Source organism: Nocardioides sp. B-3, assembly GCF_024703895.1.
In the GTDB taxonomy this organism is placed as follows: Bacteria; Actinomycetota; Actinomycetes; order Propionibacteriales; family Nocardioidaceae; genus Nocardioides.
Genome location: NZ_CP087968.1, coordinates 3,504,941 through 3,557,777 on the forward strand (window position 1 = coordinate 3,504,941; position 52,837 = coordinate 3,557,777).

65 protein-coding genes and 15 pseudogenes (2 of these 80 cut by a window edge) are annotated in these 52,837 nt (G+C 71.0%); 34 read left to right on the forward strand and 46 right to left on the reverse strand.

Translation table 11 applies throughout. The annotated features are described in order from the left end of the window. Nucleotides 1-740 carry the 3' portion of a hypothetical protein gene (locus LP418_RS23220; protein ID WP_257953861.1) on the forward strand. 310 nt of this gene lie to the left of the window's left edge, so 740 of the gene's 1,050 nt are visible here — the last part of the coding sequence; its start codon lies off the left edge, out of view; it ends in the stop codon at nt 738-740. Here LP418_RS23220 and LP418_RS31390 read toward each other — a convergent pair. The 4 genes and pseudogenes from LP418_RS31390 to LP418_RS23240 form a co-directional block, all read right to left on the reverse strand. Then, nucleotides 679-915, reverse strand: a complete 237-nt coding sequence (locus LP418_RS31390; RefSeq protein WP_336276122.1) for a hypothetical protein — start codon at nt 913-915, stop codon at nt 679-681. The genes LP418_RS23220 and LP418_RS31390 overlap by 62 nt on opposite strands. Continuing rightward, nucleotides 896-1,399, reverse strand: coding sequence for a glycoside hydrolase family 15 protein (locus LP418_RS23225; RefSeq protein ID WP_257957159.1), 504 nt, complete (start codon nt 1,397-1,399; stop codon nt 896-898). Before LP418_RS23225 ends, LP418_RS31390 begins: the two co-directional genes overlap by 20 nt. A gap of 43 nt (nt 1,400-1,442) precedes the next feature. After that, a pseudogene (locus LP418_RS34360) lies at nt 1,443-2,128 on the reverse strand (glycoside hydrolase family 15 protein). Between the two features lie 299 nt (nt 2,129-2,427). Continuing rightward, nucleotides 2,428-2,610, reverse strand: a pseudogene (locus LP418_RS23240) (trehalase-like domain-containing protein); the annotation flags it as partial. On the opposite strand from LP418_RS23240, the pseudogene LP418_RS23245 reads away from it, so the two are divergent. From LP418_RS23245 to LP418_RS23260, 3 genes and pseudogenes are all read left to right on the forward strand, one after another. Then, nucleotides 2,609-2,680 (forward strand): annotated as a pseudogene (locus tag LP418_RS23245) (hypothetical protein); the annotation flags it as partial. The pseudogenes LP418_RS23240 and LP418_RS23245 overlap by 2 nt on opposite strands. 97 nt (nt 2,681-2,777) lie before the next feature. Beyond that, nucleotides 2,778-3,203 carry a CinA family protein gene (locus tag LP418_RS34365; RefSeq protein ID WP_442940309.1) on the forward strand — a complete coding sequence of 142 codons (426 nt, stop codon included), beginning with the start codon at nt 2,778-2,780 and terminating at the stop codon, nt 3,201-3,203. Continuing rightward, complete coding sequence (locus tag LP418_RS23260) at nt 3,140-3,460, forward strand: helix-turn-helix domain-containing protein (RefSeq protein WP_257957161.1); 321 nt, start codon at nt 3,140-3,142, stop codon at nt 3,458-3,460. The genes LP418_RS34365 and LP418_RS23260 overlap by 64 nt, the downstream gene beginning before the upstream one ends. A 1-nt stretch (nt 3,461) precedes the next feature. On the opposite strand, the gene LP418_RS31395 is transcribed toward LP418_RS23260, so the two are convergent. From LP418_RS31395 to LP418_RS23300, 10 genes and pseudogenes are all read right to left on the reverse strand, one after another. After that, on the reverse strand, nt 3,462-3,761 hold the full coding sequence (locus LP418_RS31395) for a hypothetical protein (protein WP_336275792.1): 300 nt from the start codon (nt 3,759-3,761) through the stop codon (nt 3,462-3,464). Between the two features lie 271 nt (nt 3,762-4,032). Continuing rightward, nucleotides 4,033-4,254: pseudogene (locus tag LP418_RS31400) on the reverse strand (DNA-formamidopyrimidine glycosylase family protein); the annotation flags it as partial. Then, the gene (locus tag LP418_RS34370) at nt 4,247-5,152 is read right to left on the reverse strand and encodes an Lhr family helicase (protein WP_442940310.1); all 906 of its coding nucleotides are present in this window, start codon (nt 5,150-5,152) and stop codon (nt 4,247-4,249) included. The gene LP418_RS34370 and the pseudogene LP418_RS31400, both read right to left, overlap by 8 nt. Continuing rightward, the gene (locus tag LP418_RS23270) at nt 5,079-5,915 is read right to left on the reverse strand and encodes a DNA glycosylase AlkZ-like family protein (protein WP_257953863.1); all 837 of its coding nucleotides are present in this window, start codon (nt 5,913-5,915) and stop codon (nt 5,079-5,081) included. Before LP418_RS23270 ends, LP418_RS34370 begins: the two co-directional genes overlap by 74 nt. Continuing rightward, complete coding sequence (locus LP418_RS34375) at nt 5,881-6,450, reverse strand: hypothetical protein (RefSeq protein ID WP_442940311.1); 570 nt, start codon at nt 6,448-6,450, stop codon at nt 5,881-5,883. Before LP418_RS34375 ends, LP418_RS23270 begins: the two co-directional genes overlap by 35 nt. Then, nucleotides 6,350-8,008, reverse strand: a pseudogene (locus LP418_RS23280) (helicase-related protein); the annotation flags it as partial. The pseudogene LP418_RS23280 and the gene LP418_RS34375, both read right to left, overlap by 101 nt. A 122-nt stretch (nt 8,009-8,130) precedes the next feature. Continuing rightward, complete coding sequence (locus LP418_RS23285; RefSeq protein ID WP_336276124.1) at nt 8,131-8,742, reverse strand: DEAD/DEAH box helicase; 612 nt, start codon at nt 8,740-8,742, stop codon at nt 8,131-8,133. 223 nt (nt 8,743-8,965) lie between these two features. Next, nucleotides 8,966-9,889: pseudogene (locus tag LP418_RS23290) on the reverse strand (MFS transporter); the annotation flags it as partial. A 60-nt stretch (nt 9,890-9,949) separates the two neighbouring features. After that, nucleotides 9,950-10,240 (reverse strand): Rid family hydrolase, encoded by a 291-nt coding sequence (locus tag LP418_RS23295; protein WP_257953864.1) that lies wholly within the window; start codon nt 10,238-10,240, stop codon nt 9,950-9,952. 191 nt (nt 10,241-10,431) lie between these two features. Beyond that, nucleotides 10,432-11,094, reverse strand: a complete 663-nt coding sequence (locus LP418_RS23300) for a class I SAM-dependent methyltransferase (RefSeq protein ID WP_257953865.1) — start codon at nt 11,092-11,094, stop codon at nt 10,432-10,434. A gap of 65 nt (nt 11,095-11,159) precedes the next feature. Here LP418_RS23300 and LP418_RS34380 point away from each other — a divergent pair, with 65 nt between their 5' ends. The 3 genes from LP418_RS34380 (at nt 11,160) to LP418_RS23315 (ending at nt 13,672) form a co-directional block, all read left to right on the forward strand. Further along, a complete protein-coding gene (locus LP418_RS34380) occupies nt 11,160-12,884 on the forward strand; it encodes an ABC transporter ATP-binding protein/permease (RefSeq protein WP_257953866.1) in 1,725 nt (574 codons plus the stop codon). Between the two features lie 81 nt (nt 12,885-12,965). Next, a complete protein-coding gene (locus tag LP418_RS23310) occupies nt 12,966-13,292 on the forward strand; it encodes a hypothetical protein (protein WP_257953867.1) in 327 nt (108 codons plus the stop codon). Further along, a complete protein-coding gene (locus LP418_RS23315) occupies nt 13,292-13,672 on the forward strand; it encodes an ABC transporter permease (protein ID WP_257953868.1) in 381 nt (126 codons plus the stop codon). Before LP418_RS23310 ends, LP418_RS23315 begins: the two co-directional genes overlap by 1 nt. A 42-nt stretch (nt 13,673-13,714) precedes the next feature. On the opposite strand, the gene LP418_RS23320 is transcribed toward LP418_RS23315, so the two are convergent. From LP418_RS23320 to LP418_RS23345, 7 genes and pseudogenes are all read right to left on the reverse strand, one after another. Then, on the reverse strand, nt 13,715-14,638 hold the full coding sequence (locus tag LP418_RS23320; RefSeq protein ID WP_257953869.1) for a hypothetical protein: 924 nt from the start codon (nt 14,636-14,638) through the stop codon (nt 13,715-13,717). Beyond that, nucleotides 14,635-15,114, reverse strand: a complete 480-nt coding sequence (locus tag LP418_RS23325) for a hypothetical protein (RefSeq protein ID WP_257953870.1) — start codon at nt 15,112-15,114, stop codon at nt 14,635-14,637. The genes LP418_RS23320 and LP418_RS23325 overlap by 4 nt, the downstream gene beginning before the upstream one ends. Before the next feature lie 30 nt (nt 15,115-15,144). After that, nucleotides 15,145-15,567, reverse strand: coding sequence for an ATP-binding cassette domain-containing protein (locus LP418_RS23330; protein ID WP_442939989.1), 423 nt, complete (start codon nt 15,565-15,567; stop codon nt 15,145-15,147). Beyond that, a complete protein-coding gene (locus LP418_RS23335) occupies nt 15,473-15,985 on the reverse strand; it encodes an ATP-binding cassette domain-containing protein (protein ID WP_257953872.1) in 513 nt (170 codons plus the stop codon). The genes LP418_RS23330 and LP418_RS23335 overlap by 95 nt, the downstream gene beginning before the upstream one ends. Beyond that, on the reverse strand, nt 15,982-16,530 hold the full coding sequence (locus LP418_RS23340) for a hypothetical protein (RefSeq protein WP_257953873.1): 549 nt from the start codon (nt 16,528-16,530) through the stop codon (nt 15,982-15,984). Before LP418_RS23340 ends, LP418_RS23335 begins: the two co-directional genes overlap by 4 nt. A gap of 160 nt (nt 16,531-16,690) precedes the next feature. Next, a pseudogene (locus tag LP418_RS34385) lies at nt 16,691-16,750 on the reverse strand (hypothetical protein); the annotation flags it as partial. 37 nt (nt 16,751-16,787) lie between these two features. Next, nucleotides 16,788-17,330, reverse strand: a complete 543-nt coding sequence (locus LP418_RS23345; protein WP_257953874.1) for an RNA polymerase sigma factor — start codon at nt 17,328-17,330, stop codon at nt 16,788-16,790. A gap of 171 nt (nt 17,331-17,501) precedes the next feature. Between LP418_RS23345 and LP418_RS23350 the strand changes: the two genes are divergently transcribed. Further along, nucleotides 17,502-17,984: a superoxide dismutase family protein gene (locus LP418_RS23350; protein WP_257953875.1), complete on the forward strand. Its 483-nt coding sequence runs from the start codon at nt 17,502-17,504 to the stop codon at nt 17,982-17,984. Between the two features lies 1 nt (nt 17,985). Here LP418_RS23350 and LP418_RS23355 read toward each other — a convergent pair whose 3' ends face one another. After that, entirely contained in the window at nt 17,986-18,111 is a 126-nt protein-coding gene (locus LP418_RS23355; RefSeq protein WP_257953876.1) for a GNAT family N-acetyltransferase, read from the reverse strand. Between the two features lie 90 nt (nt 18,112-18,201). Between LP418_RS23355 and LP418_RS23360 the strand changes: the two genes are divergently transcribed. The 6 genes and pseudogenes from LP418_RS23360 to LP418_RS23385 all read left to right on the forward strand — a co-directional run bounded on the left by LP418_RS23360 (nt 18,202) and on the right by LP418_RS23385 (nt 21,952). Then, a complete protein-coding gene (locus tag LP418_RS23360; RefSeq protein WP_257953877.1) occupies nt 18,202-19,335 on the forward strand; it encodes a class I SAM-dependent methyltransferase in 1,134 nt (377 codons plus the stop codon). Then, nucleotides 19,332-19,526 carry a DUF3046 domain-containing protein gene (locus LP418_RS23365; protein ID WP_257953878.1) on the forward strand — a complete coding sequence of 65 codons (195 nt, stop codon included), beginning with the start codon at nt 19,332-19,334 and terminating at the stop codon, nt 19,524-19,526. Before LP418_RS23360 ends, LP418_RS23365 begins: the two co-directional genes overlap by 4 nt. Nucleotides 19,527-19,610: 84 nt before the next feature. After that, the gene (locus tag LP418_RS23370; RefSeq protein ID WP_257953879.1) at nt 19,611-20,126 is read left to right on the forward strand and encodes a DM13 domain-containing protein; all 516 of its coding nucleotides are present in this window, start codon (nt 19,611-19,613) and stop codon (nt 20,124-20,126) included. Further along, a complete protein-coding gene (locus LP418_RS23375; protein ID WP_257953880.1) occupies nt 20,123-20,914 on the forward strand; it encodes an S-methyl-5'-thioadenosine phosphorylase in 792 nt (263 codons plus the stop codon). The genes LP418_RS23370 and LP418_RS23375 overlap by 4 nt, the downstream gene beginning before the upstream one ends. A gap of 2 nt (nt 20,915-20,916) precedes the next feature. After that, nucleotides 20,917-21,018, forward strand: a pseudogene (locus tag LP418_RS23380) (NAD-dependent epimerase/dehydratase family protein); the annotation flags it as partial. 112 nt (nt 21,019-21,130) lie between these two features. Beyond that, entirely contained in the window at nt 21,131-21,952 is an 822-nt protein-coding gene (locus tag LP418_RS23385; protein WP_257953881.1) for an NAD-dependent epimerase/dehydratase family protein, read from the forward strand. A gap of 17 nt (nt 21,953-21,969) precedes the next feature. Here LP418_RS23385 and LP418_RS23390 read toward each other — a convergent pair whose 3' ends face one another. After that, the gene (locus tag LP418_RS23390; protein WP_257953882.1) at nt 21,970-22,422 is read right to left on the reverse strand and encodes a hypothetical protein; all 453 of its coding nucleotides are present in this window, start codon (nt 22,420-22,422) and stop codon (nt 21,970-21,972) included. Between the two features lie 16 nt (nt 22,423-22,438). Here LP418_RS23390 and LP418_RS23395 point away from each other — a divergent pair, with 16 nt between their 5' ends. Beyond that, a complete protein-coding gene (locus LP418_RS23395) occupies nt 22,439-23,875 on the forward strand; it encodes a DUF6841 family protein (RefSeq protein ID WP_257953883.1) in 1,437 nt (478 codons plus the stop codon). Nucleotides 23,876-24,047: 172 nt separating this feature from the next. Here LP418_RS23395 and LP418_RS23400 read toward each other — a convergent pair whose 3' ends face one another. After that, nucleotides 24,048-24,707 carry a dihydrofolate reductase family protein gene (locus LP418_RS23400; protein ID WP_257953884.1) on the reverse strand — a complete coding sequence of 220 codons (660 nt, stop codon included), beginning with the start codon at nt 24,705-24,707 and terminating at the stop codon, nt 24,048-24,050. Nucleotides 24,708-24,893: 186 nt separating this feature from the next. On the opposite strand from LP418_RS23400, the gene LP418_RS23405 reads away from it, so the two are divergent. After that, the gene (locus LP418_RS23405; RefSeq protein ID WP_257953885.1) at nt 24,894-25,256 is read left to right on the forward strand and encodes a YciI family protein; all 363 of its coding nucleotides are present in this window, start codon (nt 24,894-24,896) and stop codon (nt 25,254-25,256) included. On the opposite strand, the gene LP418_RS23410 is transcribed toward LP418_RS23405, so the two are convergent. Together LP418_RS23410 and LP418_RS23415 are read right to left on the reverse strand one after the other, a co-directional pair. After that, on the reverse strand, nt 25,257-25,547 hold the full coding sequence (locus tag LP418_RS23410; protein WP_257953886.1) for a hypothetical protein: 291 nt from the start codon (nt 25,545-25,547) through the stop codon (nt 25,257-25,259). Nucleotides 25,548-25,557: 10 nt separating this feature from the next. Next, nucleotides 25,558-26,082 carry a sigma-70 family RNA polymerase sigma factor gene (locus LP418_RS23415; RefSeq protein WP_257953887.1) on the reverse strand — a complete coding sequence of 175 codons (525 nt, stop codon included), beginning with the start codon at nt 26,080-26,082 and terminating at the stop codon, nt 25,558-25,560. Nucleotides 26,083-26,164: 82 nt separating this feature from the next. Between LP418_RS23415 and LP418_RS23420 the strand changes: the two genes are divergently transcribed. After that, nucleotides 26,165-26,503, forward strand: a complete 339-nt coding sequence (locus LP418_RS23420; protein WP_257953888.1) for a VOC family protein — start codon at nt 26,165-26,167, stop codon at nt 26,501-26,503. Here LP418_RS23420 and LP418_RS23425 read toward each other — a convergent pair. Further along, nucleotides 26,490-27,764, reverse strand: coding sequence for an alpha/beta hydrolase (locus LP418_RS23425; RefSeq protein WP_257953889.1), 1,275 nt, complete (start codon nt 27,762-27,764; stop codon nt 26,490-26,492). The two genes, LP418_RS23420 and LP418_RS23425, sit on opposite strands and share 14 nt — an antisense overlap. A gap of 128 nt (nt 27,765-27,892) precedes the next feature. Here LP418_RS23425 and LP418_RS23430 point away from each other — a divergent pair. Next, nucleotides 27,893-28,827: pseudogene (locus tag LP418_RS23430) on the forward strand (wax ester/triacylglycerol synthase family O-acyltransferase); the annotation flags it as partial. A 46-nt stretch (nt 28,828-28,873) separates the two neighbouring features. After that, on the forward strand, nt 28,874-29,398 hold the full coding sequence (locus LP418_RS23435) for a WS/DGAT domain-containing protein (protein WP_257957164.1): 525 nt from the start codon (nt 28,874-28,876) through the stop codon (nt 29,396-29,398). A 16-nt stretch (nt 29,399-29,414) separates the two neighbouring features. Here LP418_RS23435 and LP418_RS23440 read toward each other — a convergent pair. After that, nucleotides 29,415-30,140, reverse strand: a pseudogene (locus LP418_RS23440) (alpha/beta fold hydrolase); the annotation flags it as partial. A gap of 21 nt (nt 30,141-30,161) precedes the next feature. Between LP418_RS23440 and LP418_RS23445 the strand changes: the two are divergent. The 11 genes and pseudogenes from LP418_RS23445 to LP418_RS23495 all read left to right on the forward strand — a co-directional run. Then, nucleotides 30,162-30,389: pseudogene (locus tag LP418_RS23445) on the forward strand (acyl-CoA dehydrogenase); the annotation flags it as partial. A gap of 505 nt (nt 30,390-30,894) precedes the next feature. Continuing rightward, nucleotides 30,895-31,053 (forward strand): annotated as a pseudogene (locus LP418_RS23450) (acyl-CoA dehydrogenase); the annotation flags it as partial. A gap of 235 nt (nt 31,054-31,288) precedes the next feature. Beyond that, nucleotides 31,289-32,344 carry an acyl-CoA dehydrogenase family protein gene (locus LP418_RS23455; RefSeq protein WP_257953890.1) on the forward strand — a complete coding sequence of 352 codons (1,056 nt, stop codon included), beginning with the start codon at nt 31,289-31,291 and terminating at the stop codon, nt 32,342-32,344. Further along, nucleotides 32,341-32,742, forward strand: a complete 402-nt coding sequence (locus LP418_RS23460) for a MaoC family dehydratase N-terminal domain-containing protein (RefSeq protein ID WP_257953891.1) — start codon at nt 32,341-32,343, stop codon at nt 32,740-32,742. Before LP418_RS23455 ends, LP418_RS23460 begins: the two co-directional genes overlap by 4 nt. Nucleotides 32,743-32,778: 36 nt before the next feature. Further along, nucleotides 32,779-33,639, forward strand: a complete 861-nt coding sequence (locus tag LP418_RS23465) for an OB-fold domain-containing protein (RefSeq protein ID WP_257953892.1) — start codon at nt 32,779-32,781, stop codon at nt 33,637-33,639. Further along, complete coding sequence (locus tag LP418_RS23470; protein ID WP_257953893.1) at nt 33,636-34,250, forward strand: hypothetical protein; 615 nt, start codon at nt 33,636-33,638, stop codon at nt 34,248-34,250. The genes LP418_RS23465 and LP418_RS23470 overlap by 4 nt, the downstream gene beginning before the upstream one ends. A 64-nt stretch (nt 34,251-34,314) precedes the next feature. Beyond that, nucleotides 34,315-34,818 carry a thiolase C-terminal domain-containing protein gene (locus LP418_RS23475; RefSeq protein ID WP_257953894.1) on the forward strand — a complete coding sequence of 168 codons (504 nt, stop codon included), beginning with the start codon at nt 34,315-34,317 and terminating at the stop codon, nt 34,816-34,818. A 61-nt stretch (nt 34,819-34,879) separates the two neighbouring features. Further along, complete coding sequence (locus tag LP418_RS23480; RefSeq protein ID WP_257953895.1) at nt 34,880-35,428, forward strand: hypothetical protein; 549 nt, start codon at nt 34,880-34,882, stop codon at nt 35,426-35,428. Between the two features lie 267 nt (nt 35,429-35,695). Further along, the gene (locus tag LP418_RS23485) at nt 35,696-36,247 is read left to right on the forward strand and encodes a WXG100 family type VII secretion target (RefSeq protein ID WP_442939990.1); all 552 of its coding nucleotides are present in this window, start codon (nt 35,696-35,698) and stop codon (nt 36,245-36,247) included. A gap of 24 nt (nt 36,248-36,271) precedes the next feature. After that, nucleotides 36,272-36,715, forward strand: coding sequence for a hypothetical protein (locus tag LP418_RS23490; RefSeq protein ID WP_257953897.1), 444 nt, complete (start codon nt 36,272-36,274; stop codon nt 36,713-36,715). Beyond that, on the forward strand, nt 36,699-36,926 hold the full coding sequence (locus LP418_RS23495) for a hypothetical protein (RefSeq protein WP_257953898.1): 228 nt from the start codon (nt 36,699-36,701) through the stop codon (nt 36,924-36,926). Before LP418_RS23490 ends, LP418_RS23495 begins: the two co-directional genes overlap by 17 nt. Nucleotides 36,927-37,037: 111 nt before the next feature. Here the strand turns inward: LP418_RS23495 and LP418_RS23500 are convergent, their stop codons facing one another. The 5 genes from LP418_RS23500 to glgA all read right to left on the reverse strand — a co-directional run bounded on the left by LP418_RS23500 (nt 37,038) and on the right by glgA (nt 41,457). Further along, nucleotides 37,038-37,496, reverse strand: a complete 459-nt coding sequence (locus LP418_RS23500) for an AAA family ATPase (protein ID WP_257953899.1) — start codon at nt 37,494-37,496, stop codon at nt 37,038-37,040. Beyond that, nucleotides 37,426-38,583, reverse strand: a complete 1,158-nt coding sequence (locus tag LP418_RS23505) for a glycosyltransferase 87 family protein (RefSeq protein WP_257953900.1) — start codon at nt 38,581-38,583, stop codon at nt 37,426-37,428. Before LP418_RS23505 ends, LP418_RS23500 begins: the two co-directional genes overlap by 71 nt. Nucleotides 38,584-38,622: 39 nt before the next feature. Next, entirely contained in the window at nt 38,623-39,351 is a 729-nt protein-coding gene (locus tag LP418_RS23510) for a dienelactone hydrolase family protein (protein ID WP_257953901.1), read from the reverse strand. 5 nt (nt 39,352-39,356) lie between these two features. Further along, entirely contained in the window at nt 39,357-39,968 is a 612-nt protein-coding gene (locus LP418_RS23515) for a DUF559 domain-containing protein (protein ID WP_257953902.1), read from the reverse strand. Between the two features lie 301 nt (nt 39,969-40,269). Next, a complete protein-coding gene (glgA, locus tag LP418_RS23520; protein ID WP_257953903.1) occupies nt 40,270-41,457 on the reverse strand; it encodes a glycogen synthase in 1,188 nt (395 codons plus the stop codon). A 62-nt stretch (nt 41,458-41,519) separates the two neighbouring features. Here glgA and LP418_RS23525 point away from each other — a divergent pair, with 62 nt between their 5' ends. Next, nucleotides 41,520-42,767 (forward strand): glucose-1-phosphate adenylyltransferase, encoded by a 1,248-nt coding sequence (locus LP418_RS23525; RefSeq protein WP_257953904.1) that lies wholly within the window; start codon nt 41,520-41,522, stop codon nt 42,765-42,767. Here the strand turns inward: LP418_RS23525 and LP418_RS23530 are convergent, their stop codons facing one another. The 5 genes and pseudogenes from LP418_RS23530 to LP418_RS23545 form a co-directional block, all read right to left on the reverse strand. Then, entirely contained in the window at nt 42,768-42,977 is a 210-nt protein-coding gene (locus LP418_RS23530) for a hypothetical protein (protein ID WP_257953905.1), read from the reverse strand. 250 nt (nt 42,978-43,227) lie between these two features. After that, nucleotides 43,228-43,287: pseudogene (locus LP418_RS31415) on the reverse strand (hypothetical protein); the annotation flags it as partial. 283 nt (nt 43,288-43,570) lie between these two features. Beyond that, nucleotides 43,571-43,993, reverse strand: a pseudogene (locus LP418_RS31420) (RNA polymerase subunit sigma-24); the annotation flags it as partial. Further along, nucleotides 43,990-44,361, reverse strand: coding sequence for a YciI family protein (locus LP418_RS23540; RefSeq protein ID WP_257953907.1), 372 nt, complete (start codon nt 44,359-44,361; stop codon nt 43,990-43,992). The gene LP418_RS23540 and the pseudogene LP418_RS31420, both read right to left, overlap by 4 nt. 11 nt (nt 44,362-44,372) lie before the next feature. Continuing rightward, the gene (locus LP418_RS23545) at nt 44,373-44,723 is read right to left on the reverse strand and encodes a YciI family protein (RefSeq protein ID WP_257953908.1); all 351 of its coding nucleotides are present in this window, start codon (nt 44,721-44,723) and stop codon (nt 44,373-44,375) included. A gap of 132 nt (nt 44,724-44,855) precedes the next feature. Here LP418_RS23545 and pgm point away from each other — a divergent pair. Then, nucleotides 44,856-46,492, forward strand: a pseudogene (gene pgm, locus LP418_RS23550) (phosphoglucomutase (alpha-D-glucose-1,6-bisphosphate-dependent)). A gap of 3 nt (nt 46,493-46,495) precedes the next feature. Here pgm and LP418_RS23555 read toward each other — a convergent pair. The 5 genes from LP418_RS23555 to LP418_RS23575 are packed head-to-tail and all read right to left on the reverse strand — an operon-like array spanning nt 46,496 to nt 48,732. After that, nucleotides 46,496-46,708, reverse strand: a complete 213-nt coding sequence (locus tag LP418_RS23555) for a helix-turn-helix domain-containing protein (RefSeq protein WP_257953909.1) — start codon at nt 46,706-46,708, stop codon at nt 46,496-46,498. Further along, nucleotides 46,677-47,183 carry a response regulator gene (locus LP418_RS23560; RefSeq protein ID WP_257953910.1) on the reverse strand — a complete coding sequence of 169 codons (507 nt, stop codon included), beginning with the start codon at nt 47,181-47,183 and terminating at the stop codon, nt 46,677-46,679. The genes LP418_RS23555 and LP418_RS23560 overlap by 32 nt, the downstream gene beginning before the upstream one ends. Then, entirely contained in the window at nt 47,180-47,539 is a 360-nt protein-coding gene (locus tag LP418_RS23565) for a sensor histidine kinase (protein ID WP_257953911.1), read from the reverse strand. The genes LP418_RS23560 and LP418_RS23565 overlap by 4 nt, the downstream gene beginning before the upstream one ends. Continuing rightward, complete coding sequence (locus LP418_RS23570; RefSeq protein WP_257953912.1) at nt 47,505-48,131, reverse strand: sensor histidine kinase; 627 nt, start codon at nt 48,129-48,131, stop codon at nt 47,505-47,507. The genes LP418_RS23565 and LP418_RS23570 overlap by 35 nt, the downstream gene beginning before the upstream one ends. Continuing rightward, entirely contained in the window at nt 48,124-48,732 is a 609-nt protein-coding gene (locus LP418_RS23575) for a hypothetical protein (protein WP_257953913.1), read from the reverse strand. The genes LP418_RS23570 and LP418_RS23575 overlap by 8 nt, the downstream gene beginning before the upstream one ends. Before the next feature lie 140 nt (nt 48,733-48,872). Between LP418_RS23575 and LP418_RS23580 the strand changes: the two genes are divergently transcribed. Continuing rightward, on the forward strand, nt 48,873-50,165 hold the full coding sequence (locus LP418_RS23580) for a cation:dicarboxylate symporter family transporter (RefSeq protein ID WP_257953914.1): 1,293 nt from the start codon (nt 48,873-48,875) through the stop codon (nt 50,163-50,165). Nucleotides 50,166-50,291: 126 nt separating this feature from the next. Here LP418_RS23580 and LP418_RS23585 read toward each other — a convergent pair whose 3' ends face one another. Genes LP418_RS23585 through LP418_RS23595 form a run of 3 tightly spaced genes read right to left on the reverse strand, consistent with a single transcriptional unit; the run spans nt 50,292 to nt 52,655 of the window. Beyond that, a complete protein-coding gene (locus tag LP418_RS23585; protein ID WP_257953915.1) occupies nt 50,292-50,468 on the reverse strand; it encodes a hypothetical protein in 177 nt (58 codons plus the stop codon). Beyond that, entirely contained in the window at nt 50,455-51,024 is a 570-nt protein-coding gene (locus LP418_RS23590; protein ID WP_257953916.1) for a class I SAM-dependent methyltransferase, read from the reverse strand. Before LP418_RS23590 ends, LP418_RS23585 begins: the two co-directional genes overlap by 14 nt. Next, on the reverse strand, nt 51,024-52,655 hold the full coding sequence (locus LP418_RS23595; RefSeq protein ID WP_257953917.1) for an acyl-CoA dehydrogenase family protein: 1,632 nt from the start codon (nt 52,653-52,655) through the stop codon (nt 51,024-51,026). Before LP418_RS23595 ends, LP418_RS23590 begins: the two co-directional genes overlap by 1 nt. Nucleotides 52,656-52,722: 67 nt before the next feature. Here LP418_RS23595 and LP418_RS23600 point away from each other — a divergent pair, with 67 nt between their 5' ends. Next, nucleotides 52,723-52,837, forward strand: the 5' portion of a protein-coding gene (locus tag LP418_RS23600; RefSeq protein ID WP_257953918.1) for a hypothetical protein. It continues 47 nt past the right edge of the window; the window shows 115 of its 162 coding nt (coding positions 1-115); the start codon lies at nt 52,723-52,725; its stop codon lies off the right edge, out of view.

Here is a 52,837-nt window from a genome sequence, read left to right on the forward strand (position 1 = left end):
ACGCCGACGCCGGCCGTGAGCGATGGGCCTACGTCGCCTCGCCGGCGGCGCCCCCGCGGCCGAGGACGTCATCCGCAGCGGATTCATCTACGACCCGGCCACGGTCGAGACCGTCGGTGAGAGCAAGATCCTCGACGTGCCGGCGTTCGACAACGCTCGTGAGCCCGTGGCCCAGCTGTTCAAGGGCGAGGGCGGGCCCAACGGCCAGAAGTTCGCGGTCATCGCCAACCACTTCAAGTCCAAGGGATCAGGTTTCGACGACGGCACCGGCCGGGGCAACGCCAACCCCGATCGCATCGCCCGGGCGAAGGCACTGGTCGCGTTCGCCGATGCTTTCGCCGCCGAGCGCGGGACCGAACGGGTGTTCCTCACCGGTGACTTCAATGCCTACTCCGAGGAGGACCCGGTCCAGGGAGATCGAGGCCGCGGGCTACGTGTCGCTGAAGTCGACCGACAACCCGGACGAGGAGAGCTACAGCTTCGCCGGGACGTCCGGCTCGCTCGACCACGTCTTCGCCAACGCGGCGGCGCAGGAGATGGTCACCGGGGTCGACCTCTGGGAGATCAACGCGAACGAGTCGGTGTTCTACCAGTACAGCCGGTTCAACTACGTCGGCACGGACCTCTACCGGGCCAACGTCTTCGCGTCCTCCGACCACAACCCGGAGGTCGTCGGGATCAAGCTGCCGGCCGGCGGCATCGACCGTGACTGCCGGTCGCGGTGCACACCACAGCAGTGACGAGCTGAGCCCCGGCCCGGTCATCCCCTCGGGGAGGGCCGGGCCGTCGGCGTGGGTGGGCAGCGCTGATCAGCACAGCGCGAGGGCCGCCCGGGACGAGCGTGAGGTGGCTGAACGCCTGCGGGAAGTTCCCGGCCATCCGGTCCCCGTCGACGTCATACTCCTCCGACAGCAGGCCGACGTCGTTCGCGCGGGGCGCAGAGCCGGTCCATCAGCTCGTGCGCGTCGTCGCGACGGCCGGCCGCGGCGTAGGCCGAGACCAGCCAGAAGGAGCACGCCGGGAACGGGTGCTCGTCGCCGGCGACTCCGTCGACACCGGTCTCGGTGCGGTAGCGGCGGAGGAAGCCGTGGTGCATCAGGTCCTCCTCGATGGCCCGGATGGTGCCGAGGACCCGCTCGTCGTCCCCGGGCAGGAATCCCACGAGCGGGATGGTGAGCAGGCTCGCGTCGAGCTCGCGAGTGTCGTAGTGCTGGGTGAAGGTGCCGCGCTCCGCGTCGTAGCCCTTCTCCGGGATCTCCGCGCGGACCAGCTCCCGCAGCTCGCGCCAGCGCTCGACCGGCCCGGCGAGACCGTGCATCTCCACCGCCCTGATCGCGCGGTCGAACGCGACCCAGACCATCACCCGGGAATGGGTGAAGTGGCGCCTGTCCCCGCGGATCTCCCAGAGCCCGTTGTCCGGCTCGTTCCAGTGGCCCGCGAGCTCATCGACCGGGGGACCGCTGCATCGCCCAGCTCTGGGCCGATTCCTCGAGCCCGGCCGCGCGGGCGTCCTCGAGGGCGATCATCACCTCGCCGAGCACGTCGGTCTGGCGCTGGTCGACCGCGCCGTTGCCGATGCGCACCGGCTTCGAGCCCTCGTAGCCCGCGAGGTGACCCACCTCCCGCTCCGGGAGCTGTCGGCCGCCGTCGACGGTGTACATGATCTGCAGGTCCTCCGGGTCGCCGGCGACGGCGCGAGCAGCCAGTTGCGCCAGTCACGTGCCTCGTCGGTGTAGCCCGCCGCGAGCAGTGACTCGAGGGTGAGGGCAGCGTCGCGCAGCCAGCAGAAGCGGTAGTCCCAGTTGCGCTCGCCGCCGAAGTTCTCGGGCAGGCTCGTGGTCGGCGCTGCCACGATGCCGCCGGTCTCTGCGTGCGTGAGCAGGCGCAGGGTGAGCAGGCTTCGCCGTACGAGATCGGCGTGCGGGACGTCTTGTCGACAGCGGCTCGCCCACTCCTCGTGCTCGACCCGGGTCGCCTCGATCCGTTCGTCGAAGGGGAGCGGCTCGGGCAGGTCGCGCCACGACCGGACCCACGTCGTGGAGAAGGACATCTCGTCGCCGGCGGCGAGCTCGAACTCGTCGACGTGGCGGCCGTCGGCCGCATGGGGGAGTCGTGGACCGCGCAGCATGAGCTTGTCCGGCCCGGCGACGGCGACGATGACCTCCCCGGCCGCCGACCTGCTGGCGTGACACCCACGGCCGAACCCGGCCGTAGTCGAAGCGCACCACCCACTCGTGGCGGACAGTGACCGTGCCCTCGGTGCAGCAGATGGTGCGGACCGGGTCGGCGCGGCCGTCGCCCAGCGGCATCACGTCGCGCAGCACGACCACGCCGGTCGAGGTCGTGAAGGTCGTCTCCGGGGATGGCGCTGTTGCCGATGTAGCGGCGGGTCGAGGCCACGTCATCGCCGACGGGCGCGAGCAACCAGCGCCCGTTGTCCGGGTTGCCGAGCAGCGCCGCGAAGCAGGCCGGCGAGTCGAAGCGGGGCAGGCAGAGCCAGTCGACGGAACCGTCCCTGCCGATCAGGGCGGCGGTTCCGCGGTCGCCGACGAGCGCGTAGTCCTCGATGGGGAGAGCCATGCCGCCCAACGTAGCTAGGGTTCCCCTCATGACCGTGGAGGCTCTCGTGGCAGCACTGTCCGCGCGTGGACTGACGATCTCGACCGCGGAGTCGCTGACGGGCGGCCAGCTGGCGGCGGCCTTCACCTCCGTGCCCGGGGCCTCCGTGTGCTTCAGGGGGTGGAGTCGTCGCCTATGCCAGCGAGGTCAAGGTCTCGGTGCTCGGCGTCTCACCGAGCGTGATCGAGTCGTACGGCGCCGTGTCGGCCGAGTGCGCGGCGGCGATGGCGTCCGGTGCCCGGTCGCTGATGTCGACCACCCATGCCCTCGCGACCACCGGGGTCGCCGGACCCGGACTCCCGGGAAGGCCACCCGGCCGGGCACGTGTGGGTGGCGTGTGCCGGCCCCGCCGGCGTGGAGACGCGACTGCTGGCGCTCGAGGGGGATCGCGCTGCCGTCCAGTCGGCGAGCTGTCGCGGCGCGCTGTCGGTGCTCGATGGCATGCTCCGCAGGGAAGATTCGGGCCTCGGGTAGCGTTGGCCCCACGAGTCCCCACCCACCCTCTACGAAGGACAAGCGCATGGTGCTCTTTCGTCGGCTTCTCGGCGACGTGCTCCGCAGCGAGCGGATGCAACGCGGCATGACCCTGCGCGAAGTCTCCGCCGAGGCACGGGTGAGCCCGGGGTACATCTCCGAGATCGAGCGCGGCCAGAAGGAAGCGTCATCGGAGCTGCTCGCCTCGTTGTGCGCGGCGATGGACCTGCCGCTGTCCGACGTGCTGCGTGAGGTCTCTGACGCAGTGGCGATCGAGGAGCGCGCCCTCGGGCTGCACAGCGTCGACGCGACGCCCATCGCGGCCGCTCGTCCGGCAGCCGGCGACGTGGTCGCCTCCGCCGCCTGAGTCAGCCGGCCGTCACAGGCTGGCAGCTGGGGCACCAGTAGATCGCGCGCTCGCGGCCGGGCTCGCCGTTCATGGCGACGTGGATCGTCGTGCCGCACCGGCGGCAGGGGGACTTGTCCCGGCGGTAGACCCACGTCCGCATCCGTGAGCGCAGGTCCCCGGTCGTGGACTGGATGGCGCGCACCTTGTTCACCTCCAGCATCTGCTTGGCCCGCCGGACGAGCCTGGGCAGGTCGGCCACGTCGCTGACGGGGCGGCTCGGGTTGATGCCGCTGGTGAAGCAGAGCTCGGCGGCGTACATGTTGCCGATCCCGGCGAGGTTGCGCTGGTCGAGCAGCGCCGCCGTGATCAGAACGGTCGGGGTCGGCGCGCAGCCGGCGCAGCGCCTCGTCCTCGTCCCAGTCTGCCCCCGGGAGGTCAGGGCCGAGGTGGCCGACCACGGTGTGCTCGTCGGTCGTGCCGATCAGCTCGACGACCCCGAGGCTGAAGCCCACAGCCGTCACGTCGCCGGCCTCGAGCAGGACCCGGACCTCTGCGGCCGGTCGCCGCCACTTCTCGCCGAGGCGGTAGACGTGCCACGTGCCCTCCATCTTCAGATGGGTGTGCAGTGTGATGCCGCTGTCGGTGCGGGTGAGCAGGTGCTTGCCGTGGGCGCGGGTCTGCACCACCGTCGACCCGCTCAGGTCGGCGGTGGCGTGCTGCGGGACCCGGAAGTCGGTGCGGGTCAGCACCCGCCCGGACAGGGCCCGGTCGAGGAACTGCGCCGCCCGGAAGACGGTGTCGCCCTCAGGCACGCATCCTCAGCCCCTTGGGAGTGGAGACGAAGCCGGCCGCGTTGAGCGCCTGCCGCAACGGGGTGTCGCCGCCGCCGAGCAGTGCAGTGCCGTCGGCCTTCTCGACGATCAGCTTGCCGAGGGCACCGCGCCGGGTCGCCTCCGCGAGGGCGCCTGCCGCGGTGGTCAGTCTCGCGGTGTCGTCGGACCGGGTCAGGAGCGTGCGGCCGCCGCGTTCGACGTACAGCGTGAGCGCCCCGTGGACGAGGACGACCAGCGCTCCCGCCTTGCGACCCGGCCGGTGCCCGTTGTCGCCGGTGTTGGCGGGCCGGGGAGCGCGGCGCCGTAGGGGTTGGCCGGGTCTGTCGAGGCGAGCGCCGGGGGCAAGCGGCTTGGACTCGTCGGGCTCGGAGAACGTGCGCAGTCGGTCGATGGCGCCGGCCGCGCCGAACTGGGCCGCGCCGAGGCCTTCGACGAAGTAGCCGCGACGGCAGCGTCCGGTGTCCTCGAACGCGGAGAGCACCTTGTAGACGCCGGCGAACCCGCCGACGATCCGCTCCTGCATGACCGCGCCACGCGTGACCACGCCGTGCCGCTCGAGCAGGTGCTCGGCGGTGGCGTGCGCGCGCCGGGTGGCGTCGGGATCGCGTGCCGGCAGGACGCTCCAGCGGCCGGCCGTCTGCGGCGGTCCGGTGCGTGCGGGGATGCGGCCGGTGCGCGGGGGAGCGCGACGTGTCCGGTGGCTGGCGGTGCCGGAGCGGACCAGCGCTCGCAGCGGGGTCAGGGTGTCGTTGGTGACCAGTCCCTCCCACACGAGACCCCACAGTGCCGTCGAGAGGGCTTGGTCATCCGTGGACCCGAGCCGATCGCTGAGCTGGCGGAAGAACCACGCGCCGCCGGGCGCGAGCGCCTCGAGCACGGACTGCTGGAGCTCGTCGAGCTCGCCCCACTGCGGATCGGGCAGCGTCAGGTGCGCCCGGTCGGCGAGGTGCAGGCTGACCCAGCCGTCGCTGCCGGGCAACGGCGCGTGCCCCCGCCCAGATGACCTCGCCGTTGCTGGTCAGCTCGTCGAGGTAGCTGGACTCGTAGTCGCTGACCCTGCTCCCGAGGACCAGTGGCTCGAGTGAGCTCGCCGGCACCGGGCAGCCCGCGAGCTGGTCGATCGCGGCGACGACGCCGTCCACCCCGCGCAGCTTGCCGCCGACCCGTTGCCACGCCGGCAGGAAGCGGGCGAGGGTCTCGTGGGTGACCGGCTCGACCTCCTTGCGCAGCCTCGCCAGCGACCGGCGCCGGAGCTTGCGCAGCACCTCGGCGTCGCACCACCCCGACCCGCTGCCGGCGGGGCGGAACTCGCCCTCGAGCAGCCGCCCTCGCGCCGCCAGTCGCTGCAGCGCCTGCCGAGCCACGGCCTCGCCGATCCCGAGCCTCCCGGCGACGTCGGCGGTGGTGAACGGACCGTGCGCGCGGGCATAGCGGGAGACGAGGTCGCCGATCGGGTCCTCGGTCGGCTCGGTGAAGACATCGGGCGTGCCGTGCGGCACCGGCACACCGAGCCCGTCGCGCAGCCGCGCGATGTCCTCGATCGTGCTCCAGCGCTCCTCGCTCGCGATGCGTACGGCGACCACCCGACGCGCTCGGCGAGGTCGGTCAGCCAGTGCCGACGTCAGCCGCGGCCTCGTCAATGACCCGGGCCGTGACCTCGTCGATCGTCAACGGGCCGAGGATGCGCAGCAGATCGGCCACTGCCTCGGCCGTGCGGGCCCGCCGGTCGGGCGCCAGCCACTGCAGCTCGGCCTCGACCTCGGCCAGCACCTCGGGGTCGAGCAGCTCGCGCAGCTCGGCGCGTCCGAGCAGCTCGGCCAGCAGCCCTTGGTCGAGGCTGAGCGCCGCCGCCCGGCGCTCGGCGATCGGGCTGTCGCCCTCGTAGACGAACTGGGCGACGTACCCGAACAACAGGCTGCGGGCGTAGGGGCTGGGCGTCTGCGTGGAGACGTCGACGACGGTGACCTCGCGCTGGTCGATCCGGCGGAGCAGGGCGGTGAGCGCGGGCAGGTCGTAGACGTCCCGGGAGGCACTCGCGGATGGCCTCGAGCACGATCGGGAAGGACGGGTACTGCGAGGCGACCTCGAGGAGCTGGGCGCTGCGCTGGCGCTGCTGCCACAGCGGGCTGCGGCGGCCGGGGTCGCGGCGGGGGAGCAGCAGGGCGCGGGCGGCACACTCGCGGAAGCGGCTGGCGAACAGGGCCGAGCCGCCGACCTCCCGGGTGACGAGCTGCTCGATCTCGTCGGGCTCGAAGACGATCAGGTCGCCGAGCGGCGGCTCCCGGTCGGTGTCGGGGATGCGGATGACGATGCCGTCGTCCGAGGCCATCGCGGAGCCGTCGACGTCATAGCGCTCGCGCAGCCGGGCGTTGATCGCCAACGCCCGGGGCGCGTGCAGCGGGGTGCCGTAGGGGGAGTGCACGACGAGTCGCCAGTCGCCGAGCTCGTCACGGAACCGCTCGACCACGATCTGGGTGTCGCTCGGCACGACGTTGGTCGCCTCGCGCTGCTCGGTGAGATAGGTGACGAGGTTGGCGGCGGCATAGGCATCGAGTCCGGACTCTGCGACGGTCGACCGGGCGTTGGCCTCGCTCTGCGTGAGCAGGCCCCGGGTGAACGCACCGATCGCCGCACCCAGCTCGGCGGGCCGCCCGAGGGTGTCGCCCTTCCAGAACGGCAGCCGCCCGGGGACACCGGGCGCGGGCGTGACGAGCACCCGGTCGTGGGTGATGTCCTCGATCCGCCAGCTGGTCGCGCCGAGCGCGAAGACGTCGCCGACGCGCGACTCGTAGACCATCTCCTCGTCGAGCTCGCCCACCCGGCTCTGCTTCTCGCCGACCGGGAAGACGCCGAACAGCCCGCGGTCGGGGATGGTGCCGCCGCTGGTGACGGCCGGGCGTTGGGCGCCCGGGCGCCCGGAGATCGTGCCGTTGACGCGATCCCACACGATGCGCGGGCGCAGCTCGGCGAACTCCTCGCTCGGGTAGCGCCCGCTGAGCAGGTCGAGGGTGGCGTCGAAGGCACTGCGGGGGAGGTTTGAGTACGACGCAGCGCGCCGCGTCAGGTCGAAGAACTCGTCGACCGACCAGTCCTCCATCGCGGTCGCCGCCACGACCTGCTGCGCCGGGACGTCGAGCGGGTTGGTCGGCACCCGGAGCTTCTCGATCGTGCCGCTGAGCATCCGCTGCACCGAGACGGCCGTCTGCGCGAGGTCGCCGCGATGCTTCGGGAAGAGCACGCCGCGGCTGACCTCGCCGACCCGGTGCCCGGCCCGGCCCACCCGCTGCAGGGCGCTGGCCACGCTGGGTGGCGACTCGATCTGGATGACGAGGTCCACCGCTCCCATGTCGATGCCGAGCTCGAGGCTGCTCGTTGCGACGACTGCGGGCAGTCGGCCGCGCTTGAGGTCGTCCTCGATGAGCGCGCTGCTCCTTGGAGACCGAGCCGTGGTGGGCCTTGGCGATGACCGTCTCCGCGCCCGAGCTGGCGCCGGACTGGGCCATGATCTGGGCGGGGGCTTGCCCGTCTCCGCCCCGTCGAGACCCGCTCGCTGCGTCGCGATCTCGTTGAGCCGCGCGGTCAGCCGCTCGGCGAGGCGCCGCGAGTTGGCGAACACGATCGTGGACTTGTGCTGCTCGATCAGGTCGACAACGTGCTCCTCGACGTGCGGCCAGATGCTGGTGGACCGTCCGGGATCGCCCGACTCCTCGTCGTACTCCTCGGGCATCGTCATGTCCTCGACGGGCACGACGACCTTGAGGTCCCACTCCTTGCTGGACGGCGGCGCGACGATCTCGACCGGGGCGGTGCCGCCGAGGAAGCGTGCGACCTCCTCGAGGGGGCGCACGGTCGCGCTCAGCCCGATCCGTTGCGCTGGTCTGTCGAGGAGCGCGTCGAGCCGCTCGAGGGTGAGCGCCGGTGCGCGCCCCGCTTGGTGCCGGCAACCGCGTGCACCTCGTCGATGATCACCGTGTCGATGCCGCGCAGGGTCTCGCGGGCCCGGCTCGTGAGGATCAGGAACAGCGACTCGGGGGTGGTGATCAGGATGTCGGGCGGCCGCGTCGACAGCCGGCGCCGATCGGCCGGGCTCGTGTCCCCGGACCGCAGACCGACGGTCACCTCGGGCAACGGCGTCTGGAGCCGGTCGGCCGTGTGGCGGATGCCGGTCAGGGGTGCGCGCAGGTTGCGCTCGACGTCGACGGCGAGCGCCTTGAGCGGGCTGATGTAGAGCACCCGGGTGCGCTCGGTCTTCTCCTCGGGCGGGCCCTCGGTCAGGAGCTTGTCGATCGCGAACAGGAAGGCGCTGAGCGTCTTGCCGCTGCCGGTCGGTGCGACGACGAGCGCATGCTTGCCGTGGGCGATGGCGTCCCACGCACCGGCCCTGGGCCGGAGTCGGCGCCGCGAAGGCGGCCTCGAACCACGTGCGCGTCGGCGCGCTGAAGTGGTCGAGGGCGGGCATGGGCCCAGTCTTGCCTACGGCACCGACATCCGGGTCTGCTGAACGGCGAGCAGGGCGCACAGGGCGGCGAGCGCGGCCAGCAGCGCGGCTGTCGGAACGCTCTCGGACAGCGCCGCGAGCAGCAGTGGGAACCCGAAGCCGATGTAGGCCACGGCGTAGAACCCGGACGAGACGGTGCCGAGCCTCCCCTCGGACGCGAGGCCGGGGGAGGCGGGCCGGGCTGGCGGCCAGCGCGAGACCGCCACCGGCGCCGAGGACCACGGAGGCGGGTACGGCGAGCAGCAGGAGTGGCGAGAAGGAGGCGGCCACCGCGTTGCCCCCGAAGCCGAGCACGCCGCAGCAGGCGGCCACCGGCGCGGTCCGCTCACCCAGCCGACCCTGCAACGGCGCCGCGAGGGCGCCGGCACCGAGCGTGATCCCGGCCGGGAGCCCGGTCAGGGCGACCGGCGCCACCGGGAACCCGATCAGCACCGGGACGCCACCGATGGCGCTGGCGGGAAAGGCGTAGACGCACACCGCGAGGGGGCGACCACGAGCAGGAACTTGCGCAGCTCGCCGTCCCGGAACGCATGCGGCGCCAACACGTGCCCGTCCCCGTCGACCCGGTCCAGCGTCTCGGCGACGGTCCACGCCACCACCACGGCCAGCGCCAGCGACGACGTGCAAGAGGTAGGGGAGCACCAGCGGCCACGGGCCCCACTCGCCGATCAGGCCGGCGATGGCGGGACCGATCCCGAACCCGCCGGTCATCGTCACCGCGGCCACGCGCGGGCCGGACGGGCTTCCTCGCCGTACGGCGGACTCGACCAGCCACGCGCTGCCGACGCTGAAGACCGTGCCCGACACGGCGCCCTGCGCGAATCGTGCGAGGTAGAGCAACGCCTCGCTGTCCCGGGCGACGATGAAGAAGAGGGACGCGACCCCCGAGGCGAGGGCCGCAGGCAGCACCACCCGCCGACGTCCCCACCTGTCCGCGGCCTGTCCGGCGAACGCCGGGGCCAGCATCAGTCCCAGCGCGTAGACGCCGAAGATCGCCGTCAACGACTGGTCCGACATCGACAGCTCGTCGCGGTAGACCAGCAGCAACGGCGTGGGGACGTTGGTGCCCGCGGCCGCGGCGAGGAGCAGCAACCCCGGGCGGCGGTCCGGCGGCATCGTCACCCGGCGCACACTGCCACAGCGCACGGATCTCCGTTGACCGGCTCCGGAGCGTAATCAGTCGATGACCGCGTCCAGCTCGACCTCGACCAGCCACCGGTCGTCGAGGAGGGCGGCGACGACCACCATCGTCGAGGCAGGGAGGATCGCACCGAACACCTCCCCGTGAACGGCGCCGACTGCATCGGCGTGCTCGGCGGCCACGAGGTACTGCCGGGTGCGGATGACGTCCTCGGGCGTGCCGCCGAGATGGGCCAGCGCCTCCCGGGGCGATCTCCCAGCACCGACGCGCCTGCACGGCCGGGTCAGGGTCCACGTGACCGTCGGGCCACACGGGGGCCGTACCACTCACGGCGATGGTGTGACCGAGGCGGACGCCGCGTCGGAAACCGATCGCCTCCTCGTACGGCGACCCGGAGGTGACGTGAGATCGGTCCATGTCTCGAGGGTAATCCGCTGCGGACCTACGGTCGGCAGTTCACGGCTGCGGCGTCCCGATGCCCGCTCAAGTGCCGCTCGACGAGATCGAACTGCCGACGTCAGCAATGGGAGATCGCGCTGAATTGGCTCCCGGGAGGAATCCCTGCGGATCCTTCTCGTTCGAGACAGCGCCGCGTTCGAGGGCGACCGCGACCTCGAACCCGGCGACCTCGAGGGCGTCGCTCACCTGCGCGAGCGATCGGTGGTGACGGACGATCGAGACGTCGTAGCCGAGCGCTCGGTAGCCGTTGCCCACTTCGCGTGGTCCGTTGCCGACCCGGGAACGCGAGCAGCACATGACCGCCGGGCCGCACGACGCGCGCCGCCTCGGTCAGGATGCGGGGCAGTAGGGCGTCGGGGGAGTGGATGACGGAGTACCAGTAGAGGGCGGCGTCGACCGACGCATCGCCGTACGGCAGGTCGACGATCGAGCCGACCGCGAACGCCGGGTCAGGGTGGTCGCGCCGGGCGACGGCGACCATGCCCGGCGAGAGGTCGAGACCGGTGACGCGGCAACCGCGATCGGCGAGGTAGCGGCTGATCCGGCCGGTTCCACACCCGGCGTCGAGGACGCTCGGAGCCGGGCCGAGGCGGGCGACGAAGTGGTCGATCATCGCGAGGTCGAGGGGGTCCTCGGGCTCGGTGGTGGGGAAGTGCGCCGCGTAGTCGGCGGCGACAGTGTCGTAGGTCGCGACGGTCTGTGTGAAGTCCCCGATCTCCATGTGCCGAGTGTCGCACCGGTGAATCCGCTCGGCGGCTGTCGGTGCCGTGACCTAAGGTCGCGAACGTGACTGAATCCATGATCCGGGCGCGGGGGCTGCGCAAGTCGTTCGGTGAGTTCGAGGCCGTGAAGGGCATCGACGTCGACGTACGACGAGGTGAGGCCTTCGGCTTCCCGGGGCCCAACGGAGCGGGCAAGTCGAGCACGATGCGGATGATCGCCACGGTCAGTCCCGTGAGCGGCGGCTCGCTGGAGATCCCGGGCATGGACCCGGCCACGGACGGGCCGGCGATCCGCGGGCGTCTCGGTGTCTGTCCGCAGGAGGACACGCTCGACAACGAGCTCAACGTCTTCGACAACCTCTACATCTATGCCCGCTACTTCGGCATCGACAAGGCCACCTGCCGGGAGCGGTCCGAGGAGCTGCTGGAGTTCGTGCAGCTCACCGAGAAGCGCAAGTCCAAGGTCGAGGACCTCTCCGGTGGCATGAAGCGGCGGCTGACCATCGCCCGCAGCCTCGTCAACAAGCCCGACCTGCTGCTCCTCGACGAGCCGACCACCGGTCTCGACCCGCAGGCCCGACACGTCCTGTGGGACCAGCTGTTCCGGCTCAAGCAGGCCGGCGTGACGCTGGTGATCACGACGCACTACATGGACGAGGCCGAGCAGATGTGCGACCGGCTGGTCGTCATGGACAAGGGCCTGATCGCGGCCGAGGGATCACCGCGTCAGCTGATCGAACAGCACTCGACGCGCGAGGTGGCCGAGCTGCGGTTCGGGATCGCCGACGAGTCCAACCCGCACGAGCTGATCGCCCACAAGCTCGAGGACTCGGGCCGGCTCGAGGTGCTGCCCGACCGGATCCCGGGTCTACAGCCCCGACGGCGAGGAGGTCATCGCCAAGGTGCACGAGCGCGGGCTCCAGCCGATCGCCGTGCTCGTACGCCGCAGCACCCTCGAGGACGTCTTCCTCAAGCTCACCGGCCGGACGCTGGTGGACTGATGAGCCTCTCGTTGGCGACCGGCACGCTGCGCCAGACCGACTACTGGTGGACGGTCTTCAAGCGCACCCGGAAGGGCGGTGCGATCGGCTCGTTCGTGTCGCCCCTGTTCTACGTCGTGGCGATGGGCGTCCTGCTCGGCGGCTTCATCGAGGGCGACCCGTCGCGGCTGGACGGCGCGACGTCCTACCTCGCCTTCATCGTGCCCGGACTGGTCGCGACGCACGCGATGCAGATCGCGGTCGGGGAGACGACCTACCCGGTCATGGGCGCCATCAAGTGGCACAAGACCTACTACTCGATGATCGCGACGCCCCTCGAGCCGCGGCACCTCGTCGCGGCCAACCTGCTGTTCGTGCTGTTCCGCCTCGCCACGGCGTGCGGCGTCTTCATGCTGGTGCTCGCGCCGTTCGGTGTCTTCGAGTCCCGGTGGGGGCCGTTCCCGGCCTACGGCGCACAGCTGCTGGTGGGCATGGCGTTCGCGATGCTCGTCTTCGGCTTCACCACCCGGATGAACAACCCCGAGGGATTCGGCGTGCTGTTCCGCCTCGGAGTCGTCCCGTTGACGCTCTTCTCGGGAGCGTTCTTCCCGGTCGCCAACCTCGGCCCGGTGATGGAGGTGCTGGCCAAGGTCACGCCGTTGTGGCACGGCGTCAACCTCAGCCGGATGTTCTGCCTCGACACCGTCGACTGGTCCACGGCGTTGGTCAACGTCGCCGTGCTCGTCGTGGTGATGGCGTTCGGGTGGCGCTGGTCGGTGACCGGACTCCAGAAGCGGTTGGTCGACTGATGAGCTCCGTCCAGCCGCTGCGCCCGGCCCAAGAGCCCTCGGGGTCCTCGTCCATCGCAACTACGTCGTCTACCGCCGGGCGTGGAAGCTCTTCCTCACCGGCTTCCTCGAGCCGGTGTTCTACCTGTTCTCCATCGGCATCGGCGTCGGCCAGCTGATCGAAGGCTTCGAGGTCAACGGGCAGTCGATCCCCTACGCCGAGTTCGTGGCGCCCGGGATGCTTGCCGTCAGCGCCTTCAACGGCGCGCTGCTCGACTCGACGTACAACGTCTTCTTCAAGCTCAAGTACGACAAGCTCTACGACCAGATGCTCGCCACCCCGCTGACCACCAGCGACATCGCCCGCGGCGAGATCGCTCCGGGGCCAGCTCCGCGGTGCGTCCTACTCCGCGGCGTTCCTGCTGGTGATGTGGGCGATGGGGATGCTGCACTCGTGGACCGCGGTCCCGGCGCTGCCGGCCGCGCTGCTGATCGGCTTCGCGTTCAGTGCCGTGTGCATGGCCCTGACGACCCGGATGACCAGCTGGCAGGACTTCGACAAGATCACCCTGATCCAGATGCCGCTCTTCCTGTTCTCGGCCACGTTCTTCCCCATCACGGCGTACGACGGGTGGTTGCGGTGGGTGGTCGAGGCGACCCCGCTCTACCGCGGCGTCGTGCTGTGCCGCGAGCTGACGCTCGGCCGGGTCGGCTGGGAGAGCCCGGTCTCAGTGGTCTACCTCGTGGCGATGGGCCTGATCGGCCTCGCGATCGTGCGGCGCCGGCTCGACAAGCTGCTGCTCACCTGAGATCGGCGCCGAACACCGCGGCCAACGCGCCGATCGCCGCCCTCATCTCGGGATCACTGCGTATTGCGCGGAGATCCCGGCGACAGCCAGCACCGCTCCTACGGCAAGCAGTCGGCGGCGCCATCTGCCGGTGAAGACCAGCGACAGGAAGAGGCAGGCGAGACCGAGCAGCCACAGGTCGTGCCACCCAGCCAGAGCGCTGGAGACAAACTGTCGACCCCAGTAGTCCCGGAACTCACCCGGCGAGGAGAGCAGCCACTCGGCCGGCAGGGTGAGGGGGTCCGTGTTCTCGTGTGCAACCCGGACGTTCACCGGCTGCACCTGCACGATCGAGAAGGGCACGATCGCCGGCGCCCGGAACATCCAGTAGACGAACATGGGCGGAAACCAACCGGCGAAGAGGACCAACCCCGCCGTGACCCGGGACGCGAATCGTCGCCCGGCCGCAGCCCCAGTGGCGATCGCAAGCACCGCCAGCGCAACGTGTTGGAGCAGCTCTCCCACCGAGAACCGAGCGTGCAGGGTCCGGCCGGGTTCGTCGCCGAGATCCAGCCCGCCGACGCCTGCGACGTAGCCGGCCACTCCGACCGTCATGAGGCCGACGATGGCGACCAGCACGAGCGCGCCGAGCAGGCTGCCGGCCGCACGCGTGGACGATTCGGTCGGTGCCTCGATGCCGACCGGGTGGCGTTCGCGATGGAAGGCCTCGGCGACCATCAGGGCGATTGTCAGGATCAGCGGGAACATGACCACCGGTCCGGAGGAGTACTCAGCGCCGTTCCAGTCGCCGTCGAGATTCGAGGAGCGGAGGACCTCTGCACCCAGCAGGGCCGAGGCCGGGATGCTGATGGGGAGCAGCGGGCGGCGAAGCAGGCGACGCGCTTCGGTGCCGGCCGGGGCTCGCACGACGTCTCGTTGCGTGGTCGTTCTTGGTGCGACCAATCGCGAGCCTGTCTTGGGGCTCATGGCCGCCTCCCGAGCCCGATGGCCACGAGCGCGACTGCGCTCACTGCGAGCGGGTCGGTGTACCACCAGCCGGTGATGCCGTCGACGGCGACTCCGAGCACGCTGCCGAGCACCGGGTCGAGGAACACCCACGTCACAGGCAGTGCAGCCATCTCCGACCGTCCGGGCAGGAGGGCGGTCACGGCGACGAGCGCGGCGGTCGCCGGTGTCGCCACCAGCACGACCCGCAGAAGGCCTCGGGCAAGTGCGGACACCGGCGTTGGTGCCGGGAGTCGCTCCGCGGGGTCGTGCGTGGCATCGAGTGCAACGGCCGAGAGCGTCGCCACGGCCAGCATCCCCGGGGACGTGGGTCGTCCATCGATCAGACGGCTGATGCCGGCGACCGGGAGCAGGGCCGTCGTGACGACCACCAAGGGACCCCACGCCACTGCGCGTGCCGTGGGCGGCACGGAGAGCGCGAGAGCCGGCCAGCTCAACGCCGCCCTCGCGACACGAGGAGGTAGCCGTCATCGAGTGTCGGCTCCCGGGACCGGGGCGCCTGACGGAGGTTCGCCCGGTGCCTGTGCGCCCCGGTCGCCGTCATCCAGCTGAGCGCGGCGGCGGGGTCGGGGGCGCTCCGACTCCCAGACGCGTCCGCGCGCGACCTCGCACAGGTCGGCGGGGGTGCCCCGGAAGCGGATGATCCCCTCCCGCATGACCGGGACCTGCTGGCACAGCGCGGCGACCTCACCGGTGTTGTGGGTGGAGAGGACCACGCCTCCGCGTTGGGCACTTCGGGCCGGGAGCGACCGCAGCTGCAGCCGCTGTTCGGGATCCAGTCCGGTTGCCGGCTCGTCAAGCACGAGGAGCGCCGGGTCGCCGAGGAGCGCGGTGGCGAGCGCCACGCGCTGGTGCATGCCACCCGACAGCGTGCGGATCTTGCGGTGCATCAGGTCCCGGAGGCCCACCGCTTCCCGGGACGCGGGTGGCCTCGACGTACCGCCGACGCCGATCGGTGTGCTCCTTGAGCACCGCGACGTAGTCGATCAGCTCGAGCGGCGTGAAGGCCGGATAGAGCCGGGGACTCTGCGGCAAGAAACCCAGCTGTCGGCGGACAAGCACCCGCTCGCGGGCCAGACGGGGGTCGAAGCCCAGAAGTCGCAGCTCTCCGGAGTCGGGCGCCGGGACTGTCGCGAGCAACCGCAGCAGGGTCGTCTTGCCGGCGCCGTTGGGACCCGGGACGCCGATCACGCCGCCCGACAGGTCGAGGGTGACATACCCGACCGCGGTCGTCCGGCCGAAGCGCTTGACGAGCTTGTGCGTCTCGATCACGGCCTCGGTCAGCACGGGACGTTCGACGAGTGTCATGTCGTCCTCCGGTAGGTGACGCGGTCCCTACGGACCACGGCTGCCAGCAGCGAGAGCGAGGCGATGGCGAGCATGAGCAGCTGGACGTCGGGCGCCGCAATCCAGTCGGCAGCCAGCGACACCGGCATCTGCCGGGTCGCCCGGGGGAGTGACGCGACGATCGGCCAGCACACGCCGAGCACACCGGCAACGAGCGTCGGATCGATTCTCGTCGTCCCGGCCGGGAGCACGACGGACGACAGCGCCAGCCCCGGGAGCAACCGGGCGAAGGCGACTCCGGCAGGCAGGCGCAGGAGGTAGGCCGCCGGGACCCCGAAGGGGGCGGCGGCAAGCCCGACCAGCAAGGCCCGGCCGGCGACAGTCCGTAGCCCTGCCATGGGCGTCGAAAGCGCCAGCTCTCCGGCCGGGTCGGACGACGTGCGATAGGCGGTGGCAACAGCCGCGATCGGCGCGAGCGGAGCCATGGCCAGCAGGAGCGTCGGCACCGCGGATCCGGTGATGAGTACTGGGAGCAGGGGAACCAAGAACACCAGCGCAATGGCCACCAGCCAAGCAGTCAGCAACGGCCGCGTCCGAGAGCGTGATCCGGGGCAGCGCGGTGGTCCGTGGCACGTCGATCAGCTCCGTCAGCTGCGTCCACCGGCGGGCAGTGTCGGCGGAGACCGTCGTTCCGCCGATGGATGCCGAGTCGTGCTGACACCGGGCGCAGGCCAGCAGATGGGCCTCGACTGACGCAGTGACGGCGGGGTCGGCGGCGCCGTCCTGATAGGTCTCGAGGTCCTCGCCGGTTGCGTGCCGGTGTTCACAACAGTGCCTCCCTCAGCTCGAGACGGGCTCGACTCATCCGGCTCTTCACGGTGCCGCTCGGGATGCCGAGCAGGGTTGCCGCCTCGCGAGTGGTCAGCCCGTCGAGGACGGTGGCCCGGACGACGGCTCGCAGCTCGGGGGAGAGACGCTCGAACGCGACGCCCACGTTGCTGTACTGCACGCGGGCGAGCACCTCCTCCTCGGCCGACAGGACCGCCGGAGTGCGCAGGTTGACGAGCCGCTCGAAGACGTTCTTGCGCGGCCTCAGCCGGTGCAGCAACGAGCGGATCGCGATGCCCCAGAGCCGGGCCCCAACCTCGCCCTCGCCCCGCCAGTGCGCGTCTCGCCACACGGCGAGGAAGGTGTCGGAGACTGCTTCGTCCACGATCGACGAGTCGCCGCATCGGTGCGCGAGGCGTGCGGCGAGCCGGGGTTCGTGCCGCACGAACAGCTCGTGCAGCGCGCCGCGGTCCCGCTCGCGGACGCCGCCCACCAACTCGGCGTCACTCGCCGACGCCCAGTCGCTGATCGTCTCCATGCCCTGCACATCCCTCTGTGCCCCCGACCCGGCGTGATGGTTCACCATGATCCGCTTCTGCCGTCGCTCCGCGTGGCTGGTCTGGACCGGTCGAACCGTTTGGAGGCCTGCGCGGCACAGCCGGTGAGGCCCCGCCCGGGACCAGCTTGGAGAGGAACCATGAAGACATCGATGCTCGGGGCCTTGGTCGGAGCCGGCGTGCTCGTGGCCGTGCCGGCGATCGCCGTGGCGGAACGTGTGCTGGTCGACCACGGCCGGGGACCCACCGCGGTGCACGACGCCGCCTACAGCGACGTCACGACGCAGGTGCACTCTCGGGCTGCCAGTGGTGGCACGGACGTACGCCTGATGGTGCGCGGCCTGCCGGCGAACCGGTCCTTCGGCGCCCACGTCCACGTCGCGCCCTGCGGCACCGACGCGCTCGCCTCAGGTGGCCACTACCAGCACGGCGCCGCGGTGACGCTGGCCGAGCGCGAGGTGTGGCTCGACTTCACGACCAACGCCGACGGTGAGGGCGTGGGCACGACGCACATCCCTTGGCTGATCGCCGCCGGCACCGCCGGCTCCGTGGTCATCCACGCCAACCCGACCAACACCACGACCGGGGCAGCCGGCGCCAGGTTGGTGTGCACGACGGTGCCGTTCGGTCAGTGACTCAAAGTCGCTCCTGCATCCGGGTGACGTCGATCCAGCGGTCGTGCTTGTGCCCGACCTCGCGCATCGTGCCGACCTCCTCGAACCCGAGGGACCTGTGCAGCGCGAGGCTCGCGGGGTTGGGCATCCGGCGGGGCGGATCAGCATGGCGCCATCGTGGCGCACCGTGGCAGGAACCCGTTCGCATCACTCGCCGTGCGGCTGGGAAGATGGCTTCATGCCTCAGCCGATTGCCCCTGACACCAAGGACTGGACTCGGGTCCTCGAGCAGCCGTGCGCGGAGTGCGGCTTCGATCCGTCAGCCCAGACGCTGGCTGACCTGCCGGGACTGATCCACGACACCGCGATGGCGTTCTCGCAGGTGGTGCGCCGACCCGACGTGCGCGAGCGCCCGGCTCCGAAGGTCTGGTCGCCGCTGGAGTACGCCTGCCACGTCCGCGACGTGCACCGGCTCTTCGCCGAGCGCGTGGAGCTGATGCTGCGCGAGGACGAGCCGACCTTCGCCAACTGGGACCAGGGACGAGACGGCGATCGCGTCGAAGTACTCCGAGCAGGACCCGCTCGAGGTCGACGTCGATCTGATCGAGGCCGCCGGTCACGTCGCCGGGCTCTACTCCACGGTCACCGTCGACACCGCGGGTCGCCGCGGGTTCCGCTCCAACGGCAGCGCCTTCACGGTCGAGACGCTCGGGCTCTACCACCTGCACGACGTGGTCCACCACGTCCACGACGTCGGCGTATGAGCACGAGCGACACCGTCCGCGCCTACGACCTCGATGCGGCCGCCTATGCCGCCAACGGCGCGAGCATGCCCGACTCCGTCCGCCGTGACCTCGAGGCGTTCGCCGAGCGCCTCGGCGCCGGCGCGCGGGTGCTGGAGATCGGCAGTGGCGGCGGGCGTGACGCGCGGCTGTTGGAGGAGCACGGGTTGCGCGTGCGCCGTACCGACATCACGCCCGGCTTCGTCGCCCTGCTGCGCGCCGAAGGACACGACGCCGACCTGCTCGACCCGCTCACGGACGACCTGTCAACGCCCGAGGGCCCGTACGCCGCCGTGTGGGCCAACGCCTCGTTGTTGCACGTCGCCCGGGCCGATCTGCCCGTCGTGCTCGCCCGACTGGCCGCGGTCGTCCGACCCGACGGACTGCTCCGGATCTCCGTCAAGGCGGGCGACGGGGAGGGCTGGTCCACGCACGGCTCGATCGGCAACCCGCGGCACTTCACCTACTGGCGTGCCGACCCGCTGCGCAACGTCGTCGCCGGGGCCGGCTGGCGCGACGTCGAGATCACCCACGAGCCGGGCACGAAGAACGCCGAGTCGTGGCTCGAGGTCTCGGCGGTGCGGGCATGAGGCACACGGAGTTCTGGGACCGGCTCGATCACGTGCTCGGTCGGGCGTCGTCGCGGACCCGGGCCGAGCTGTTCGTCATCGGCGAGCTCGGCAGCCGGACCGCGGTCGAGGCGCTCGACGCGGGCGTGGCTCCCAAGCAGGTGTGGGCCGCCGTGTGGCGCGTGCTCGAGCTGCCCGAGACGCAGCGCTGACGCACGACGAGGCGATCCTTACGGAACGGTGACGGGAGATTGCGCGCCGTTCCCACGGGGGTGCCCGCTGGCTAGCGTGACCGGATGAGCACTTCGAGGGTCCGCTGGGCAGCACTCGTGGCCATGGTCGTCGTCGCGGCCGTGGCATTGTGGGCGTTCGAGCCCCGGCGGCTCGCGACGAGCAGCACGATCGAAGAGTCGGCCCCGGCGAGCCGAGAGACCACCCCCGCGACGCAGGCAGCGACGCCGACGCCCACGGACACGGTCCCGGCGACCGGCAAGTTCGAAGACGCCGAGCACGCAACCTCCGGTCGGGTGCGGCTGATCGAGCTCGCCGACGGCCGCCGGTTCGTGCGCCTCGAGGGGCTGTCGAGCTCCGACGGGCCCGACCTGCACGTCTGGCTCAGCGACCGGCCCAGTGGCGGTGACTGGGGTTCCTACGACGACGGCCGCCACGTCGCGCTCGGCGACCTGAAGGCCACCCACGGCAACCAGAACTACGCGATCCCAGCGGACGTCGACCTCGATGGGCTCACGTCCGTCGTCATCTGGTGCGACCGCTTCAACGTCGCCTTCGGCACCGCGCCGGTCGCCGCATGAGGGCCCGCGCCGAGGTCGGTGTCATCGGCGGCAGCGGCTTCTACTCCCTGTTCGCCGACGCCGAGCGGATCGACGTCTCCACGCCGTACGGCGAACCGTCGGCGCCGCTCACGATCGGCACGCTTGCCGGGCGGAGCGTGGCGTTCCTGCCGCGGCACGGCGAGCACCACGAGCACCCACCGCACGCCATCAACTACCGCGCCAACCTGTGGGCGCTGCGCAGCGTCGGTGTGCGACAGGTCCCGGCTCCCTGCGCCGTCGGCAGCCTCCGACCCGACCTCGGTCCGGGCAGCATCGTGGTGCCCGACCAGCTCGTCGACCGCACGTCTGGCCGGACGCAGACCTACGTCTCGACGGGGGCGGTCCATGTGCCCTTCGCCGATCCCTATTGCGCGAGCTTGGCGGTCACCCTCGCGCAGGCCGATCCGGCACTCGTCAGCGGCGGCACGATGGTCGTGGTCGAGGGACCGCGCTTCTCCACCGGGGCCGAGTCGGTGCACTACGCCGCGCAGGGCTGGGACCTCGTCAACATGACCGGGCACCCGGAGGCGGTGCTCGCCCGAGAGCTGCGGATGTGCCTCTCCGCCATCGCGCTGGTCACCGACCTCGACGCCGGGCTCGAGGCGGGAGCCGGGGTGTCGCAGCAGGAGGTGTTCGAGATGTTCGCCGCCAACCTCGACCGGCTCCGCGACCTGCTGGGCGCCGCCGTGCCGGCGCTGCCCGCCGCCGACGGCTGCGTGTGCTCCGCGTGGGCCGACGGTATCGACCTGACCTACGACGTCCCGTGAGGGTGCTGCTGACCGGCTCGGCCGGCTTCATCGGCGGCGCCATCGCCCGCCGGCTCGCGACCGACGGACACGAGGTCGTCGGGGTCGACCTGATGCTGTCGCAGGCCCACGGCGCGGTGGAGGCGCCTCCCGGCACGCAGCGGCTGGACGTGCGCGACGCCCCCCGACTGGGTCGACCTGCTCCGCGGCATCGACGTCGTCTGCCACCGGGCCGCGATGGTGGGAGCCGGCACGGACGCGGCCGACCTGCCGACGTACGCCATGCACAACGACCTCGGGACGGCCGCGCTCCTCGCTGCGATGCACAGCGCGGGGGTGCGACGCCTAGTCCCGGCCAGCTCGATGGTCGTGTACGGCGAGGGGCGCTACGCGTGCTCCGAGCACGGGCGCCGAGCCCCACCGCCGAGACGTGAGGACGACCTCCGCGCGGGGTCGTTCGAGAACCGGTGCGCCGTCTGCGGCAGCGATCTCTCGTGGCGGCCGGTCCCCGAGGACGCGCCGCTGGACCCGCGCAGCAGCTATGCGGCCAGCAAGGTCGCGCAGGAGCACTACGCGTCCGCGTGGGCCCGGCAGGCGGGCGGTCGCGTGGTGGCGCTGAGGTATCACAACGTCTACGGCCCCGGGATGCCGCGCGACACCCCCTATTCCGGTGTTGCGGCGATGTTCCGCTCGTCGCTCGAGCGCGGCGAGCCGCCGCAGGTCTACGAGGACGGTGGCCAGCTGCGCGACTTCGTGCACGTCGACGACGTGGCCCGCGCCAACGCGCTGGCGCTCGGCGCGACCGGTGACGGGCCGGCGAGCCTCGTGGCCTACAACGTCTGCTCCGGCACGCCCGTCACGATCGGCGAGGTCGCCGGGCTCGTTGCTCGCGGATCCGGCTCGGAGCTGGTGCCCGACGTCACCGGCGGCTATCGCCCGGGCGACGTCCGGCACGTCGTGGCGTCTCCCTTGCGCGCGCTCCACGAGCTGGGATTCCGGGCATCGATCAGCCCCGAGGTCGGGTTGCCGCAGTTCGCGACCGCGCCGTTGCGTGCCTGATGTCGCGACCGTCAGTGCTATTGGCGGTTGATCTGGTGTCGGCAGCCGGTGCCTCTGCGGTGGTTGGTGGGGGTGACGTCGGTGGTGCCGGCACGGTCGCGGAGGAATTGTTGTCCGTGGGGGTCGGACCAGAGCCGGTGCCTGTCTCGAGGGGGTGTAGCGCCACCCGGCGTGGGTCTTGAGCTGGTGGTGGTGCCGGCACAGTGGGGCGATGTTGCAGTCGCACGACGCGCCACCGGCGGTGGGGTCGTGGTGGTTGAACGGGACGATGTGGTCGTGGTCGCAGGCCCGGGCGGGTTTGGTGCACCGGGGAACACGCAGGTGCGGGCGATCAGGTCGGCGCGGAGGAGGGTGCGGGTCTTGATCTGGTGCACGGACGTCTGGTCGTGGCCGGCGAGGTCGAGCACCGGCTGGACGGTGAGGTGGGTGTCGGTGCGTGAGCACCAGTCCCGGACGAGCTGGTCGAGCACGGCCCGGTCGCGGGTGGTGTTGCAGGGCCACGGGGTCGAGGCCGACGAGGTTGGCGTCGGTGATGTGCAGCACCAGCTCGGTCTTCTTGCTCGGTGTCGGTGCGTCGTCGCCGGTCAGGAGGGCGTGGGCGGCGGCGGGGTCGGCGAGGATCCCGATCGCGCGGGCACGGCGGACGTCGAGCGACTCCGGCGGCAGACCGAGTCGTTCGTTCTGGGTGGCGAGGGCGGCCGCGACCCGGGACACGGTGACGTCGAAGTCGTAGAGGTCTTTCCAGTCACCGCGGATGGCCATGTCGGCGATCCCGGTGTGGTTGATCGAGGCCTCGTCGAGGCGCACGAACCGCCGGTCGAGGGCTTCGAGCTGTTCGGCCTCGCGTTGCTCGGGGTAGAGCCGCAGCATCGCCTCGTCGATCTTCTTCTCCGGGGCGGTGAGTCCGATCTTGTGCGCGATCGGTGCGACCCGGACGTCGATGTCGTCGGACACGTCGCGGGGGCGACCCGAGATCGAGCGGGCGATCATCCGCGCCCGGGACGGGTCGACCTCACCGGTCAGGACCCGGTCCCACAACAAGGGCAGCCGGTGCCGCACGACCAAGGCGTCGCGGATCAGGAACGACGCGGCGTTGGTGGTGCGACCGATCGCGGCACCGAACGCGGCCGGGGCGTCCCACCGCACCGGAGGGATGAACGGGTCGTCGAACCCGTCCGGGTCACCGACACAACCGTTGGCGCAGCCGCCACCGAAGTCCTCACCCGGCATGCCCTCGGTGGGGCAGCCGTGGATGCACCCGCCGCTGCGTTTCGTGGTGTCCGGGTCGGGGTGCGCATCGGCCCACTCGGCCGCCAGCACGAACACCCGCGTCTGCGCCGACCGCAGGGTTGCGGTGGTCTCCCGGAGCTCCGCGATCATCGTGGTGGGAGTGACGGTGGCCATGGGCCAATCCTATTTCGAACACCTGTTCGAGTCAAGAGTTCGCGGCACCTTTTCGTTGTCCCCGGAGGAGGTCGTGGGACCGGTGTGGCGCGCCTCGGTGGAGGCGTGTGCCCGGGTACTGCTCGGGGCGGCCGAACCCCGCAGATGGGCCGCTTTCCTTCTCGAGTTGACCCGCTGGAATACCCCCACCGGGCCTCACTTGCCAGATTCCAGCAAAGTCAGGCGCTTGTCGCCGGCAGAAGTGCACCCGTCGCGGCAGATCTGGTCGTTCGGGGTTCAGCTGGCAGTGCGCACCTTAGAGTTCGAATCGTGGATGAGGGTGAAGTCAGTGGGTGGTTCGAGGAGTACCTGTCCGCCTTCGCGGAGTCCGGTCGAGGGGAGCGTCAGCCCGCCGACATTGTGGGCTTCTACTCCGCCCCGCTTCTCGTGACGACTGACGACCCGGTGGTCTGGCTCCACACGTCCGACGAGGTTGTTTCCCGGCTGAAGACCCGGGTGGAGCGCATGCTTGCGGCGTAGTACGACCACAGCAAGACGCTGTCCAGTGACACCACGATCTTGAACCACAACACAGCAATTCATCGGGTGGCGTTCTCCCCGACGTAGTGCGGACGGGGAAGAGATCAACGAACTGACAGTCACGTATGTCGTCACTGGTGGGACTAATGGCTTCCGCATCTGTGCATTGGTCCTACACGCAGCCTGATGCCCGCGCGCGTGAGCGCTCATCGGCAGGACTGCGCGGATCGCGCGGCTGCGAGGTGGCGACGCTCAGCCGTGCAGGCTGGGACGGTAGACCAACTCCCCGGGTTCTCCCGTCGAGCGTGCGGCTCTCGATCAGGTCGAGGTCGAAGTCGGCGGCGCCCTGAAAGATCGGGTCGCGGCCGGTCCGCCCGGTAATGACGGGGAAGACCGTCACCTGCACGCGGTCGACCGGGCCTGCGGCCATCAGCGCTCGGTTCATCGACAGGCTGCCGTGGGAGCGCAGCGGCACGTCGGACTCCTCCTTGAGCCGCGCGACCACATCCACGGCGTCGCCGCTCACGACAGTCGCATCGCGCCAGTCGAGAGGCTCTTCCAGCGTCGACGACACCACCGTTGCCGGGAGGCTGGTCATCCGGGTGACCCACGGGTCGCGAACATCGGAGTCAGCGGTGCTCGACGCCAGCATCCCCACGAACGCCCGGAAGGTGTTCGCCCCGAAGACCATCCGCTGCTCCGCGGCGTACAGGGAAAGGCGATGGTCGAGCAGCTCGGGGCCCTGCTTGCCCCAGTAGCCGGTCCAGTCACCGCTGGCGGCGCCGAAGCCGTCGAGGCTGGTGAACACGTCGAAGGTGTAGGTGGCGGTCATCTCGCGCTCCGTTCCTCGGCGAGCCGCCGGTGCGACCCGCTCATGCACACTCCACGAACGAGGTGGCCGGGATCCGACACCTCGCTCGCAGGAACTTCTGTGGCAGGTTTGTCGTATCGGCGAGACGCCGTTCGTGGTGGGAGTGGAGGCGGTCGACGGGACCGCCCGAGACCGAGGAGAACTGCGATGACGCACTACCTGATGACCGTGCACGGCCCGGCCGAGATGAACGAGTTCGGCAGCTACGGGTCCAAGGAGGAGATGGAGGAGGCGTTCGCCGCCACCGGCGCCTTCAACGACAGGCTGAAGGCCGAGGGCTACTGGGTCTTCGCCGGCGGCCCGGCGCCCGCGTCCACGGCGACCGTCGTCGACGGCCGGGGCGACAAGCCGCTGATGACGGACGGTCCCTATCTCGAGACCAAGGAGGTCATCGGCGGGTTCTGGGTCATCGACGCCCCGGACATCGACGTCGCGCTCAGCTTGGCGGCGGAGGGCTCCAAGGCGTGCCGGGGCAAGGTCGAGGTCCGCCCCTTCGACGGGCTGGCCTGATCACACCTTCTCCAGCACCAGTCCGGCCATGACCTCCGGGTCCGACAGCATGTCGATGGCCACGATCTTGTCGTCCACGATGGTGAAGTCGAAGACCACCTTGGCCTCGCCGCGGTACATCCAGGCTGCCCCGGCGAGGCCGTCGACGATCGTGGTGAAGAGCGCCGCCGCGCCACCGTTGAAGCGGTTGGCGACGTCGTGCGCTCCGACGAGCAACGGCACCGGGCCGCCCATCGCCACGGACGTGGCGTCGGCACGGCACACGACGGACGGGTCGAGCAGCGCGAGCAACGAGTCGAACTCACCCGCGCGCGGCCTTGAGGAAGGCGTCGACCACTTCGCGCCCGGGAGCGGTCGCCGGGGTGGTGCCGCGGATCCGGCGACGCCCGCGGGACGCGAGCTGACGGGCAGCGGCGGGGGAGCGGTCGAGCATCTCCGCGATCTCGTCGAAGGACACGGCGAACAGGTCGTGCAGCACGAAGGCCACCCGCTCCGGCGGGGTCAGCTCGTCGAGCACGGTCTGCATCGCGCCGCCCACCGCCTCGGCGACCACGGCATCGTCCTCCGGGGTGGGAGAGGACGAGGCTCGCTCGAGGTGCGTGTCGACGAGGTCCTCGCGCCGCGCCGTACGGGAGCGAAGCTGGTCGAGGCAGATCCGGCTGACCACCGTGGTCAGCCATCCGCGGAGGTTCTCGACGTCGGAGACGTCGGTGCGCGAGTAGCGCAACCAGGCCTCCTGCACCGCATCCTCGGCGTCGCCGCCGGGTCCCAGGACGCGGGTGGCCACGGCCACGAGGTGGTTGCGGTGGTCCTCAAAAGATTCCATGTCACATTCCTTCGCTTCGATCCGTCACCAGTCTGACGAACCAACCGCGCCGGATGTGACCGGCAGACCTGAGGAGCCAACCATGAGCAACCACTCGATCGTGATCCCCGTCCAGGACCTCGCCGCCGCGACGGCCTTCTACACGACCGCGTTCGGCGTCGAGCCGCACACGGACACGCCCTACTACGTCGGGTTCAACCACGGCGGGCAGGAGATCGGGCTCAACCCCAACGGCCACGTGGGCGGCATGGCCGGCAGCGTGGTCTTCTGGAACGTCGACGCCGTCGCCGGCAAGGTGGCGGAGGCGGAGGCGGCCGGCGCGAGCATCGTGCAGGCCGCCACTGAGGTCGGCGGAGGCACGACGACGGGGATCGTCACCGACACCGACGGCAATCAGCTCGGCTTCATCACGCGCTCGTGACCTCGTCGACCTGATGGTCCACGTCGAGCCCGGCCCGCCAGGTGTTCCAGTGCCAACCGAGGTAGCGCTCGATCGCGCGTACGACGTGGGCCGAGCGGATCGACGGGAAGATGTCGAAGGCGTGCTGGGCGCCGGGCAGCTCGGCGTACACGACCGAGTTCTTCGAGACTCGACGCAGCTTCTCGACGAACGCGCGGGCCCGGCCGACGTCGACGAGGGTGTCGCTCTCACCGTGGATGACGAAGAAGTCGGGCTCGTCACCGTCGATGCGCAGGATGGGGGAGGCGGCTTCGAAGGCCTCCGGGTCGTCCTCCCACCGCTTCTGCAGCACCCGCGGGCCCAGGAAGCCGTCGCGCATGCCCTTGGCGCTGCGCAGTCCGGTCGACCCGGCGAAGTCGTAGACGCCGTAGTGCGGGATCGCGGCCCGGACGCTCGTGTCGGCGTCCTCGAAGCCGGGCTGCCACTCCTTGTCATGGGGAGTGACCGCGGCGAGCGCGCACAGGTGGCCGCCGGCCGAGCCCCCGGTGATGACGATGTAGTCGGGGTTGCCGCCGTAGTCGGCGATGTTCTCCTTGATCCACGCGATCGAGCGCTTCACGTCGATCACGTGCGCCGGGAAGGCATCGCGGGGTGAGAGGCGGTAGTTGATCGCCACGCAGACCCAGCCGCGCTGGGCCATGTGCTGCATGAGTGGGATGCCCTGCTGGTCCTTCTTGCCGATCGTCCAGCCACCTCCGTGCACCTGCAGCAGCACGGGAGCTCCGGCGAGCTGGTCATCTGCCGCCGGGCGGTAGATGTCGAGCATCGAGCGGCGGCCGAACTCGGCATACGCGATGTCCTTCTCGACGCGTACAGCGCGGTCCTTGAAGCTGAAGGGGTTGAGCAGCTTGCGCCACGGCGTGGCCGGGTCGGCCGGAGTGGGGACGGCGTCGAGCTGCTCGCCGTAGTCGACGCCGAGGCCCTCCACCAGCGCGTCCTCGACACGGTCCTTGACCTGCTGGGACTGCCGGATGACGTGCGCCGGGCCGGCGGAGCTGGCAGCGGCCAGCGCGAAGCCGAGCCGGGTACGGCGACGGGAACGCCGTGCAGGGCGGAGCTGGGCCGCCGAGTCGAGCGCCGTCAGGGTCAGCATCTGCGGCGCCAGCTCGCCGAAGACCCAGCCGGCGAGGAAGGCGGGGACCCCGGCACGCGGTCCGGTGACGGGTCGCAGGGCGTTGGCGGTCAGGGCGGCCACGATGGCCCGGCGTCGCAAGTAGCTCACGTACCGATGGTATCCGTCACAGGAGCGGAACTAGAACGTGTTCACCTCGTTGTCGGATCATGCCGACCTTGGATCGCCTGTCCGGACTGGACGCCAGCTTCCTCTACCTCGAATCGCCGGAGCAGCTCATGCACGTCTGCGGCCCGGTCATGCTCGACCCGGCGACGATGCCCGGCGGCTACTCGTTCGCCGCGATGCGCGCCGGCATCGACGAGCGTGTCCGCGACGTCGCGCACTTCACGCGCAAGCTGAAGAAGGTGCCGCTGCGCCTCGACCACCCGGTGTGGGTGCAGGACGCGCACTTCGACATCGAGCACCACGTGCACCGGCTCGCGCTGCCGCAGCCGGGTGGCTACCCCGAGCTCACCGAGCTCCTCGGACAGCTGGCCGGGATGCCGCTCGACCGATCGCGCCCCCTGTGGGAGATGTGGGTGATCGAGGGTTGCGCCGACGACCGGGTCGCGATCTTCACCAAGATGCACCACGCCACCGTCGACGGCGTCTCCGGCAGCAACCTGCTCTCGCACCTCACCAGCCTCGAGGCCGATTCCGAACCGCTCGGGCTCGGCGGCAAGGGCAGCCACGGGCACGCGCCCAGCGACCTCGGCCTGCTGGGTCGCGGGCTGGTCAACCCGGTGACGCGTCCGCTGTCGCTCCCGCGGCTGATCACGCCCTCGACGCAGATGATCGCCGGTTCCGCTCAACCGCGCGCAAGGGTACGGCGATGGCCGCCCCCTTCTCGGCGCCGCGCACGTCCTTCAACGGCACGATCACCGGCCACCGCGCAGTCGCGCTGTCGACCATGAGCCTCGACGACATCAAGGCGGTCAAGGAGGCGACCGGCTCGACGGTCAACGACGTCGTCATGGCGGTCACGGGTGGCGCCCTGCGCTCCTACCTCGCCGATCGCGGCGAGCTGCCCGCGACGTCGCTGCTGGCCACGGTGCCGGTCTCGGTGCGGTCCGTGTCGAAGCGCGAGCACGGCGCCAACAAGGTCTCGGCCCTCTTCGCCAAGCTGGGCACCGACCTGGACGACCCGCTCGAGCGGCTGCAGGAGCTGACCGCGGCCAACCGGCACGCCAAGGACCACCAGAAGGCGATCAGTGCCGATGCGCTCCCAGGACTGGGCCGAGTTCGCCTCGCCCAGCACGTTCGGACTGGCCGTGCGGGCCTATGCCGGGCTCCGGCTCGCCGAGAAGCACCCGGTCGTGCACAACCTCGTGGTCTCCAACGTCCCCGGACCGCCGGTGCCGCTCTACTTCGTCGGAGCCCGCATCGAGGGGATGTTCGCCTTCGGACCGGTCTTCCACGGCGCTGGCCTCAACATCACCGTGATGAGCAACAACGGCGAGATGCAGGTCGGCGTGATCGCCTGCCGCGAGTCCGTGGCCGACGTCGACGACTGGCGCAGCGCTTCCCGGCCGAGCTGGAAGCACTCACGGATCTCATCGACGCAGCTCGCCCCTCCGTGCCGCCACGGTGACGGCCGCCTCGACGAAGGCCGGCACGAAGAGCTCGGCCTGCAGCACGCACGACGCGTGACCGGCCGGGACCTCGTGCACGGTGGCGCCGGGGATCCGGCGGGCCGGGGGCGTACTGCCGTGACGGCGGGATCACCCGGTCGCGCTGCGTGACGACCACCGCGGTCGGTACGTCGATGCGTGAGAGCCACGGTCGCGTGTGGTGTCGCCCCAGCGCGGCCAGCGCCTGACCCACGGCCCACGGGCTGGTCCGGCGCAGCTCCACCGGGGCCCACTCGTGGATGTCGCTCGGCGCGAGGTCGACCGCACGGGCGGTGCGCCGGGCCACGTGCGTCAGGGTGCGTGAGCGCGACAGGCCGCGCAGCCCGAGCATGGTGGCGCCCATCGACGCGTGGAAGCCCTTCTCCCACGGCGTCGGCCGGAAGTGGTCGGTGGTCGCGCCGAGCACCGGGCCCTCGATCAGGGTGGGGTGCTGCCGCCACACCCGCTGCGCCACGATCGAGCCCATCGAGTAGCCGCCGATGATCGGGTCTCGCAGCCCGAGCACCTCGATCACGGCCGCGGCGTCGTCCGCGCAGTCGGCGAGGGAGAACTCCTCGGACTGGATGCCGCGCCCGTGCCAGCGCTGGTCCATGGTCACGACCCGGAAGCGTTTCGACAGCGGCCCGATCGCGGGATACCAGCTGAGCAGGCCGGTCGTGCCGAGCGCGTGCAGCAGCAGGATCGCGGGGGAGTCGGCCTCGGGTCCCGGTGTGTCGGTGACGAAGGTGGAGCCGCGTCCGGGGAGGTCCAGCATGTCGCCGTACGGAATCCGCGCGTAGGGCATGTAGACGCTCCGCCGGACGGCATCGAGCGGGAAGGCCATGTCCGCTAGAGTAGAACACGTTCTAGGCATGCTCGTCGTCGGAGGTCACCTGTGTCGGAAGAAGTCGAGGCGGTCGCGGCCGTCGTCGCTGACGCGATCACGCGCACGTCGGACTGGGCCGCCCCGGCCGGGTCCGGACTGCTCTCCCCGGTGGTGCCGACCGACCACGGGGGCGAGGGCCCGGGACTGGCCGAGCTCGCGGTCGTGCTGCGCGCCGTCGGGAAGCACGCCGTCCAGCTGCCCGTCTGGGAGACGCTGTGCGTCGGCGCGCTGACCCTCGCCGCCGCCGGCAGCGAGGACCAGCAGAAGTCACTCCTGCCCGGCATCGCGAGCGGCGACGTCGTGCTCGCCGCCGCGCTGCGCGAGGTCGGACCGGGCTTCCCGGCCGTCCCCGCCGCGGTCGTCACCGGTGACCGCGTCACCGGTCGCAAGATCTCCGTGCAGTACGCCGATCGCGCGGCCGCCCTCGTCGTGAGCGCCGTGCTGGACGGCCGGCCCGTCGTGGGACTCGTCGACCCGACGTCCGACGGCGTCACGCTCGTCGAGTCCGCCTCGAGCCGTGCCCTGCTCGACGGCGTCGTCGAGCACACCGTCGCCCTCGACGACGCCCCGATCGACCTGCTGCCCGGCGCCGACGCGTTCCGCGTCGCGCACGACAACGCAGTGGCCGGGCTGGTGGTGCTCGCCGCCGGACTCCTCGCGGGCGCCCGCGACCTCACGGCCGACCACGTCAAGACCCGCACGCAGTTCGGGCGCGCGCTGGCCGAGTTCCGGAGCCGTGGCCATGCAGGTCGCCGACGTCCACATCGCCTCGCGCACCCCGGACCTCGTCGCCGACAACGCGGTCTGGCGGATCGCGAACGGTCTGGACGTGCGCGACGACCTCGCCGTGGCGGCCTACTGGACGTGCGCCGAGGCGCCGGCCGCGATCCACACCTGCCACCACCTGCACGGCGGCATGGGGGTCGACGAGACCTACCCCCTGCACCACCACTACTCGTGGCTCACGGACATCACGCACGCCCTCGGCGGTCCCGCGGGGACCCTGCCGCTCGTCGCGATCGAGTCGGCGGACGCCAAGAACCTCGAGCTCACCGATTCACAGCGCGACCTCAAGGCCGAGCTGCGTGCCTACTTCTCGACTCTCGTGGCCGCCGACGACCACCGCGAGATGACGCGTGATCGGCACGGTGCGACGTACCAGAGGACGATCCGGCAGTTGGGCGCCGACGGCTGGATGGGCGTCGGGTGGCCGGAGGCGGCACGGCGGTCGCGGGCTCGGCGAGGTCGAGCAGACGATCTTCGCCAACGAGGCGCAACGGGCCGACGTGCACCTGCCGGCGGTGACGCTGCAGACCGTCGGGCCGACGCTGCAGAAGTACGGCACGCCGCGACAGAAGGAGCTGTTCCTGCAGCGGATCCTCGCCGGCGACGTGCACTTCGCGATCGGCTACTCCGAGCCCGATGCGGGCACCGACCTCGCGTCGCTGCGCACGACCGCCCGCCGCGACGGGGACCACTACGTCGTCAACGGGCAGAAGATCTTCACCACCGGCGGTCACCGGGCCGACTACGTCTGGCTCGCGGTGCGCACCGATCCCGACGCACCCAAGCACAAGGGCATCTCGATCCTGATCGTGGACACGACTGATCCGGGCTACTCGTGGACGCCGATCATCACCGTCGACGGCGCTCACCACACCAACGCGACCTACTACTCCGACGTGCGCGTCCCGATCGACATGCTGGTCGGCGACGAGAACGCCGGCTGGAAGCTGATCACCACCCAGCTCAACCACGAGCGCGTGATGCTCGGTCCCGCTGGACGGCTGGAGGGGCTGCGCGATCGGGTAGCGGCGTGGGCTTCAGGCATGGGGGTCCCGGATCATCCCGACGTGCAGGCCGCGCTCGGTGAGGTGACGGCCATCTTCCGCGTCAACGAGCTGCTCAACTGGGAGGTCGCCCGGGCGGCCTCGATCGGGGAGATCAGCGTCGCCGACGCGTCGTCGTCGAAGGTGTTCGCCTCCGAGCGCGTGCAGTACGTCGGCCGCGTGCTCGCCGACGTCGTCGCCCGGCACGGCGACCCGTCCGATCCGGCGACCGCCGCACTCGTCACCTACCCGGACGGGCAGGCGAAGCGCAACCTCGTCATCACGTTCGGCGGCGGGGTCAACGAGGTGATGCGCGAGCTGATCGCGATGTTCGGGCTCGGCCTGCCGCGGGTGCCGCGATGACGCACGACGAGATCATGGCCCGGGTCGACGAGCTGATCGCGGCGGGCGAGACCGAACCCCGCGAGGCGCTCGACGAGGTCAACCTGCCGATGGTCCGGCACTGGGCCGAGGCGATGGGCGACACCAACCCGCGCTGGGCGTCGGTCGCTCCGCCGGCGATGGCGCAGGTCTGGACGATGCACGGCCTCGACCCGCACCGGCCGGCCAGCGATCCGCTGCACGGCACGATGCAGCTGCTCGACGAAGCGGGCTTCACGTCGGTCCCGGCCACCAACAGCGACCAGACCTATGCGCGCGAGCTGGTCCCCGGCGAGCGGCCCGCGATCACGACCCGCTTGGAGTCGGTGGTGGGGCCGAAGACGACCGGCCTCGGCGAGGGCTACTTCGTGACGACGTAGAACACCTGGCGGGTCGCCGGTGAAGCCGTCGCGACGATGACGTTCCGGGTGCTCAAGTTCAAGCCAGCTTCACGAGTCGATCCGACCCAGACCGTGCGCCCGGTCATCAACCGCGACACCGCCTTCTTCTTCGAGGGTACGGCGAACCGCGAGCTCCGCATCCAGAAGTGCAACGCCTGCGGAGTGCTGCGCCACCCGCCCGGCCCCGTGTGCCCGTCCTGCCACGCGATGGACCGCGGACACGTCGTCGCGAGCGGTCGGGGGGTCATCCACTCGTTCCCGGTCCACCACGCGCCGTACGTCCCCGGCAAGACGCTGCCGCTCCCGCTCGCGCTGGTGGAGCTGGAGGAGGGTGTGCGGATGGTCGGTGCGGTCCGGGGCCCCGGCGTGGAGATCGGCGCGCCCGTGCAGGTCGTGTTCGACCGGATCGACGACGACCTGACGCTGGCCTCGTGGACGACCTCCGAGGACTCGGTGGCTGAGGTGGGCCGAAGGCTCGTCACGAAACCGGCACCAGCCTCCGACCTGCCCGTGTCATCCCTCCCCATCACCCCGACGCTCATCGTCTCGACGGCGCTGGCCACCCGCGACTTCCGGGACGTCCACCACGACCGCGACCTCGCCGTCCAGCGCGGCTCCAAGGACATCTTCCTCAACATCCTGACCACCACCGGCCTCGTGCAGAAGTACGTCGTGGACTGGGCCCGGCAGCAGGGCTCGCCGGACGCGCGCGTCACCGCGTGCACGCTGCGGCTGGGTGCGCCCGCCTACCCGGGCGACACCCTCGAGCTCACCGGCACGATCGTGTCGCGGTCGGAGACGGAGGTCGTCGTGGACGTGGTCGGAGCCGTGTCGCCGGGCGCCCACGCGACGTCGAGAGTGACGGTGTCGCTGTGATCCCCTTCAGTGGTGCGGCCGCGATCGCCGGCATCGGCGCGACCGAGTTCTCCAAGGCCTCGGGACGCTCGGAGCTCCAGCTCTCCTGCGAGGCGACCCTGAGTGCGCTGGCCGACGCCGGCCTGACGCCCGCCGACGTCGACGGGCTCGTCACGTTCACCATGGACAACTCGTCCGAGATCGCGCTGGCCCGCGAGCTCGGGATGGGCGAGCTGTCGTTCTTCTCCCGCATCAACTACGGCGGCGGTGCCGCCTGCGCGACCGTGCAGCAGGCCGCGATGGCCGTCGCGACCGGGATGGCGACCACCGTCGTCGCCTACCGCGGCTTCAACGAACGCTCCGGCGACCGCTTCGGCCGAGGTCTCCCTCGGCGCTGCCGCCCAGTCAACACCAACGGCCTCGACAACGCCCTGGACCTACCCGCACGGGCTCTCCACGCCGGCCGCGACGGTCGCCATGCAGGCCCGGGCGCTACCTGCACGAGTACGGCGCAACGTCGGCCGACTTCGGGCGCGTGGCCGTGGCCGACCGGCGGCACGCGGCCACCAACCCGGCCGCGTTCTTCTACGAGAAGCCGATCACGCTCGCCGACCACCGGGCCTCGCGCCTGATCGCCGACCCGCTCCGGCTGCTCGACTGCTGCCGGGAGAGCGACGGAGCTGCGTTGCGATCGTGGTGACGACGACCGAGCGCGCCCGTGATCTCGCGGCGGGCGCCGTACCCATCGTCGCGGCAGCGCAGGGGAGCGGCGCCGACCAGTTCGTGATGACGTCCTACTACCGCGACGACATCGGCATCCCGGAGATCGGTGTCGTCGGGCGTGCACTGTGGGCGCAGTCGGGCCTCTCACCGGCCGACATCGCGACCGCCGTCCTCTACGACCACTTCACGCCGTACGTCCTGATGCAGCTCGAGGAGCTCGGGTTCTGCGGACGCGGCGAGGCGCCGGGCTTCATCGCCGACGGCGCGATCGAGCTCGGTGGGCGGCTCCCGATCAACACCCACGGCGGCCAGCTCGGAGAGGCCTACATCCACGGCATGAACGGCATCGCCGAAGGCGTCCGACAGATGCGCGGCACGTCCTTCAACCAGGTCGACGGCGCCGAGCACGTGCTCGTCACCGCTGGCACCGGGGTGCCGACCAGTGGGCTGATCATCGGCGTGGACCGCGAGGTTTGATACTGGTCCCCGGGGGAACTACCCGGTGGTCATTCAACAGCGCGAGAAGCATGGAGTCACAGTGGGCAAGGAAGTGCACGCGTCGTTCGCTGGAATGAAGGCCTACGCGGAGCTGTGCCGGACCCGGGAGAGCATCCCGGGCAAGGTCGAGGACGTCGTCACCGGTTCGTGCGCCAACTTCGGCGCGTTCACCGGCTTCATGGATCTCTTCGAGGGCGGCTATCGCGATGCCCGGGCGACGGTCGCCGCGGAGATCGCGCGAGCGAGGAAGGCCGCTGGCGATCTCGCCTCCAACATCGACCTCACCGTCAAGGACTTCCGGGAGACCGACTCGGGTGTCTCCAACGACCCGGGCAAGATCACGGTCAAGATCGACTGCGCTGCCGATCCGGGGAGCGCCCCCGGCCACCCGGACGGACCCGGTGTTCCTGCGGGGATCAAGACGGCCAACTCGGGCGCCACCACCGTGGCCAACGCGGAGAAGATCGCCGACCACCTGCCCCAGCACCTGCCCGACGGTCTGCCCGGTCGGACGCCGCAGCTCGACGACGCCGGGATCCGGGGCCTGCCCACCGACGGCGTTGAGGTGGTCGTCCGGTCACCGACATGATCGCCGCCGGTCAGTCGATCGGTCAGGCCGAGAATGACGAAGACACCTACGAAGAGTTCGAGAACCGCCACCGGAAGGACAAGTGAACCCATGAGCGTCGCCTTCTGCCGACCCGTCCGGTCAGCTCTTCGCGCACTCCTCGAACGCCGAGGCCGACATGGTCGACTCGATCCTGCAGCGAGTGTGGGTTCATCCTCCGGGCCATCGACTGGGCCGCCCGCAAGCTCAACTACGACCTGATCGGCGCCATCATGGACCCGATCGCCGGTGACTTCTCGGCCGTCGACGGGATGCGCCAGGGACTGGCACGCGCTCTCGGCAGGACTCGAGTCGCTGGGTGACAACTACCAGTCCATGGCCGACAACCTCTCGACCATCTGGACCGGTGCCGCCGCAGACCGGGCCCACAAGCGCCTCACCCGCATGGCCAAGGGCCACGGCAAGCAGGCCGAGGCCGCACAACTGATGTCGATGCAGATGAACAACATGCTGACCGCCGTCAAGGAGGCCTGCAAGCTCGTCGCCAACGTGCTCGGCCTGCTGGAGGAGCTGCTGCTGTCGTTCTCCATCGCCAAGTGGGCCAAGGAGGTGCTGACCTTCGGCTCGGGCGTTCGCCGGGCGATCACGCTGATCGACAGGGCCATCACCTTCATCAAGAACCTGAACAACGTGATCCCGCCGATCCTCAAGGCTGCCGGCCTGATGGCAGTGATGTTCCGCGGCCTCAACATGGCCTTCATGCTCCCGATGTCCGCCGGACAGCACGCCGATGCCGCCAACCACATCGACGACACCGCAAATGCCGGCTTCGGCCCCTGACATGGCGTGCGGGAGGATCACACGATGAGCACTGAGGACGACGTCGAGGACGTGAGCTCCGCGATGCGCGAAGGCATGGCCGAGATGCAAGCGGTGACCGAGGACCTTCGTCGCGAGAGCGCCCTCATGAACGCCGAGGTGGACGCCGAGCGCGCCGCGCTGCGTGCCGAGCGCGCGCACGCACTGGACGACTACGCCGAGCTCGCCCGCGGGGGCGGCGCCGGAGAGGCACGCGAGGTGCTGCAGGGTCGGATGGACAGGGACGAGACGACTGGCGCGACGTCATGTCGGCCGTCGACACGCACTGGAGCGCCGAGGACGTGCGCGCCGAGATCATCGGCGACGCGCGCGCCGAGGTCGACGAGATCGAACGCAACGAGCCCGACATCGGCCGCGACCTACCGTCAGCACGCGGTCCTCCGCGAGAGCGACCGCATTGGAGAGTGGACTGATGACCCCCAGCAATGACTCGGCCGGCGAGGCCCTGAACCGCACCGTCAAGCAGATCGAGTGGTGGCAGCTGCTCCGCAGCGCGGTCCCTCTGATCGCCATCGGTATCGGGATCGGCGGGCTCTACCTCTACTTCGGTGCCACCTCGTCGCGCTACTGGGTCGGGTCCGGCCTCGCCTTCACCGGAGCGGCCCCTGGGCACAGTCGGTTACATCGGACGGCTGCGTGAGATCCGTCGCCCCGGTGCTCCGAACACCCGCCACTACCCGCTGATCTTCCCCGGCTCGGGTCCCGGTCCCGGCCGGCGCAACCATCCCGCCGTACACCGCGGGCTGACGCGTCAGGTCGGCCCGGTCTCCACCGTCTCCACGTCGACCGGCCGGGGTGTCCGGGTCTCCCGCAGTGAGACCACGCGTTCCCACGGCACGACCCGAAGGTCGTGCATCCGAGTCGCCAGTCGCTCGCGATGGAGCACCTCGTCGCTGCACTCCACGTGGAGGACCCGCAGGTCCACGCCATGCGCGGTCGCCGGGTCGAGCCACGCCTGCCGGGCGTCGGGGTGATGATTGACGGCATCCGCAATCACGGCGTGGCCGAGGCTCAGCTGCACGTCGACGAGACGGTTCGCGACGGCGTACGCCGCAAGGCCGATCGGCTGGCAGGCATCGACGCCTGCTTCGTGGAGGCCGCGCTCGATGGTGTCGACCGAGATCACGGCGCAGCCGAGATCAGCCGCGAGCCGCTTCGCGACGGTGCTCTTGCCACTGCCCGGCAGACCGGACATCACGATCAGTGTCACGACCGCGACCGTAGCGGCTCGTCGTCCTCGCGACGATCGCCAGCCGTGCAAGGCCGGCCCAGACGAAGGCGTCGCCGGGGACGTGTTGCCGGGTCCACGTGAGCTCCACGTCGCCGCCCGACGGCATCCACAGGTGAGGTGCGGCGACGAAGAGCAGAGTCCGGGCAGCGGCCGCGACCGGCCCAGCGTGACGGAGGAGCACCATCCCCAGCGGGATGGACCAGACCCAGTGGTGACTCCACGAGACCGGTGAGGCGAGCAGCGAGGCCAGCCCGGTTGCGCTGACCGCGCCGATAACGTCACCGCGACGGTGGAGCGAGCGAGATAGCCAAAGGGCGAGCAGCACGACGGTCACCGAGAGCACGAACCACGACATCCACGGGCCGTCCACGCGCGAGAGGGCCCCCATCAGCGACTGGTTGGCGGCATACCAAGGAGCACCGATCCGGCGGGCGTCCGGCAGCACCGAGGTCCAGAACCGCAGGCCGTCGCTCGGGATCAGCACGATCGGGAGGGCCACGGTGGCTGCGAAGGACGCCGCCATCACACCGGCCGCTCGCCACTGACGGGTCGCGATCAGGTAGCCGAGGAAGACCAGAGGCGTCAGCTTGATCCCGGCCGCGACGCCGGTGAGCACGCCTCGCCAGCGCGAGGTCGGCCCGACGAGGTCGCCCAGCACGAGCGCAAGCAACACGAGGTTGACCTGCCCGAAGTGCTGCGTCAGCCAGACCGGCTCGAGCAGGAGTGACGCCGGCGCGACGAGCACCAGCCACCGCGACGGCACTCCGCATCGCTGCCACACGAAGACCAGCGCCATGGCCGAGAGCAGCGGGAGCAGGAGCTCGGCCAGCACCGTCGGCAGCACCGCCAGCGGCACCATGACGAGCGCCCCGAACGGCGGATAGGTGAACGGCAGTTCGCCGTACGGCTGCGTGTAGATCGACGTCCCGTCGAGCAGGCGCTGGGCGCCGGCGCGATAGACCGCGAGGTCGAGCAGGCCGCCGGACCGTACGGCGAGGACTGCCAGCGAGGCCAGCCACGTCAGCGCGACGGCCAGCGCGAGGTCACGACGTCCGGCGGGCAGCACGCCGGGAGGCTAGGGCCACCCGATGAACGCAGCCCGACGTCAGTGCAAGTTGTCGGCGAAGAAACCCGGGACGGCGTCGACGCCCTCCTGCTGACGCTGCTCGGTCACGGTCGAGTGGCCCGCGCCCTTGAACTCGACCCGGATGAACGCGTCGCCCAGCTCGCGGGTCAGGGTGTCGAAGCGCTTCCCGACGGCCGGGTCCGGGCGGAAGCGCAGGCCGAGCACCTGTTGGCCGGCGGCGCACTTGCCCTTGACGATGTCGAGGTCGCCGGGGGAGAGGTTGACGTCGGCAGCCAGCCTCGGTGTGACCGCGAAGGGCGCACTCGGCTGGCAGAGCACGGGCGCCGTGACCGGAGCGTCCACCATCATGGCCAGCGCGAAACCGCCGGTGAAGCACATGCCCAGCGCCCCCACTCCGGGACCGCCGAGCTCCTCGTGCAGGTCGCGCGCGAGCGAGCGCAGCCAACCGGCGACGGGCGAGGTCTCACCCGCACGCAGCGTGGTGAACTCCCGGCTCACGCACACCTTGCGCAACGCGTTGCCCACCGACAGCGGGTTCATAGAGCCGCCGTCCTTTCCGAACAGGCTCGGCATCACCACCGTGTAGCCGGCATCGACCACCTCCTGCGCGAAGCGGGCCACGGACGGCGTGATGCCGGGAATCTCGTGGATCACGATCACGCCGGGGCCGGTGCCCTTCCTGTACGTCGCGTGGCTGACGCCGTCGTGCGTGTGCGAGCCCTGCGTCCGGGCGTCCGGGAGGGTCATGGCCGTCAGTGTGGCAGCCGATCGGCCACGGCCGCGATCAGGACGACGCGACCCACTCCCGGGTCGTGCATGACGTCCTCCCGGGAGAAGCGGAGCACCGTCCAGCCGTTGACGACCAGCAGGTCATAGCGCCGGGCGTCTCGGCGAAGCGCCGCGCGATCGCCGTGCCACTCGAACGAATCGGCTTCGAGCACGATCCGGCGTCGACGATCCACAAGATCAGGTCGGACGTCGAGGCCGAGCTCACCTCGGATCCCCACCTGTGGCTCCACACTGAGCCCGGGCACCTCGAGCGCGAGGGCGCGAAGGACCGACTCGAAGGGGTTGGCAGCACGTTTGTCAGCAGCAGCCGTGACACGCCGCAGCCTCGCTGAGCCCGGCCCCTTCGCAGTGTTGGCGGCCTCACGGAGCGTGTCGATCGGGTAGCCGGCACGAAGCGCCGAATCGATGATCGCGAGTGCTTCGTCGAAGGGCAGCCGGCGCCCGCACATCTCGAGCGTCTTGGCCTCCGTGGTGGCGTATCCCTCCGTCTCGTCGTGGGCGAGGTCGATCCATGACGGCGTGATCAGCTGTGCCAGCTCCTTGCCCAGGGCGACGATCCTTCGGCACGGCCACATGGGGCTTGTCCGGGATGGTCTTGACTCCCCAGCCCCAGCTGAGCGCAGCGTTGGTCAGGCACACGACCCCTGTGGCCCGCGCGGCCAGCTTGGCCGCATCGCTGACGGCAGGCACGGCGTAGCAGCCACGGGCCGCCACCGAGGATGCGCATGATGCGCTGAAGGTCCGACTCCACGCTGTTGCCCTTCCCGACGGGCCGACGGACCAAACGCGACAGATCGGCTACGGCTCAGGCGTGGAACGACGGAGCAGAGTGGCGTTGGGTCCGTTGGTCCGTTCCTTGAGTACGGCGACGGGGACTCAGAGCAGCGAGCGGTAGAAGTCCAGCGTCCGCTCGGCGATCGCGCCCCAGCTGAAGGACTCGATCGCGCGCTGGCGGCCGGCAGATCCGAGGGCGCGGGCGCGGTCGGGATCGGAGACGGCGTCGGTGAGGGCGGCGGCCGGGTCGGCGACGTACTGCTCCGGGTCGAGAGGCGTCCCCGTCCCGTCGGTGGCCTGCGAGATCGGCACCAGCCACCCGGTCTCGCCGTGGACGACGACCTCAGGGATGCCGCCGGTGGCGGTGGCGACGACGGCGGTCTCGCACGCCATCGCCTCGAGGTTGACGATGCCGAGCGGCTCGTAGATGGAGGGGCAGGCAAAGACGGTCGCGGCGGTCAGCAGGGCGACCACGTCGGCGCGGGGGAGCATCTCCTCGATCCAGACCACCCCGTCACGCGAACCGGCCAGCCCGTCCACCAGCGCGCGTACCTCCGCCGCGATCTCCGGGGTGTCGGGCGCACCTGCGCAGAGGATCAGCTGGACATCGGGCGGCAACGACGCGACGGCCCGCAGGAACAACGGCAGCCCCTTCTGCCGGGTGATCCGGCCGACGAAGATGACGCTGCGACGGTCGGGATCCAGTCCGAGCGAGCGCACCCGGTCGGGGTTGGGAGTCGGGGACCAGAGCGAGGTGTCGATGCCGTTGTGGATCACCGTGACCTTCGCCGGATCCACCGTCGGATAGCTGCGCAGCACGTCGTCACGCATCGCCGCGCTCACGGCGACGATCCCGGCCGCGCCCTCGTAGGCGGTCCGCTCCACCCAGCTCGACAGGGCGTAGCCGCCGCCGAGCTGCTCGGCCTTCCACGGCCGCATCGGCTCGAGCGAGTGCGCGGAGACCACGTGCGGGATGCCGTGCATCAGCCCGGCGAGGTGGCCGGCCATGTTGGCGTACCACGTGTGCGAGTGCACCGGGTCCGCCCCGGCACAGTCGTCGACCATCGCGAGGTCGACCCCGAGGGTCCGGATCGCCGGGTTGGCGGCGGAGAGCGAGTCCGCTTCGGCGTACGCCGTCGTGCTCTCCTCGGACCGAGGCGCGCCGAAGCAGCGCACCCGGGCCTCGATCTCCGGCACGGATCGCAGGGCCCGGACGAGCTCGGCGACGTGCACGCCGGCGCCCCCGTAGATCTCGGGTGGGTACTCCTTGCTGAGGACGTCGACTCGCATGGTCGTGAACCTACTAGCGCTCAAGGGTGGTCGCGCGGTCCCAGCACCACTAGTTTCGGGGCATGAGCGCCCACGGCCGCAAGAAGATCCTCGCCATCGTCCCGGCCGGCGGTGAGGGCAAGCGACTGATGCCACTCACCGCGGACCGGGCGAAGCCGGCCGTGCCCTTCGGCGGGATCTACCGCCTGATCGACTTCGCGCTCTCCAACGTCGTCAACTCCGGCTACCTCAAGGTCGTCGTGCTGACGCAGTACAAGTCGCACAGCCTCGACCGGCACGTCACCACGACTCGGCGGATGTCCACGCTGCTCGGCAACTACGTCACGCCCGTGCCGGCCCAGCAGCGGGTGGGCAAGCGGTGGTACCTCGGCAGTGCCGACGCCATCTTCCAGTCGCAGAACCTCCTCGTCGACGAGCAGCCCGACATCGTGGTCGTCGTCGGGGCCGACCACGTCTACCGCATGGACTTCGCGCAGATGGTCGAGCAGCACGTCGAGTCCGGTGCCGGCTGCACGGTGGCGGCGATCCGGCAGCCGATCTCGCTGGCCGACCAGTTCGGCGTGATCGACGTCGACCCGGCGTCGCCGTCGCGGATCCGCGCCTTCTCGGAGAAGCCGACCGACCCGGTCGGGCTGCCCGACTCGCCGGGTGAGGTGCTCGCGAGCATGGGCAACTACGTCTTCGACGCCGACGCCCTCGTCGACGCGGTCACCCGCGATGCCGAGCTCGAGCGCTCCAAGCACGACATGGGCGGCGACATCGTGCCGTGGTTCGTCGACCGCACGGAGTCGGCCGTCTACGACTACAAGGACAACGTCGTGCCCGGCTCGACCGACCGCGATCGCGGCTACTGGCGCGACGTCGGGACGATGCGCTCCTACTACGACGCCCACATGGACCTCGTCTCGCCGCTGCCGGTCTTCAACCTCTACAACAAGGACTGGCCGATCTTCACCAGCCACGGTCCGCACCCGCCGGCCAAGCTGGTCGAGGGCCATGCCGGTGGCGCCGTGACGACCTTCAACTCGATCCTGTCGCCGGGGGTGGTGGTCAGCGGCGCGAGCGTGAGCCAGTCGGTGCTGTCGCCGTCGGTCTTCGTCCGGGAGGGCGCCGAGGTCTCCGACTCGGTGCTGATGGACGGCGTGCGCGTCGGCGAGGGCGCGATCGTGCGCAGCTCCATCCTCGACAAGGGCGTCGTGGTGCCGCCCGGGGTCCAGATCGGTGTCGATCCCGAGGCCGACCGCGCCCGCGGCTTCGTCGTCGAGGACGGGCTCACGGTGCTGGCCAAGCAGCAGCAGGTCCCGAACTGATCAGAGGGCGTCGCGCTGCGAGACGAGGTGAGCGCGTTCGACCTCGTTGAGGCAGGCCGCGATCGCTCGGTCGAAGGCCGCTCGCGCGGCGTCGAGGTCGCCGTTGCGCGACAACAGCTCTGCTCGTACGGCGGCAACCCGGTGCGTGGAGGGGATCTCGATGCCCTCCGGGGCAGCGAGACCAGCGGCCGGCCCACGTGCCTCGGTCACCGCGACCGACCGGGCCGGGCGCGCGCTCGGCGTCGGTGCGATGTCGAGCAGTGCGTCGTACAGGCTGACGATCCGCTCCCAGTGGGTCTCCTCGGGAGTCGCGGCCGGGGGCGTGCTCGGCGGCGATGCGTGCCTGCAGGGTGTAGGCCGCAGCCTGCACCGTGATGGGTCCGCGGGCGGCAACGGAGGAGACCGGGCGCTGGGCCTCGGCGATCTCGTGGTGGTGCCACAGGGTGCGGTCCCGGTCGGGCAGCAGCACGAGGTGGCCGTCGTGGGCGCGCGCATCGCGGCGCGAGTGCTGGAAGATCATCAGCGCGAGCAGCGCCACCAGCACCGGCTCGGACGGTCGGAGCGCCAGCACGGAGCGGACCCGGGAGGATCGCTTCTCCCGCCGGGGCGGCCCGGAGCAGATCGGCGCCCGTTCCGGGCGCGTAGCCGGCGGTGAACGCGAGGTAGGCGGTCTGCGCGACGGTGTCGAGCCGCTCGGGCAGCACGGACGCGTCCGGGACGCCGAACGGGATGCCGGCGCCGACGATCTTCTTCTTGGCGCGGGTGATCCGGGCGGCCATGGTCGGCTCGGGCACGAGGAACAGCCGCGCGATGTCGGGCGTCGGCACGCCGAGGACCAGCCGCAGCGTCAGGGCGCTCGCTGCCTCGGGTGCGAGCGAGGGGTGCGTGCACATCAGCACGAGCCGCAGCAGGTCGTCCTCGACGAGCGCCCCCGGATCGGCCATGACGCGGCCTCCTTCGCGGCGGGCGCTCTCGACGACGAGCAGCGGCTCGGCGCGCTGTGCGGTGGCCTCGGAGCGCAGGCGATCGATGATGCGACGGCTGGCCGCGGTGTGCAGCCGGGCAGCGGGCTTGTCGGGGACGCCGTCGGTCGGCCGGGTGCGGGTCGCGGCCTCGACGGCGTCGCCGAGTGCGTCCTCGACCGTTCGAGGCGGCGGTAGCGCGAGGAGCAGGGCCGTCAGCCGGCCCCACTCCTCGCTGACCGTCGTGGCGAGGGGGTCGCTCATGCGTCCGGAGACGGCCTGTCCGCGGGGTCGACGTTGGGGCGCACCTCGATGCCGTCGCCAGTCCCCGCAATGATCTGGCAGCACTCCATCAGACCGTCGAGGTCGTCGGTGCGGATCTGGTAGTAGCCGCCGACCTGCTCGGCGGTCTCGGCGTACGGCCCCTCGGTCACGGAGCCGCCACCCGCGGGGATGGACCCGGCCTCCTTCGTCGACGTGAGCTCGCCGCCGCCGACGATCTCGTGCCCGCCGGTCGCTAGGGCTCGGTTGAACCTCGCGTACTCGGCATAGCCCTCCTTGCGTTCGGCCGGGCTCATCGACGTCCACCAGCGGTCTGCGTCGCCGATGATCAACACGGTGTATTCGGTCATCTCGATCTCCTCTACTCGGCCATGCGGCGGAACTCGATGTGCTCGCCCCGGGCGGCGAAACGCTGGCAGGCGGCGCGCAGGTCGGCCTCGTCCTCGCTGTGGACGAGGTAGAAACCGACGATCTGCTCCGCCGTCTCGCTGAACGGCCCGTCGGTCACGACCGCCTCGCCGGCGGCGCCGGGGCGCATCGACGTCGCGGCGGCGGACGGCTCCAGCGGACCGACGGCGACGATCGAGTGGCCGCCGGCGCGAAGGTCCTCGTGGAACTGGCCGTGCGATCGCATCCCCTTCTCGTGCTCTGACGCGGGCAGCTCGGCCCACTCCGCCTCGGGTGCGGGCAGCAGGATCAGGAACCGGCTCATCGGAAGAACTCCCTCGTGGCTGTCGTGTGGCCGCGGGCGCGACCTCATCACTGTGACGGATGACCGGCATCCGGATCGACAGGGCCCGCGAGTTTTCTCGACGCGGGTGCGTCACGACGACAAGATGGCCGCATGGCACCGGACTCTCGCGCAGGAACACCCGCCCAGCCCTCCGACACGGTGGACGTCGCCCACCTCGTCACGGCCTACTTCGACCTCGAGCCCGACCCCGACAACGTGGACCAGCAGGTCGCCTTCGGCACCAGCGGCCACCGTGGCTCCTCGCTGTCGACGTCCTTCAACGAGGTCCACATAGCCGCCACCACCCGGGCCATCTGCGACTATCGCAAGGAGCAGGGGTACGACGGGCCGCTCTTCATCGGCCGCGACACGCACGCGCTGAGCGAGCCCGCCCGGGCGACCGCCCTCGAGGTGCTGGTCGCCAACGACGTGACGGTGCTGGTCGACGACCGCGACGGCTTCACGCCGACCCCGCGGTGTCGCACGCCATCATCCGCGCCAACAAGGGCAAGCAGTCCGGTCTCGCCGACGGCATCGTGGTGACGCCCTCGCACAACCCGCCCGCCGACGGCGGGTTCAAGTACAACCCGCCCCACGGCGGACCGGCGGACTCCGACGCGACGACGGTGATCGCCGCGCGCGCCAACGAGCTCATCCGCGGCAACATCGAGGGGGTGCGCCGGATTGCGTTCGCCAAGGCTCGGACCGCGGTCGGTGCCTACGACTTCCTCGGTTCGTACGTCGACGACCTGCCGTCCGTCGTCGACCTCGCGCTCATCAGGGATGCCGGGGTGAAGATCGGCGCCGACCCTCTGGGCGGGGCGAGCGTGGCCTACTGGGGCGAGATCGCCGAGCGGCACGGCCTCGACCTGACCGTGGTCAACCCTCTGGTCGACCCGACCTTCCGCTTCATGACCCTCGACTGGGACGAGAAGATCCGGATGGACTGCTCGTCGCCCTCGGCGATGGCGTCCCTGATCGCCCGCAAGGACGACTACGACATCGCCACGGGCAACGACGCGGACGCGGACCGGCACGGGATCGTCACCCCCGACGGCGGCCTGATGAACCCCAACCACTTCCTCTCGGTGGCCATCGCCCATCTCTTCGGCGGCAACCGGCCCGGCTGGCCGGCGGGTGCGCGGATCGGCAAGACGCTGGTGTCGAGCTCGATGATCGACCGGGTCGCGGCCTCGCTGGACAAGCCGATGGTGGAGGTGCCGGTCGGGTTCAAGTGGTTCGTGCCCGGGCTGATCGACGGGTCGTTCGGCTTCGGCGGTGAGGAGTCGGCCGGCGCGTCGTTCCTGCGGATGGACGGCTCGACCCGGACCACCGACAAGGACGGCCTGATCCTCTGCCTGCTCGCGAGCGAGATCCCGGCGAAGACCGGGTCCAGCCCGAGCGCGCTCTATGCGGGGCTCGTCGCCGAGCACGGCGACCCGGCCTATGCCCGCGTCGACGCTCCCGCCACCCGCGAGCAGAAGGCCAAGCTCGCCGCCCTCTCGCCCGACGACGTCACCGCCACGACCTTGGCCGGGGAGCAGATCACCGGGCGGCTCACCGAGGCGCCCGGCAACGGCGCGAAGATCGGTGGGCTCAAGGTGACGACCGAGTCGGCGTGGTTCGCCGCCCGCCCGAGCGGCACCGAGGACGTCTACAAGATCTATGCCGAGTCCTTCCGCGGGCCCGACCACCCGGCCCGGGTGCAGGCCGAGGCGCGCGAGGTGGTCTCGGCGGCGCTCGGCTGATCGTCAGCGTGTCCGCCAGCGATACTCCACCTCGGGGCGACCGGAACCGCCGTACCGCGGCGTCCGGGTCACGAGGTCGGAGTCGGCGAGGTGCTCGAGGTAGCGGCGGGCGGTGACGCGCGACGACCCGGTGGCGCTCGCGACCTCCGTGGCGGACAGCGCGGCGTCGGAGCCGCGCAGGAGCTCAGTGACTCGGCGCAGCGACTCGGCGCTCATGCCCTTCGGCAGCGGCGCGGTCGCGGCGGACGGGCGCAGGGCGCCGAGGAGCCGGTCCACCTCGTCCTGCACCACGTCGTCGGCGGCCGCGGCGAGGCCGGTGCGGTAGTCGGCGTACTGCTCGAGCTTGGCGCGGAACGTCGCGAACGAGAACGGCTTCAGCAGGTAGAGCACGACGCCCCCGGGCGACCGCGTGGCGCACCACGTCGGCGTCCCTCGCCGATGTCACGGCGATCACGTCGCACAGGTGACCGGCCGCGCGCATCCGTTGCAGCAGACCGAGGCCGTGCCCGTCCGGGAGGTGCATGTCGAGCAGGACGAGGTCGATCGTGGGGTCCGCGGTGAGCTGGCGCATCGCGTCGCCGGCCGACCGGGCCACGCCGGCGACCTCGAAGCCGTCGATGCGGCCGACGTAGGCGCTGTGGGCCTCCGCGGCGATCGCCTCGTCCTCTACGACGAGCACCCGGACGCTCACGTGGGTGCTCCCACGGTGACCTCGACCTCGGCGCCGCCCGGGGGCGAGCGGCCGATCCGGACGGTTCCGCCGTTGCGGCGGGCCGCCCGGCTCACCAGTGCCAGTCCGACCCCGCGCCCCACACCGCTGTCGGCCTTCGTCGACCACCCGTGCTCGAGGACGTGCTCGTGGTCGGCCTCGGGAATCCCCGGGCCGTTGTCGCCCACGAGCAGGCGGAAGCGGGTCCCGTCCCAGAGGACGCTCACCTCGACGCGCGGCCCCTCCGCGCCGGAGGCGGCGTCGAGCGCGTTGTCGACCGGGTTTCCGGCCGGGGTCACGACGTCACGAGGCTCGATCCGGTAGCGCGGGGTGCTCACCTCGCCGTCGATCGACAGCGTGATGCCCCGCTCCGAGGCTCCGGGCGGTCTTGCCGAGCAGCAGCGCGGCCAGCACCGGGTCCTCCACCGCGGAGACGACCCGGTCGGCCAGCAGCTGGGCGACCCGGAGCTCCTCGGTGGCGAACTCCACCGCGTCGGCCGACCGCCCCATCTCGATCAGCGACACCACGGTGTGCAGGCGGTTGGCGGACTCGTGGTTCTGCGCCCGCAGGGCATCGGTGAGACCGCGCACCACGTCCAGCTCGCCGGTGACTGCCCGGAGCTCCGTGCGGTCGCGCAGGGTGACGACGGCACCCACCTCGCGGCCCTTCCAGAGCGCGGGAGAGGTGCTCACCACCAGCACGTGCTCGCCGGTGACGTAGACGTCGTCCGCCTCCGCGGTCTCCCCGACGGCGGCCTGCGCGAGCGCGGGGGGCAGGCCGAGCTCGCCCACGTGGCGGCCGATGACGTCGGCAGGCAGGTCGAGCAGGCGGCGCGCCTCGTCGTTCACCAGCTGCACGCGGTCCCGGTCGTCCAGGAGCAGCAGGCCCTCACGGACGGCATGGAGTACGGCGCGGTGGTACTCATACATCCGGCCGAGCTCTTCCTCCCCGAGACCGTGGGTCTGGCGGCGCAGCCGACGGCTGATCAGCCAGGGCTCCGAGCAGGCCGCCGGCGAGCACGGCGAGTGCCGCGATCGCGACCGGCACCGGGGCGGCAGGGAGAGCCCGGTTGATCTCCTCGATCGTGATGCCGACCGAGACGAGCGCCACCACCGTGCCGTCCACAGTGACCGGCACGACGGAACGCATCGATGGCCCGAGTGTCCCTTCGTACTCCCGGGTGAAGACCCGGCCCTCAGGCGCGCTGCCGAGGTCGCCGATGAACTTCTTCCCGATCTGGTCGGGATTCGGGTGCGTGTAGCGGGTCCGGTCGAGGGCCATCACCACGACGAAGTCGACGTCGGTGTCGGTGCGCACGTTCTCGGCGAAGGGCTGCAGGGACGCCGACGGGTCGGCATCGTCCGGGGCGTCGTGCACGGCGGGGAGTCGGCCACGGTCTGGGCCACGGAGACGGACCGGTCCACGGCGCTGTCGCGGGCGTCCTGCCGTGCGTCGTAGACCGCCGGGGCGACGCCGACGACCACGACGAGCAGCACCACGAGCACCTGCAGCAGCAGCACTGGCGGGCAACCGATCCCTCGCGTGATCTGCCCATGCGCGCATTGTGCCCGCTGTGAACTCAACGAACACAACGGTGACCTCCGTCACAGCCGGACCCACTCTGGTGGCCATGGCACTGGGCGCCCGCCCCGGCCGCTTCTGGAGGAATCATGAGCACCACGACTGACACGGCCGCAGGCGCCATACGACGCAAGGACAGGACGCACTACCTCTACCTCGCCGTCATCGCGGCGGTCGGGCTCGGCATCGCGGTCGGCCTCGTCGCCCCGGCGTTCGCGGTCGAGCTCAAGCCGATCGGCCGGGCCTTCGTGGCCCTGATCAAGATGATGATCCAGCCGGTCATCTTCTGCACGATCGTGCTCGGCGTCGGTTCCGTCCGCAGCGCCGCCAAGGTCGGCAAGGTCGGCGGCCCGGCGCTCGGCTACTTCATCGCGATGTCGACCGTCGCGCTCGCCATCGGCCTGCTGGTCGGCAACGTCCTGCACCCGGGCTCGGGGCTGCACCTCACCCCCGAGACGGCCGGTGCCGGCGCCGAGCAGGCAGCTGGTGCCCACGCGAGCACCACGGACCTGCTGCTCGGGATCATTCCCGACTCGATGCTGTCCGCGCTGACCTCCGGCGAGGTGCTGCAGACCCTGCTCGTCGCCCTGCTGGTCGGCTTCGCCCTGCAGGCCATGGGCCGCACCGGTGAGCCGATCCTGCGCGGCGTCGGCCACGCCCAGCGTCTCGTCTTCAAGGTGCTGACGATGGTCATGTGGGTCGCCCCGCTCGGCGCGTTCGGCGCCATGGCCGGCGTGGTCGGCGAGACCGGGATCGACGCTCTCAAGAGCCCGGCCGTGCTGATGCTCGGCTTCTACGCCACCTGCGCGGTCTTCGTCTTCGTCGTGCTCGGGACCCTGCTCAAGGCGACGACCGGCATCAACATCTTCGCGCTGCTGAAGTACCTCGCCCGCGAGTTCCTGCTGATCGTCTCGACCTCGTCGTCGGAGTCCGCGCTGCCGCGGCTGATCGCCAAGATGGAGCACGCCGGCGTCGACAAGTCCACCGTGGGCGTCGTCGTGCCGACGGGCTACTCCTTCAACCTCGACGGCACCGCGATCTACCTGACGATGGCGTCGTTGTTCATCGCCTCGGCCCCGGGCGACCCGCTGTCGATCGGTGAGCAGCTCTCTCTGCTGGCCTTCATGATGATCGCGTCGAAGGGTGCGGCCGGTGTCACCGGTGCCGGCATGGCCACCCCGGCCGGCGGCCTGAGCTCGCACCGTCCCGACCTGCTCGACGGCGTCGGCCTGATCGTCGGGATCGACCGGTTCATGTCCGAGTGCCGCGCGGTCACCAACTTCGCCGGCAACGCCGTGGCGACCGTGCTGATCGGCACTGGACCGGTGGCCTCGACCGCGAGCGGTTCCGACCGGGTGCTGGCCGGCGACGACCCGTTCTGACGAGACCACGATGCTCGACGAGGACGAGGCGCACGGCGCCCCGGTGCCGGTCGACGAGCGTGAGCCCGCTCTGGTCTGAGCCATGACACCGTCGGCGCCCGGGTCATCCCGGGCGCCGACGGCATTTCAGCGGCGTACGGCGTCGATCTCGAGTCGCACGTAGTCGATGACGGGCTCCCGCATGGCCAGCCGCACTCGGCGTACGAAGTCGCGCTGGTCGTCCATCGGCAGGTCGACGAGGTAGGACCCGAGGTTGACCACCGCGAGATAGGTGTCGAGCACCTCCGGGTCATCGAGTCGCAACGGGTCGGGGGCGCAGCCGCACGTCCTCGACCTTGAAACCGGCGCGCTCGAGGGACGAGCGGGTCTCGTCGACGCCCTTGAAGGACGTGCCGAACTTGCCTTCGCCCGTGACCTCCACCAGCGCGTCGGTCATGATCGCGAGCTGACCCCGGCCGCCGCAGTCGGACGTGAGCCGCGCGCCCGGCACCATGGCGGCCGCGAGGTTGTGGAAGAGCAGGTCGTGGTCCTCGACCCAGTGGAAGGCGGCCACGCTCATCACCGCGTCGACCGGCTCGATCGGCAGCGGCTCGGTCAGGTCGGCGACGTGCAGCTCCACGTCGGGACCCAGCTTGGCCCGCGCCTCCTCGATCATCTTCGCGGAGCCGTCGATGCCGACGAGCTCGACGCCGGGCCAGCGTCCGAGCAGGGCGGCGCCGTCGCGGCCGGTGCCGCAGCCGGCGTCGAGCACCCGCTCGTCACCGGTCAGCCGCATCCGGTCCAGGACGCGCTGGCCCCGGGCGACGTGGGGGAGCGGGAGGGCGTCGTAGGTCATGGCGTCCCACTCGCGGGTGGCCATCAGAGCACCGGGGTGGTGCGGTCGACGATGGCGCGCAGGTCGCCGCCGGGCAGGGTGCCGAAGGTCCCGTTGAAGGACGTCCCGAGCCGCGAGGCGCAGAACGCGTCGGCCACCTCGGGAGTGCCGAACCGCACGAGCAGCGAGCCCTGCAGGCAGGCGGCCATCTGGCTGGCGAGCCGGCGGGCACCGACCTCGAGACCGGCCACGTCGCCGAGCAGGGCGAGGGTGTCGTCGATCGCCCGGTCGAGGCGGTGGTCGACGCCGCGAGCGGCCCCGACCTCGGTGATCCACGCCTCCAGCACCTCCGGCTCGCGGGTCAGCGCGCGCAGCACGTCGAGCGCGTTGACGTTTCCCGAGCCCTCCCAGATCGAGTTCAGCGGCGACTCACGGAAGAGCAGCGGCATCCCCGACTCCTCGGCGTAGCCGTTGCCGCCCGGGCACTCGAGCGCCTCGGCGACCATGAAGGGGGTGCGCTTGCAGACCCAGAACTTCGCCAGCGGCAGTGCGATCCGTCGCAGCGCGGCCTCGTGCGCGTCGCCCGGTCGGTCCACCGCGGCGGCGAGCCGGAGCGCGAGGGCGGTCGCGGCCTCGGACTCGACGGCCGGGTCGGCGATGACGTTCTGCATGAGCGGCTTGTCGACCAGCGGGCCGCCGAAGGCCGATCGGTGGGACACGTGCCACGACGCCTCGGCCAGCGCTCGACGCATCAGCGAGGCGGAGCCGAGGACGCAGTCGAGACGGGTCGCGGCCACCATCTCGATGATCGTGCGTACGCCGCGGCCCTCGTCGCCGAGGCGCTGCGCGACGGTCCCGTCGAACTCCAGCTCGGAGCTCGCGTTGGACCGGTTGCCGAGCTTGTCCTTGAGCCGCACCACGTCGAGCTGGTTGCGCGTGCCGTCCGCCAGCACCCGCGGGACCACGAAGCAGGTCACCCCGCCCTCGGTCTGGGCGAGCACCGGGAACAGGTCGTTCATCGGGGCGCTGGTGAACCACTTGTGCCCGTGCAGCGTGTAGAAGCCGTCCTCCGAGGTGGGCCGCGCCAGCGTCACGTTGGCACGGACGTCGGAGCCACCCTGCTTCTCGGTCATGCCCATGCCCGCCAACGCGCCGACCTTGTCGGAGCGGGCGCGCACACCCGGGTCATAGCGGCGCGAGGCCAGCAGTGGCGTCCACTCCTTGGCGATCGCGTCGTCGGCTCGCAGCGCCGGCACTGCGGCGTACGTCATGGAGATCGGGCAGCCGTGGCCCGGCTCGGTCTGCGACCGGGCGAAGAAGCCCGCCGCGCGACGCACGTGGGCGTGGGGCGCGTCCGACTCCCCGGGGGCGGCGGCGAGGCCGTGCCCGATGCCGCGCTCCATCAACCAGTGCCACGACGGATGGAAGGCGACCTCGTCGATCCGGTTGCCGTAGCGGTCGTAGGGCGTGAGCTCGGGGTGGTGCTGGTTGGCGAGCATGCCGTGCTCGCGCGCCTCCGCGGTGCCGGCCTCGACCCCGAGCAGGGTCAGGTCGTCGACGAGATCCGCGGAGCCGTGGCGGGTGATCGCCTCGGTCAGCGCGACGTCGGAGGTCACGACATTGTGACCAATCAGTGGCGGTGCCCGGTTCATCGATGCCCGGAATGACGCGTCCATGTGACTACCGTAGGGCCATGGCCGAAGCGAGTTCGCAGCATCCTGTGCTGCGCTCGATCCAGGTCCGGTGGGCGGTCTTCCGGACCACCTCTGGCGACTCGTGGTCGCCACCGTCGGCTCGTGCATGCGCTATCGCGTCACCGGCCTCGCGGCGGAGGCAGCCTTCTTCGCGGTGCTGTCCG

What these genes read in the sequence shown, in the direction of transcription:
- LP418_RS23260 (WP_257957161.1), top strand. Translation starts at nt 3,140, where the DNA reads ATGGTGCTCTTTCGTCGGCTTCTCGGCGACGTGCTCCGCAGCGAGCGG.
- LP418_RS31395 (WP_336275792.1), bottom strand. Translation starts at nt 3,761, where the DNA reads ATGTACGCCGCCGAGCTCTGCTTCACCAGCGGCATCAACCCGAGCCGC.
- LP418_RS23300 (WP_257953865.1), bottom strand. Translation starts at nt 11,094, where the DNA reads ATGGAGATCGGGGACTTCACACAGACCGTCGCGACCTACGACACTGTC.
- LP418_RS23315 (WP_257953868.1), top strand. Translation starts at nt 13,292, where the DNA reads ATGTGGGCGATGGGGATGCTGCACTCGTGGACCGCGGTCCCGGCGCTG.
- LP418_RS23320 (WP_257953869.1), bottom strand. Translation starts at nt 14,638, where the DNA reads ATGAGCCCCAAGACAGGCTCGCGATTGGTCGCACCAAGAACGACCACG.
- LP418_RS23330 (WP_442939989.1), bottom strand. Translation starts at nt 15,567, where the DNA reads ATGCACCGCAAGATCCGCACGCTGTCGGGTGGCATGCACCAGCGCGTG.
- LP418_RS23335 (WP_257953872.1), bottom strand. Translation starts at nt 15,985, where the DNA reads ATGACACTCGTCGAACGTCCCGTGCTGACCGAGGCCGTGATCGAGACG.
- LP418_RS23345 (WP_257953874.1), bottom strand. Translation starts at nt 17,330, where the DNA reads ATGGAGACGATCAGCGACTGGGCGTCGGCGAGTGACGCCGAGTTGGTG.
- LP418_RS23350 (WP_257953875.1), top strand. Translation starts at nt 17,502, where the DNA reads ATGCTCGGGGCCTTGGTCGGAGCCGGCGTGCTCGTGGCCGTGCCGGCG.
- LP418_RS23355 (WP_257953876.1), bottom strand. Translation starts at nt 18,111, where the DNA reads ATGCCCAACCCCGCGAGCCTCGCGCTGCACAGGTCCCTCGGGTTCGAG.
- LP418_RS23360 (WP_257953877.1), top strand. Translation starts at nt 18,202, where the DNA reads ATGCCTCAGCCGATTGCCCCTGACACCAAGGACTGGACTCGGGTCCTC.
- LP418_RS23365 (WP_257953878.1), top strand. Translation starts at nt 19,332, where the DNA reads ATGAGGCACACGGAGTTCTGGGACCGGCTCGATCACGTGCTCGGTCGG.
- LP418_RS23370 (WP_257953879.1), top strand. Translation starts at nt 19,611, where the DNA reads ATGAGCACTTCGAGGGTCCGCTGGGCAGCACTCGTGGCCATGGTCGTC.
- LP418_RS23375 (WP_257953880.1), top strand. Translation starts at nt 20,123, where the DNA reads ATGAGGGCCCGCGCCGAGGTCGGTGTCATCGGCGGCAGCGGCTTCTAC.
- LP418_RS23385 (WP_257953881.1), top strand. Translation starts at nt 21,131, where the DNA reads ATGGTGGGAGCCGGCACGGACGCGGCCGACCTGCCGACGTACGCCATG.
- LP418_RS23400 (WP_257953884.1), bottom strand. Translation starts at nt 24,707, where the DNA reads ATGACCGCCACCTACACCTTCGACGTGTTCACCAGCCTCGACGGCTTC.
- LP418_RS23405 (WP_257953885.1), top strand. Translation starts at nt 24,894, where the DNA reads ATGACGCACTACCTGATGACCGTGCACGGCCCGGCCGAGATGAACGAG.
- LP418_RS23415 (WP_257953887.1), bottom strand. Translation starts at nt 26,082, where the DNA reads ATGGAATCTTTTGAGGACCACCGCAACCACCTCGTGGCCGTGGCCACC.
- LP418_RS23420 (WP_257953888.1), top strand. Translation starts at nt 26,165, where the DNA reads ATGAGCAACCACTCGATCGTGATCCCCGTCCAGGACCTCGCCGCCGCG.
- LP418_RS23435 (WP_257957164.1), top strand. Translation starts at nt 28,874, where the DNA reads ATGCGCTCCCAGGACTGGGCCGAGTTCGCCTCGCCCAGCACGTTCGGA.
- LP418_RS23460 (WP_257953891.1), top strand. Translation starts at nt 32,341, where the DNA reads ATGACGCACGACGAGATCATGGCCCGGGTCGACGAGCTGATCGCGGCG.
- LP418_RS23465 (WP_257953892.1), top strand. Translation starts at nt 32,779, where the DNA reads ATGACGTTCCGGGTGCTCAAGTTCAAGCCAGCTTCACGAGTCGATCCG.
- LP418_RS23490 (WP_257953897.1), top strand. Translation starts at nt 36,272, where the DNA reads ATGAGCACTGAGGACGACGTCGAGGACGTGAGCTCCGCGATGCGCGAA.
- LP418_RS23495 (WP_257953898.1), top strand. Translation starts at nt 36,699, where the DNA reads ATGACCCCCAGCAATGACTCGGCCGGCGAGGCCCTGAACCGCACCGTC.
- LP418_RS23510 (WP_257953901.1), bottom strand. Translation starts at nt 39,351, where the DNA reads ATGACCCTCCCGGACGCCCGGACGCAGGGCTCGCACACGCACGACGGC.
- LP418_RS23515 (WP_257953902.1), bottom strand. Translation starts at nt 39,968, where the DNA reads ATGTGGCCGTGCCGAAGGATCGTCGCCCTGGGCAAGGAGCTGGCACAG.
- glgA (WP_257953903.1), bottom strand. Translation starts at nt 41,457, where the DNA reads ATGCGAGTCGACGTCCTCAGCAAGGAGTACCCACCCGAGATCTACGGG.
- LP418_RS23525 (WP_257953904.1), top strand. Translation starts at nt 41,520, where the DNA reads ATGAGCGCCCACGGCCGCAAGAAGATCCTCGCCATCGTCCCGGCCGGC.
- LP418_RS23540 (WP_257953907.1), bottom strand. Translation starts at nt 44,361, where the DNA reads ATGACCGAATACACCGTGTTGATCATCGGCGACGCAGACCGCTGGTGG.
- LP418_RS23545 (WP_257953908.1), bottom strand. Translation starts at nt 44,723, where the DNA reads ATGAGCCGGTTCCTGATCCTGCTGCCCGCACCCGAGGCGGAGTGGGCC.
- LP418_RS23555 (WP_257953909.1), bottom strand. Translation starts at nt 46,708, where the DNA reads ATGAGCGCCGAGTCGCTGCGCCGAGTCACTGAGCTCCTGCGCGGCTCC.
- LP418_RS23570 (WP_257953912.1), bottom strand. Translation starts at nt 48,131, where the DNA reads ATGTATGAGTACCACCGCGCCGTACTCCATGCCGTCCGTGAGGGCCTG.
- LP418_RS23580 (WP_257953914.1), top strand. Translation starts at nt 48,873, where the DNA reads ATGAGCACCACGACTGACACGGCCGCAGGCGCCATACGACGCAAGGAC.
- LP418_RS23590 (WP_257953916.1), bottom strand. Translation starts at nt 51,024, where the DNA reads ATGGCCACCCGCGAGTGGGACGCCATGACCTACGACGCCCTCCCGCTC.
- LP418_RS23595 (WP_257953917.1), bottom strand. Translation starts at nt 52,655, where the DNA reads ATGGACGCGTCATTCCGGGCATCGATGAACCGGGCACCGCCACTGATT.